Source organism: Tsuneonella amylolytica, from assembly GCF_003626915.1.
Taxonomy (GTDB): domain Bacteria; phylum Pseudomonadota; class Alphaproteobacteria; order Sphingomonadales; family Sphingomonadaceae; genus Tsuneonella; species Tsuneonella amylolytica.
The window spans coordinates 2102672-2157608 of record NZ_CP032570.1; the positions used below are offsets into that span (position 1 = coordinate 2102672).

64 protein-coding genes and 1 tRNA gene (1 of these 65 only partly in view) are annotated in these 54937 nt (G+C 66.6%); 29 read left to right on the plus strand and 36 right to left on the minus strand.

The window, feature by feature from the left end; translation table 11 throughout:
* Together D4766_RS10280 and D4766_RS10285 are read right to left on the minus strand one after the other, a co-directional pair.
* Positions 1-190, minus strand: partial view of a LacI family DNA-binding transcriptional regulator gene (locus D4766_RS10280; RefSeq protein WP_120717372.1) — the 5' end (the start) only. 824 nt of this gene lie to the left of the window's left edge; 190 of the gene's 1014 nt are visible here — the first part of the coding sequence; the start codon lies at positions 188-190; its stop codon lies beyond the left edge, outside the window.
* Complete coding sequence (locus D4766_RS10285) at positions 187-2187, minus strand: alpha-glucosidase (RefSeq protein ID WP_120717373.1); 2001 nt, start codon at positions 2185-2187, stop codon at positions 187-189. The genes D4766_RS10280 and D4766_RS10285 overlap by 4 nt, the downstream gene beginning before the upstream one ends.
* A gap of 188 nt (positions 2188-2375) precedes the next feature.
* Here D4766_RS10285 and D4766_RS10290 point away from each other — a divergent pair, with 188 nt between their 5' ends.
* A complete protein-coding gene (locus D4766_RS10290; RefSeq protein WP_234024772.1) occupies positions 2376-4745 on the plus strand; it encodes a TonB-dependent receptor in 2370 nt (789 codons plus the stop codon).
* 125 nt (positions 4746-4870) lie between these two features.
* Here D4766_RS10290 and D4766_RS10295 read toward each other — a convergent pair whose 3' ends face one another.
* Positions 4871-6145, minus strand: a complete 1275-nt coding sequence (locus D4766_RS10295; protein ID WP_120717375.1) for an MFS transporter — start codon at positions 6143-6145, stop codon at positions 4871-4873.
* A 74-nt stretch (positions 6146-6219) separates the two neighbouring features.
* Between D4766_RS10295 and D4766_RS10300 the strand changes: the two genes are divergently transcribed.
* The 5 genes from D4766_RS10300 (at position 6220) to D4766_RS10320 (ending at position 11505) form a co-directional block, all read left to right on the plus strand.
* Entirely contained in the window at positions 6220-7350 is a 1131-nt protein-coding gene (locus D4766_RS10300; protein WP_120717376.1) for a YeiH family protein, read from the plus strand.
* Between the two features lie 117 nt (positions 7351-7467).
* Positions 7468-8400: a cytochrome c oxidase subunit II gene (locus tag D4766_RS10305; protein WP_120717377.1), complete on the plus strand. Its 933-nt coding sequence runs from the start codon at positions 7468-7470 to the stop codon at positions 8398-8400.
* Positions 8397-10502 (plus strand): cbb3-type cytochrome c oxidase subunit I, encoded by a 2106-nt coding sequence (locus D4766_RS10310; protein ID WP_120717378.1) that lies wholly within the window; start codon positions 8397-8399, stop codon positions 10500-10502. Before D4766_RS10305 ends, D4766_RS10310 begins: the two co-directional genes overlap by 4 nt.
* Positions 10499-11125: a cytochrome c oxidase subunit 3 gene (locus D4766_RS10315; RefSeq protein WP_120717379.1), complete on the plus strand. Its 627-nt coding sequence runs from the start codon at positions 10499-10501 to the stop codon at positions 11123-11125. Before D4766_RS10310 ends, D4766_RS10315 begins: the two co-directional genes overlap by 4 nt.
* A complete protein-coding gene (locus D4766_RS10320) occupies positions 11122-11505 on the plus strand; it encodes a cytochrome C oxidase subunit IV family protein (RefSeq protein WP_120717380.1) in 384 nt (127 codons plus the stop codon). Before D4766_RS10315 ends, D4766_RS10320 begins: the two co-directional genes overlap by 4 nt.
* 7 nt (positions 11506-11512) lie before the next feature.
* On the opposite strand, the gene D4766_RS10325 is transcribed toward D4766_RS10320, so the two are convergent.
* Positions 11513-13816, minus strand: a complete 2304-nt coding sequence (locus D4766_RS10325; protein ID WP_120717381.1) for an FdhF/YdeP family oxidoreductase — start codon at positions 13814-13816, stop codon at positions 11513-11515.
* Positions 13817-13990: 174 nt separating this feature from the next.
* Between D4766_RS10325 and fdhD the strand changes: the two genes are divergently transcribed.
* The gene (gene fdhD / locus D4766_RS14075) at positions 13991-15343 is read left to right on the plus strand and encodes a formate dehydrogenase accessory sulfurtransferase FdhD (protein WP_162935742.1); all 1353 of its coding nucleotides are present in this window, start codon (positions 13991-13993) and stop codon (positions 15341-15343) included.
* 3 nt (positions 15344-15346) lie between these two features.
* Here the strand turns inward: fdhD and D4766_RS10335 are convergent, their stop codons facing one another.
* The 10 genes from D4766_RS10335 to leuC all read right to left on the minus strand — a co-directional run bounded on the left by D4766_RS10335 (position 15347) and on the right by leuC (position 21993).
* Complete coding sequence (locus D4766_RS10335; RefSeq protein ID WP_120717383.1) at positions 15347-16120, minus strand: NUDIX hydrolase; 774 nt, start codon at positions 16118-16120, stop codon at positions 15347-15349.
* Between the two features lie 301 nt (positions 16121-16421).
* Positions 16422-16751, minus strand: a complete 330-nt coding sequence (gene grxD, locus D4766_RS10340) for a Grx4 family monothiol glutaredoxin (protein ID WP_120717384.1) — start codon at positions 16749-16751, stop codon at positions 16422-16424.
* A 37-nt stretch (positions 16752-16788) separates the two neighbouring features.
* Positions 16789-17022, minus strand: coding sequence for a BolA/IbaG family iron-sulfur metabolism protein (locus D4766_RS10345; RefSeq protein WP_120717385.1), 234 nt, complete (start codon positions 17020-17022; stop codon positions 16789-16791).
* 4 nt (positions 17023-17026) lie between these two features.
* On the minus strand, positions 17027-17350 hold the full coding sequence (locus tag D4766_RS10350; RefSeq protein ID WP_120717386.1) for a DUF1476 domain-containing protein: 324 nt from the start codon (positions 17348-17350) through the stop codon (positions 17027-17029).
* 55 nt (positions 17351-17405) lie between these two features.
* Complete coding sequence (locus tag D4766_RS10355) at positions 17406-18404, minus strand: NADPH:quinone oxidoreductase family protein (RefSeq protein ID WP_120717387.1); 999 nt, start codon at positions 18402-18404, stop codon at positions 17406-17408.
* Entirely contained in the window at positions 18401-19003 is a 603-nt protein-coding gene (leuD, locus tag D4766_RS10360; protein WP_120717388.1) for a 3-isopropylmalate dehydratase small subunit, read from the minus strand. The genes D4766_RS10355 and leuD overlap by 4 nt, the downstream gene beginning before the upstream one ends.
* Positions 19003-19164: an isopropylmalate isomerase gene (locus D4766_RS10365; protein ID WP_120717389.1), complete on the minus strand. Its 162-nt coding sequence runs from the start codon at positions 19162-19164 to the stop codon at positions 19003-19005. Before D4766_RS10365 ends, leuD begins: the two co-directional genes overlap by 1 nt.
* 39 nt (positions 19165-19203) lie before the next feature.
* Positions 19204-19698, minus strand: a complete 495-nt coding sequence (locus D4766_RS10370) for a DNA-deoxyinosine glycosylase (protein ID WP_120718174.1) — start codon at positions 19696-19698, stop codon at positions 19204-19206.
* Positions 19695-20516, minus strand: a complete 822-nt coding sequence (locus D4766_RS10375; RefSeq protein WP_120717390.1) for an N-acyl homoserine lactonase family protein — start codon at positions 20514-20516, stop codon at positions 19695-19697. Before D4766_RS10375 ends, D4766_RS10370 begins: the two co-directional genes overlap by 4 nt.
* A gap of 46 nt (positions 20517-20562) precedes the next feature.
* Entirely contained in the window at positions 20563-21993 is a 1431-nt protein-coding gene (gene leuC, locus D4766_RS10380) for a 3-isopropylmalate dehydratase large subunit (RefSeq protein WP_120717391.1), read from the minus strand.
* Positions 21994-22115: 122 nt separating this feature from the next.
* Between leuC and D4766_RS10385 the strand changes: the two genes are divergently transcribed.
* Complete coding sequence (locus D4766_RS10385) at positions 22116-22514, plus strand: acyl-CoA thioesterase (protein ID WP_194955761.1); 399 nt, start codon at positions 22116-22118, stop codon at positions 22512-22514.
* Positions 22515-22529: 15 nt separating this feature from the next.
* Positions 22530-23048: a sterol desaturase family protein gene (locus D4766_RS10390; RefSeq protein ID WP_120717393.1), complete on the plus strand. Its 519-nt coding sequence runs from the start codon at positions 22530-22532 to the stop codon at positions 23046-23048.
* A 10-nt stretch (positions 23049-23058) separates the two neighbouring features.
* Here D4766_RS10390 and D4766_RS10395 read toward each other — a convergent pair whose 3' ends face one another.
* The 11 genes from D4766_RS10395 to D4766_RS13865 form a co-directional block, all read right to left on the minus strand.
* Positions 23059-23406: a YbaN family protein gene (locus D4766_RS10395; RefSeq protein ID WP_120717394.1), complete on the minus strand. Its 348-nt coding sequence runs from the start codon at positions 23404-23406 to the stop codon at positions 23059-23061.
* A gap of 4 nt (positions 23407-23410) precedes the next feature.
* Positions 23411-23818: a SufE family protein gene (locus D4766_RS10400; RefSeq protein WP_120717395.1), complete on the minus strand. Its 408-nt coding sequence runs from the start codon at positions 23816-23818 to the stop codon at positions 23411-23413.
* Between the two features lie 26 nt (positions 23819-23844).
* A complete protein-coding gene (locus D4766_RS13860) occupies positions 23845-24021 on the minus strand; it encodes a hypothetical protein (protein ID WP_162935743.1) in 177 nt (58 codons plus the stop codon).
* Positions 24018-24281: a hypothetical protein gene (locus tag D4766_RS10405; protein WP_407701513.1), complete on the minus strand. Its 264-nt coding sequence runs from the start codon at positions 24279-24281 to the stop codon at positions 24018-24020. The genes D4766_RS13860 and D4766_RS10405 overlap by 4 nt, the downstream gene beginning before the upstream one ends.
* A gap of 33 nt (positions 24282-24314) precedes the next feature.
* A complete protein-coding gene (locus D4766_RS10410; RefSeq protein WP_120717397.1) occupies positions 24315-24602 on the minus strand; it encodes a hypothetical protein in 288 nt (95 codons plus the stop codon).
* Complete coding sequence (locus tag D4766_RS10415; RefSeq protein WP_194955762.1) at positions 24599-24928, minus strand: hypothetical protein; 330 nt, start codon at positions 24926-24928, stop codon at positions 24599-24601. The genes D4766_RS10410 and D4766_RS10415 overlap by 4 nt, the downstream gene beginning before the upstream one ends.
* Complete coding sequence (locus D4766_RS10420) at positions 24928-25239, minus strand: hypothetical protein (protein WP_120717398.1); 312 nt, start codon at positions 25237-25239, stop codon at positions 24928-24930. The genes D4766_RS10415 and D4766_RS10420 overlap by 1 nt, the downstream gene beginning before the upstream one ends.
* A gap of 24 nt (positions 25240-25263) precedes the next feature.
* The gene (pspC, locus tag D4766_RS10425) at positions 25264-25641 is read right to left on the minus strand and encodes an envelope stress response membrane protein PspC (RefSeq protein ID WP_120717399.1); all 378 of its coding nucleotides are present in this window, start codon (positions 25639-25641) and stop codon (positions 25264-25266) included.
* Entirely contained in the window at positions 25638-25934 is a 297-nt protein-coding gene (gene pspB, locus D4766_RS10430; RefSeq protein WP_120717400.1) for an envelope stress response membrane protein PspB, read from the minus strand. Before pspB ends, pspC begins: the two co-directional genes overlap by 4 nt.
* 3 nt (positions 25935-25937) lie before the next feature.
* Entirely contained in the window at positions 25938-26750 is an 813-nt protein-coding gene (gene pspA, locus D4766_RS10435) for a phage shock protein PspA (protein WP_407701514.1), read from the minus strand.
* A 152-nt stretch (positions 26751-26902) separates the two neighbouring features.
* The gene (locus D4766_RS13865; RefSeq protein ID WP_162935744.1) at positions 26903-27055 is read right to left on the minus strand and encodes a hypothetical protein; all 153 of its coding nucleotides are present in this window, start codon (positions 27053-27055) and stop codon (positions 26903-26905) included.
* Positions 27056-27211: 156 nt separating this feature from the next.
* Here D4766_RS13865 and pspF point away from each other — a divergent pair, with 156 nt between their 5' ends.
* From pspF to D4766_RS10505, 14 genes are all read left to right on the plus strand, one after another.
* The gene (gene pspF, locus D4766_RS10440; protein ID WP_120717402.1) at positions 27212-28246 is read left to right on the plus strand and encodes a phage shock protein operon transcriptional activator; all 1035 of its coding nucleotides are present in this window, start codon (positions 27212-27214) and stop codon (positions 28244-28246) included.
* Positions 28247-28370: 124 nt separating this feature from the next.
* Complete coding sequence (rimP, locus tag D4766_RS10445) at positions 28371-28928, plus strand: ribosome maturation protein RimP (protein WP_120717403.1); 558 nt, start codon at positions 28371-28373, stop codon at positions 28926-28928.
* Between the two features lie 6 nt (positions 28929-28934).
* Positions 28935-30602 (plus strand): transcription termination factor NusA, encoded by a 1668-nt coding sequence (nusA, locus tag D4766_RS10450; protein ID WP_120717404.1) that lies wholly within the window; start codon positions 28935-28937, stop codon positions 30600-30602.
* Complete coding sequence (locus D4766_RS10455; RefSeq protein WP_120717405.1) at positions 30583-31341, plus strand: DUF448 domain-containing protein; 759 nt, start codon at positions 30583-30585, stop codon at positions 31339-31341. The genes nusA and D4766_RS10455 overlap by 20 nt, the downstream gene beginning before the upstream one ends.
* A 22-nt stretch (positions 31342-31363) precedes the next feature.
* Positions 31364-33922, plus strand: coding sequence for a translation initiation factor IF-2 (gene infB / locus D4766_RS10460; RefSeq protein WP_120717406.1), 2559 nt, complete (start codon positions 31364-31366; stop codon positions 33920-33922).
* Positions 33923-33925: 3 nt separating this feature from the next.
* Positions 33926-34477, plus strand: coding sequence for a DUF1697 domain-containing protein (locus D4766_RS10465; protein WP_120717407.1), 552 nt, complete (start codon positions 33926-33928; stop codon positions 34475-34477).
* Complete coding sequence (rbfA, locus tag D4766_RS10470) at positions 34467-34868, plus strand: 30S ribosome-binding factor RbfA (RefSeq protein ID WP_120717408.1); 402 nt, start codon at positions 34467-34469, stop codon at positions 34866-34868. The genes D4766_RS10465 and rbfA overlap by 11 nt, the downstream gene beginning before the upstream one ends.
* The gene (locus D4766_RS10475) at positions 34868-35443 is read left to right on the plus strand and encodes a thymidine kinase (protein ID WP_120717409.1); all 576 of its coding nucleotides are present in this window, start codon (positions 34868-34870) and stop codon (positions 35441-35443) included. The genes rbfA and D4766_RS10475 overlap by 1 nt, the downstream gene beginning before the upstream one ends.
* 5 nt (positions 35444-35448) lie before the next feature.
* Positions 35449-36168 (plus strand): site-2 protease family protein, encoded by a 720-nt coding sequence (locus D4766_RS10480; protein WP_120717410.1) that lies wholly within the window; start codon positions 35449-35451, stop codon positions 36166-36168.
* A complete protein-coding gene (gene truB / locus D4766_RS10485) occupies positions 36165-37190 on the plus strand; it encodes a tRNA pseudouridine(55) synthase TruB (RefSeq protein WP_234024774.1) in 1026 nt (341 codons plus the stop codon). Before D4766_RS10480 ends, truB begins: the two co-directional genes overlap by 4 nt.
* Positions 37187-37456 (plus strand): 30S ribosomal protein S15, encoded by a 270-nt coding sequence (gene rpsO / locus D4766_RS10490; protein ID WP_120717411.1) that lies wholly within the window; start codon positions 37187-37189, stop codon positions 37454-37456. Before truB ends, rpsO begins: the two co-directional genes overlap by 4 nt.
* A 162-nt stretch (positions 37457-37618) precedes the next feature.
* Complete coding sequence (gene pnp / locus D4766_RS10495) at positions 37619-39922, plus strand: polyribonucleotide nucleotidyltransferase (protein ID WP_120717412.1); 2304 nt, start codon at positions 37619-37621, stop codon at positions 39920-39922.
* 113 nt (positions 39923-40035) lie between these two features.
* Positions 40036-41085: a sensor histidine kinase gene (locus D4766_RS10500; RefSeq protein WP_120717413.1), complete on the plus strand. Its 1050-nt coding sequence runs from the start codon at positions 40036-40038 to the stop codon at positions 41083-41085.
* Positions 41085-41765 carry a spermidine synthase family protein gene (locus tag D4766_RS10505; RefSeq protein WP_120717414.1) on the plus strand — a complete coding sequence of 227 codons (681 nt, stop codon included), beginning with the start codon at positions 41085-41087 and terminating at the stop codon, positions 41763-41765. The genes D4766_RS10500 and D4766_RS10505 overlap by 1 nt, the downstream gene beginning before the upstream one ends.
* Here D4766_RS10505 and D4766_RS10510 read toward each other — a convergent pair.
* Positions 41762-42301, minus strand: a complete 540-nt coding sequence (locus D4766_RS10510) for a DUF1993 family protein (protein ID WP_120717415.1) — start codon at positions 42299-42301, stop codon at positions 41762-41764. The genes D4766_RS10505 and D4766_RS10510 overlap by 4 nt on opposite strands.
* A 63-nt stretch (positions 42302-42364) precedes the next feature.
* Positions 42365-43078: a GcrA family cell cycle regulator gene (locus tag D4766_RS10515; protein WP_120717416.1), complete on the minus strand. Its 714-nt coding sequence runs from the start codon at positions 43076-43078 to the stop codon at positions 42365-42367.
* A 71-nt stretch (positions 43079-43149) separates the two neighbouring features.
* On the opposite strand from D4766_RS10515, the gene D4766_RS10520 reads away from it, so the two are divergent.
* Positions 43150-44028 (plus strand): ABC transporter permease, encoded by an 879-nt coding sequence (locus D4766_RS10520; protein WP_120717417.1) that lies wholly within the window; start codon positions 43150-43152, stop codon positions 44026-44028.
* Positions 44029-44037: 9 nt separating this feature from the next.
* Here the strand turns inward: D4766_RS10520 and hspQ are convergent, their stop codons facing one another.
* Positions 44038-44418 carry a heat shock protein HspQ gene (gene hspQ / locus D4766_RS10525; protein ID WP_120717418.1) on the minus strand — a complete coding sequence of 127 codons (381 nt, stop codon included), beginning with the start codon at positions 44416-44418 and terminating at the stop codon, positions 44038-44040.
* Positions 44419-44569: 151 nt separating this feature from the next.
* Here hspQ and D4766_RS10530 point away from each other — a divergent pair.
* A tRNA-Ser gene (locus tag D4766_RS10530) sits at positions 44570-44659 on the plus strand.
* A gap of 149 nt (positions 44660-44808) precedes the next feature.
* On the opposite strand, the gene D4766_RS10535 is transcribed toward D4766_RS10530, so the two are convergent.
* The 4 genes from D4766_RS10535 to D4766_RS10550 all read right to left on the minus strand — a co-directional run bounded on the left by D4766_RS10535 (position 44809) and on the right by D4766_RS10550 (position 46608).
* Positions 44809-45075, minus strand: coding sequence for a hypothetical protein (locus tag D4766_RS10535; RefSeq protein WP_120717419.1), 267 nt, complete (start codon positions 45073-45075; stop codon positions 44809-44811).
* 87 nt (positions 45076-45162) lie between these two features.
* Positions 45163-45546, minus strand: coding sequence for a group III truncated hemoglobin (locus D4766_RS10540; RefSeq protein WP_194955814.1), 384 nt, complete (start codon positions 45544-45546; stop codon positions 45163-45165).
* Positions 45547-45550: 4 nt separating this feature from the next.
* Complete coding sequence (locus D4766_RS10545; RefSeq protein ID WP_120717421.1) at positions 45551-45892, minus strand: DNA-binding transcriptional response regulator; 342 nt, start codon at positions 45890-45892, stop codon at positions 45551-45553.
* Between the two features lie 26 nt (positions 45893-45918).
* Complete coding sequence (locus D4766_RS10550; protein WP_120717422.1) at positions 45919-46608, minus strand: alternative oxidase; 690 nt, start codon at positions 46606-46608, stop codon at positions 45919-45921.
* Between the two features lie 178 nt (positions 46609-46786).
* Between D4766_RS10550 and D4766_RS10555 the strand changes: the two genes are divergently transcribed.
* On the plus strand, positions 46787-48235 hold the full coding sequence (locus D4766_RS10555; RefSeq protein ID WP_234024775.1) for a two-component system sensor histidine kinase NtrB: 1449 nt from the start codon (positions 46787-46789) through the stop codon (positions 48233-48235).
* Entirely contained in the window at positions 48225-48848 is a 624-nt protein-coding gene (gene fixJ, locus D4766_RS10560) for a response regulator FixJ (RefSeq protein ID WP_120717423.1), read from the plus strand. Before D4766_RS10555 ends, fixJ begins: the two co-directional genes overlap by 11 nt.
* A gap of 3 nt (positions 48849-48851) precedes the next feature.
* Here the strand turns inward: fixJ and D4766_RS10565 are convergent, their stop codons facing one another.
* Complete coding sequence (locus D4766_RS10565; protein WP_120717424.1) at positions 48852-49283, minus strand: hypothetical protein; 432 nt, start codon at positions 49281-49283, stop codon at positions 48852-48854.
* 338 nt (positions 49284-49621) lie between these two features.
* On the opposite strand from D4766_RS10565, the gene D4766_RS10570 reads away from it, so the two are divergent.
* A complete protein-coding gene (locus D4766_RS10570; protein ID WP_234024776.1) occupies positions 49622-51133 on the plus strand; it encodes a PAS domain-containing protein in 1512 nt (503 codons plus the stop codon).
* A gap of 233 nt (positions 51134-51366) precedes the next feature.
* Positions 51367-51909 carry a pseudouridine synthase gene (locus D4766_RS10575; RefSeq protein ID WP_120717426.1) on the plus strand — a complete coding sequence of 181 codons (543 nt, stop codon included), beginning with the start codon at positions 51367-51369 and terminating at the stop codon, positions 51907-51909.
* Positions 51910-51913: 4 nt separating this feature from the next.
* Here the strand turns inward: D4766_RS10575 and D4766_RS10580 are convergent, their stop codons facing one another.
* The 3 genes from D4766_RS10580 to D4766_RS10590 are packed head-to-tail and all read right to left on the minus strand — an operon-like array spanning position 51914 to position 54835.
* Positions 51914-53077 (minus strand): cupin domain-containing protein, encoded by a 1164-nt coding sequence (locus D4766_RS10580; RefSeq protein ID WP_120717427.1) that lies wholly within the window; start codon positions 53075-53077, stop codon positions 51914-51916.
* Positions 53077-53346: a hypothetical protein gene (locus D4766_RS10585; protein ID WP_120717428.1), complete on the minus strand. Its 270-nt coding sequence runs from the start codon at positions 53344-53346 to the stop codon at positions 53077-53079. The genes D4766_RS10580 and D4766_RS10585 overlap by 1 nt, the downstream gene beginning before the upstream one ends.
* 31 nt (positions 53347-53377) lie before the next feature.
* Positions 53378-54835 carry a helicase HerA domain-containing protein gene (locus D4766_RS10590; RefSeq protein ID WP_120717429.1) on the minus strand — a complete coding sequence of 486 codons (1458 nt, stop codon included), beginning with the start codon at positions 54833-54835 and terminating at the stop codon, positions 53378-53380.
* Positions 54836-54937 lie beyond the last annotated feature (102 nt).

Genomic DNA, 54937 nt, shown 5'->3' on the forward strand with positions numbered 1-54937 from the left:
GGTTCGACTTCGCGCCCGACAAGATGCGCGCCGCCACGCTGGGGCGATAATCGAGATCGCGCATCGCCGTCTCGACCCGTTCGCGCATGTCGGCGCTGACATAGGGGTGGCCGTTGAGCACGCGGCTGACCGTCTTCACCGCCACCCCGGCGCGCGCGGCGACGTCGCGGATGTTGGCCCGCTCGCTCATCCCGCCAGCGCCTGCGGCAAGTCGGCGAACACCGCAGCGTGCGGACTGTCCGGGCGATAGAACACCGGCGGCCTTCCGATCGGGGCGGACACGGTGTGGGTGCCGGGCGCGAAATCCTCGCCCGTCCACACGTGCCGCCACGGCGCGTCGCCCGGCAGGATCACCGTCCGCGACGTCGCGCCTTCCTCGATCACCGGGGCCACAAGCATGTCGGAGCCGTAGAGATACTGGTCCTGCACCGCAAACAGCGCCGGATCGCCCGGGTATTCCAGGAACAGCGGGCGCTGTAGGGGCAGGCCGCTTTCCGCCGCATCGTCGCTCAGCGCGCGGACATAGGGGGCGAGGGCGGCATGGACTCGGCTCCACCGGGCGAAGGTGGCGAGGAGTTCGGGCGTGCTGTCGTATTGCAGGTTGTCGTCCGGCCGGTTGCCCTCGTGGCTGCGCATGACCGGCGCGAATGCGGCGAGTTCGCACCAGCGCTGCATCAGTTCCCCGCTCCGCACGTTGCCGTGGAGCGAGGTGTAGCCGCCGCAGTCGGAATGGCTGTAGGCGTTGCCGACCAGACCCGCGCTGAGTGCCGCCGTGATGACCGTGCCGATGCCGTCGTGGCGGGTAAAATCTACCGACTGGTCACCCGCCCACAGCAGCGGGCAGTGCGCCTGCACGCCGGAGAAACCCGCGCGCATGAAGAACACGGCCTCGCCGGTCTTACCGCGGCTTTCCAATGCAGCGGCGTTCACTTCGGCCCACAGGACCGGCCAGCGGTTGTGTGCCTCCATCGGGTCGCTCCCGTCGGCGAGGCGCACGTCGGTCGGCAGGTATTCGCCGAAATCCGCCATCCAGCCCATGATCCCGCGGTCGAGCATTTCGCGGCCCAGGATGCGCTCGGCGAACCAGTCGCGGGTCTCGGGCCGGGTAAAGTCAACGACGCCGCAGTCGAACTCCCCGAAATCCACGAGGTAGACCTCGTCGCTGTCGCGGCGGAGGCAAAAATGGCCGCCCGCCGCCGCTTCCGCGAACAGGTCGGCGTCGTTCGACAGGTAGGGGTTGGCATAGGCCATGAACGCGATCCCGCGCGCCGCGAGGTCCGCTATGCGGGCGTCGAGACCGGGGTATCGCTCGGCGCTCCGCGCGCCGACCTGCCAGTCCCAGAACAGGCGCCGGCCGAAGCTGGTTTCGCGGATCCCGGCCCAATCCTCGCACCACAAACCCGAGACCGCCGCGCCGGCATCGACGAACGCATCGAGCCGGTCGAAGCTGCTCGCCCCGGACTTGAGCCCGACGATCGCTCCAACGATCGCCCAGTCGGGAAGCGGCGGCTGCTTGCCGAACCGGTCGGCGAGCGCGGAAACGAGCGGTTTCGGCCCATCGGCGGCGAAGACCTGGAAGTGCGCGGTGTTCGACCAGACCTCCACCTCGTGCCGGGCGGGGTCGGTGAAATCCATCGCGCTGTAGCAGGCGGCATCGAGGTGTACCGCCAGCCAGCGCGAGGTGAGGAAAGTCGGCTGCGGATAGTTGGTCGTCCAGTAATCGCCGCCCGCCATTCCGTCGGCATCCATCCGGCGGGTCAGCTCGGTCGACTTGTCGCGGCCGACGCCGGGCTCGCTTGTCCACATCGGGAAGCGGCGGCCGGTGAGGGCGAGATAGCTCATCTGCTCCCCGCCGCCCCACACGGTTTCGCCCGGTTCGGCATGGAAGCGAACCCACAAGCGGTCGATCGCCGAATTTTCGGCAGTGACCGTGATGAATTCGGCATCCCAGGAGAGCCGAATTTCATCGAACTCGATCCCGCCATCCACCAAACGCCATTCTGTCAGGTCGCGCCGCTCCTGCGGGGCATCCTCGATCCGGAAATTGCCGCGCACCATCTCCACGGTGGGTGCGCCGCGGGCGATGGCCACCGCAGGACAGGAGGGTGAATGGCGCAGGACGATCCTGCCGCCGAAATGCAGCGCGAACCCGTCAGAATCGGCGTCAATTTCCAGTTTCAGCGCCATCCCGTCCCGTTTTCCGTGGAGCTGTCGCCCGAAAGCCGCACTCCCGATGTCTCGATGTGACACCGCTTGACATATCGGCGGCGTTTTCGCAAATCAAGCACCAAGCGGCGGGCCTTATTAGGCCCGGAGCCGCGCGGTCATTTTCGCCATGCGATTGGTTTCGCTGGCGAAAACGTGGGAGAGAGATGATGAAATCCATGCTTCGCGCATCGAGCGCCCTGGGCCTGTTCGGGGCCGGATTCGCGGCCTTCGCGCCGTCGGCCGTCGCGGCGCAGGAAGCGACCCCGCCCGCCCCGCTGACCCAGACCGAAGATTCCGCTCCGGGCGAAATCCTCGTCACCGCGCAGAAGCGCACCGAAAGCCTGCAGGACATCCCCCTGTCGGTCAGCGTGCTCAGCGGCGAAGCGCTCGACACGGCCTCGCGTCCCTCGATCGAAAGCGCGGCACAGCTCGTTCCCTCGCTGAATTTCGCGAAATCCGGCACGACGCTCAACCAGACGATCTTCCTGCGCGGCGTTGGCACCGCGACCTTCTCGATCGCGGGCGAACCGTCGGTGTCCACCGTGGTCGACGGCGTCGTCTACGCCCGTTCCGGCGAGGCGTTCAGCGACCTCGTCGACATCGCCCAGATGGAAGTGCTGCGCGGGCCGCAGGGCACCCTGTTCGGCAAGAACGCCAGCGCTGGCGTGATCAACGTCACCACCAAGATGCCGACGTTCGAACCCGGCGGCACGGTCGAGGCGAGTTATTTCGATCGCAACGAATACCGCGTGAAGGCGGCGGTCAACATTCCGCTTACGCAGGATCTCGCCGCGCGCTTTACCGGGTTTTCCAGCTTCTACGACGGCAACATCCGCAACGTCGCGTACGATACGCTGGTCAACGGCTACAACCACAAGGGCGTGCGCGGCCAGCTGCTCTACGATCCGGGCGCGGGCGTGCGGCTGTACTTCGCCGCCGACTATCACAAGAACGACGACGATTGCTGCGCCGACATCATCGGCACGCCGCCGATCAACGCGGCGACGGGCGCCGTCCTGCCGACGACCTCGAACCTAGCCTTCACGGTCCTGCCGACCCCGCTTTACGAAGATACGCGGGCGGTGAACCAGAACCTCATCACCCGGACGAAGGAAACCGGCTGGGGCGTGTCGGGCCAGGCCGACATCGACGTGGGCACGCTGACGCTGACCAGCATCACCGCCTATCGCAAGTACGACAACACCGAAGTGCGCGACGGCGACTGGCTGCCGCAGGCCTACGTCGGCTTCAACCAGCTCCACGACATCGGCCCTCAGAAGAGCAACACGCTGACGCAGGAATTCCGCCTGACCTCGCCGGGCAATCAGTTCCTCGACTACGTGCTCGGCCTATACTACTCGCGCGCCCGGTCGGAGCGCATCTTCCAGCGCGACGACGTGGTCTGCACCGCACGCGCCGGGGCGCCCACCGGGGTGCTGATCCCGTGCGGCAGCGCCTTCGCCAACCCCGCCACGTTCCCGAGCGGGGTCGCCGACTTCGGATCGACCTTCAAGAATTACGCGGCGTTCGGCCAGGTCAAGCTCAACATCGCGGACACCCTGCGCCTCATCGGCGGCCTGCGCTACAGCCATGACGAACTGAGCGTGTTCCACAGCCGCAACACGACGCTCGCCGGGCCGGGCATCCAGCCGAGCTTCCCGACGACGCCGACCGGCACCGGCCAGCCCACGACGATCTTCACCGACAAGACCGAGAACGACAACCTGTCGGGCAAGGCCGCGGTGCAGTTCGACGTCAGCGATGCGGTGATGGCCTATGCGAGCTACACCCGCGGCTACAAGGGCCCGGCGTACAACGTCTTCTACAACCTGACCGCGACCGGCACGAACGTGATCGATCCGGAAACCTCGAACGCCTACGAGGTCGGCCTCAAGAACACGCTGTTCGGCGGACGCATGACGCTGAACCTCGCCGCCTTCTACGCGAAGTACTTCAACTTCCAGGCGAACAACCCCGATCTCGTGGCGGGCGTGGTCGTCACCCGTTTCACCAATGCGGGCGACGTTTCGACTCGCGGCGTGGAGGTGGACCTCAACTGGCGGCCGTTCGACGATTTCACGATCTCCGGCGGCGTCGCCTATACCGATGCCCACGTGGACGAGTTCAACGTCGCCCCGGGCGCCGCGGCCACGGCCGTCGTTCCGCCGGGCACGCCGCTCGGCTTCGCGCCGAAGTGGAAGGGGGCGCTGGCAGCCGACTACCGCGTGCGGACGGGCGGGGCAGTCGACGTCTTCCTGGGCGCCAACGGTAACTACCAGTCGAAGCAGCTGTCGCTCTTCAGCCCCAACGCGGTCCAGCGCCAGCTGGGAACGATCCCGGCCTACGGCCTCGTCAATGCATCGGCCGGTTTCGGCGACGTGGACGACGTCTGGCGGATCACGTTCCAGGTCCGCAACATCTTCGACAAGGCCTACGCCGCGGCGATCGTCAACGGCGGACCGGGCGGCAGCTACCGCTATCAGATCCCGCGCGATGCGGACCGGTACTGGGGCGTGACCGGACGGGTCAACTTCTAGCGGCCACCATCGGGGCTTCGGCCCCGGCCCCTCGGGTGCGCAAGAGAGATACGAGTACGGCCGCGGCAGGAGACACCCGCCGCGGCCGTCTCTTCATTCCGGGCGGCCTTGCCGGGCCATTGGCGTCAGGTGGGCGCGGTCTCATCTTCCGCCACGATCCGCGGAACCAGCAGGTGGATCCACGCCAGGGCGGCGAGATAGGCGAAGGCGGCGAACCAGAACAGCGGGGCATAGCCGACCCCGCTGGTGAGGAGCTGGCCGGTCACTTCCTGGATGCCGAAGCCGGCTATGTTGCCCGCGATCGCGCCGATCGCCATTACCGTCGCCACCCGCCGGGCAGGGATCGCGTCGGCCGCGAAGCCGAAGATGTTGGTCGAGAACCCCTGGTGCGCGAACAGGCCGAGCCCGATGATCGCCGCGGCGGTCCAGGCGCTCGACACAGTGAGTGCGAGCGGAATGGGCAGGATGACGAGCGCGTAGAGCAGCATGCCGGTCTTGCGCGCGGCGTTCACCGAACGCCCCTTCCCGAGCAGAAAGCCGAACAGGCGGCCCGCCGTCAACGCGCCGAGAGCGGCAAGCGAGAAGGCGAGCGCGGTCGGCCCCACGAGTTCCCCCTGGTCGAGGTCGAAGACTTTGTTGAACAGGTCGGGCAGCCAGAAAGTGAAGAACCACCAGAACATGTCGGTGATGGCCTTGGCACCGGCGATGGCCCATGTCTTGCGGTCCGACAAAGCCTCGCCGTAGGTGGAACCGCGCGCCGGGGCTTCGGCCGATACGCGGGGCAGGGGACGCAGGCGGTGGGTGCCCGCGATCCAGAAGGCCAGCCATACGAAGCCGAGCAGGCCGGTGACGACGAAGGCGGTCTTCCAGCCGAACGCCAGCGCGAAAGGCACGACCGTGAGCGGGGCGATGATGTTGCCGAGGTTGGGCGCGGTATTGACGATGCCCACGCCCATCGTGCGCCGCTTCAGCGGCAGGTATTCGGCCGCCGCCTTGACCGCCGCGGGCGTGTTGACCGATTCGAATGCGACCAGCGCCACGCGCGCGGACACGAACTGGGTCACCGTCTGCGCCACCGCGTGCGCCATCCCGGCGACCGACCACAGCGCCACCGCCGCGCCGTAAGCGAGCTTCACCCCGAAGCGGTCGATGACCCAGCCCACGAACAGCAGCGCGGCCGCGGCCGCAAGCTGGCTGGCGGAGGCGAAGTGCGCGAACTCGGCATCTCCCCAGCCGTACTCGGCCGAGATCGTCGGCTTGAGGAGCGAGAGGACCTGCCGGTCGACGTAGTTGATGATCGTGCCGAAAAACAGGAGGGCGATCAGCCAGTTGCGCAGGCGTTCCTGCCCCGCACCATCCGCGCCGTCATTTGCGCCGTTGTCAGCGACCGTGTCGGCCATGTCGTTCTCTCCCCGATCCCGAACCGTTGTCAGGCTTGCACGATACCGGCTACGTTGCCTAAAGAAAGCACAATATGACACCGTCGGACAGAACGCCCCTGAATGCCGCCGATCGCGGGGACGCGGTCGAGCAGGCGTTCCGCGGCGATCTGTACGGAGAACAGTATCTCGCGTCAGAGCTGGCCCGCTCGGAGCGGGCGGTCCGGCGCCCGGCTGAACCGATCGTCCGGTATCTTCCCGGCCTCGGCGTGGTTGGCGTGGCGGCGGGGGCATCGGCCTGGCTTGCCGAACATTACGGCTTTCCCATCATCCTCCTCGGTCTGCTCGTCGGGCTCGCGCTCAACTTCGTGGCGCAGGAACGCAAGGTGCACCCCGGTCTCGAGCTGCTGTCGCAGTCGGGACTGCGCTGGGGGATCGTGATGCTGGGGTTTCAGGTCACGCTCGCCCAGATCGCGCAGCTCGGGATCTGGCCGTTCGTGGCGCTCGTCGGGATCATGGGCGCGACTTTCGTGGCCGGTCTCGGCGGGGCCGCGATGGCGGGCCAGTCGCGCTATGCCGGCATCCTGGCGGGCGGGGCGACGGCGATCTGCGGTGCGAGCGCGGCGCTGGCGCTCTACGGCATCATCGGGCGCGACCGCCTGAGCCAGGCGCAGTTCGCGCTGACGCTCGTCGGTGTGAGCCTCGCAAGTGCGCTCGCCATGTCGCTCTACCCGGCGCTGGCGGGAGAACTCGGCCTGAGCGACCGGCAGGCGGGCTTCCTGATCGGCGCGTCCATCCACGACGTCGCGCAGGCGATCGGCGGCGGTTTCACCTATTCCGACGCGGCTGGCGCGGAAGCCACCATCATCAAGCTGTCGCGCGTGGCGCTACTCGGTCCGGCCATGATCCTCGTCGCGCTGTGGGTCGGGCGGCCTTCCGAAGGCGAGACCCGCCCGGCGTGGCGCAGGGCCGCGTTGCCGTGGTTCATCGTCGGCTTCGTCGTGCTGGTTCTCGTGAACAGCACGGGCGCGGTGCCCACGGCGGTGCGCGAGGCCACGATGGCGGGTTCGAAGGCTCTGCTGCTGTTCGCGGTCATCGCCACCGCGATGCGGTCCGACATGTCGCTCATGATGAAGCTCGGCTGGCGGGCACTGGCACCGATCGCCGCGGCGACGGTCGCCAGTTTCGCCTGCGCGCTCGCCGCGGTTTGGCTGGGCGCCGCCTGAAATCGCAGCAGTCGGCGACTTTGGCTTGACGAGTTGGCCGCTCGGGCGAACGAGGGGCCGCCACAACGGGCGGGGAGGGCAATGCGCATCACGGCGTCTTTTCGCAGCGCTTCGGTGATGCGCATTCTCGCGGTCACAGGCGTGCTGGCCTGCTGCGCGCTTCCCTTAGGTGCGATGGCGCAAGTCACCGCAAGTTTCCTGCAGCCAATGGGGCCGGTGGCGGAGGAACAGGCCAACCATCTCCTCCGGGTCGTGGGTATCACCATGATCGTGATCCTGCCGGTCCTCGTCGGCGTTCCGCTGATCCTTTGGCGCTATCGCTATGCCGCGCCCAAGGGCGACTACGCCCCGCGGTGGGAGTTTTCGAAACCGCTCGAGTTCGTGCTGTGGGGCGTGCCGGTCCTGGTGGTCGCTATGCTGGCAGTGTGGCTGTGGCATTCGACGGCGAAACTCGATCCCTACCGCGCAAACGGCGCCGATCCGCTCCGTGTGCAGGCGGTCGGCCTCGATTGGAAATGGGTCTTCATCTACCCCGATCTGGGCATCGCCACGGTCGACGAACTGGCCGTGCCGGTCGGCCGCCCGGTCCGCCTGACGCTGACCACCGATACCGTCATGCAGAGCCTGCTGATCGCGCCGCTGACCGGCCAGGTCTATGCGATGCCGGGGATGACCACCCGGCTCGACTTTTCCGCTACCCGCCCGGGCACGGCAGAGGGCGAGAACACGCAGTTCAACGGCACCGGGTTCGGCCGCCAGAAGTTCGCCGTTCGGGCGCTCGCCCCGCAAGACTTCGCCCGTTGGAGCGCGCAGGAAAAGACCGGTCCCGCGCTCGACGAGGCGACCTACGCCCTGCTGCGCCGCCGCTCGGTGCTGGTCGATGCGCGGCAGGACCTGGGGCTGGAGCGGGCCGGCGGTCCGCTGATGATGGCGCTCGCCCGGCCCGACGCGTTCGATGCGATCGTCGCCAAATACCATGCGGGCGGCAGCGCGTCGGCGACTTGGGGCGGCATCGGTCTGCCGGCCCGTACGACCGGGAAGCATCCGTGAGCCGTCCCGTCGGTCCGGTCTTCGGCAAGCTCGACTGGTCGGTAACCCCGTACACCGATCTGCTGCAGACGGTGAACAGCAGCACGATCGTGGGCGCCGGCGCCGCGAGCGTGCTGGTGCTCGGCGCGATCGCGGCGGTCGCGGTGCTGACGTGGAAGGGGTGGTGGGGTCCGCTCTACCGCGACTGTCTGACCTCGCCCGACGCGAAGAAGATCGGCATCATGTACATCGTCCTCGGCCTCGTGATGATGGCGCGCGGGATCATCGAGGGCGCGGTGATGCGCGCGCACCAGGCGACGGCGATGGGCACGCTGGACCAGCCCGAAACCGGACTCGTTTCGCCCGATCACTTCGCCCAGCTGTTCAGCACGCACGGCACGATTATGATCTTCTTCGTGGCGATGCCGCTGCTGATCGGGCTCATCAACTTCGTGCTGCCGCAGCAGCTGGGCGCGCGCGACATGGCCTTTCCCGTGCTCAACCAGGTCAGCCTCGGCCTCACCGCGGCGGGGGCGGGGCTCGTCATGATCTCGCTCCTGATCGGCAAGTTCGGCACCGGCGGGTGGACGATGTACCCGCCCTATACCGGCAAGGTCTTCAGCCCGGGGGAAGGGGTGGACTACTGGCTGTGGGCCATCCTGATCTCGGGGGTGGGATCGACGCTCACGGGCATGAATTTCGCCGTCACGATCTTCAAGAAACGCGCGCCGGGCATGCATTTCATGCGGATGCCGCTGTTCTGCTGGACCAGCCTGTGCGTCGCCATCATGCTGATCTACGCCATGCCGGCGCTGACCGTGTCGAGCAGCATGCTGGCGCTGGACCGCTATGCCGGGTTCCATTTCTTCACGAACGACGCCGGCGGCAACATGATGAACTACGCCAACGTGTTCTGGATGTTCGGCCACCCGGAGGTCTATATCCTGATCCTCCCCGCGTTCGGCGTGTTCTCCGAGATCAGCTCCACGTTCTCGGGCAAGAAGCTCTACGGATACACCTCGCTGGTGATCGCCAGCATGAGCATCGCGGTCATCAGTTTCACGGTGTGGCTGCACCACTTCTTCACGATGGGGCAGAGCGCGGGCATCAACATCGCGTTCGGTATCGCGACGATGCTGATCGGCATCCCCACGGGCGTGAAGATCTACGACTGGATGGCGACGATGTGGCGCGGCCGGGTGCGGATGACCGCCCCGATCGTTTACATGACCGGCTTCTTCCTGCTGTTCGTGATCGGCGGCATGTCGGGCATCATCCTCGCCAACCCGTCGATCGACTATCAGGTGCACAATTCCACGTTCCTGGTGGCGCACTTCCACAACGTGATCATTCCGGGCGTGCTCTACGGGATGCTGGCGGGCATCCATTACTGGTTTCCCAAGGCGTTCGGCTATCGCCTCGACGAGACGTGGGGGCGCCGCACGGCCCTGCTGTTCGTGGCGGGTTTCGTGTTCGCCTTCCTGCCGCTCTACGTCATGGGCCTGATGGGCCTGCCGCGCCGATCGCCGACGTTCCAGGACCCGGCATTCCTCCCGTGGATGTACGCCGCCGGGCTCGGCGCGCTGCTGATGCTGGCCGCATTGGCGAGCCTTGTGTGGACCTTCCTCGTCAGCTGGCGCAACCGCGAGGCGCTGTCGGTGCCGGGCGGCGATCCATGGAACGGCGCGACGCTGGAATGGTCGTCGCCCGCGCCAGTCCCCGAATGGACGTATCCGTGCATCCCGCAGGTTACCGACCGCGACGACTGGGGCGAGCGCAAGCGCGCGGGCGATCCGTGGCGCGCGCCCGATCGCTACGTCGATATCGAAATGCCCGCCGACACCCCGCACGGGCTGCTGATCGCGGCCGCGGCCTTCGCCCTGGGCTTCGCGATGGTGTGGTACATCTGGTGGCTCGCGATCGCGGCGTTCCTGGCGATCCCCGCGCTGCTGATTTGGCGCGGCATGCGGGTGATCGAGCCCCGGATCGTGTCCGCCGCCGACGTGGAGGACGAGGACCGGCGGTTCCGCGAGTTCGTGGCCCGGACCGCGCCGATCACGCGCGCCGAGGAAAGCACCCCGCGCAACCGCGGCGTGCCCGACTGCACGGAGTTCGCGGGATGAGCGATCAGGGTCTCTATCCCGGCCTCAACCTCGGCGAAGGCCACGGCGAGGCGCACGACGAGGCCGAGACGACCGTCTTCGGTTTCTGGGTCTTCGTGATGAGCGATCTCGTCATCTTCGGGATCCTGTTCGCCAGCTACGCATCGTACCTCGATCCGGTCGGCCTTGCCGGCGGACCCGGCCCGCAAGACCTGTTCGACATCAGGAGCGTCGCCATCCAGACCGCGCTCCTGCTGCTGGGCGGCACGGCCTATGCCGGCGTGTCGCTCGCGGTGAAATACGAGCATGGCCGGGACCGGGTGCTGGCGTTCCTGGCGCTGTGTGCGCTGCTCGGCGGTGCGTTCCTGTTCTTCGAGGTCCGGGATTTTGCCACGCAGGCGGGCAAGGGCGGTGTACCGCAAGCAAGCGGCTGGCTGAGCGCCTACTGGGCACTCGTGGGGCTTCACGGCATCCATGTCTTCGCCGGTATCGTGTGGATCGGCGCGATGGCCGCCCAGGTCCTGAAGCGCGGGCTCGACGACGCGGTGAAGGTCCGCCTTTCGATGCTCGGCGTGTTCTGGCACTTCCTCGACCTCATCTGGGTCGGCATCTTCTCGCTCGTTTTCCTGGTGCCCCTCGCATGACCGAAGCCAACACCGACATGGTCGATGCCGACGAGCAGGCGGGCAAGGAACTGCGCAAGTACGCCGCCGGCTTCGTCGCCAGCGCGGCGCTGACAGCGGGCGCCTTTGCCGCGGCAGTGTCGAACCTGACCACCGCGTGGAAAGTCGGCCTGATCTGTGCGGCGGCGGTGCTGCAGATCGCCGCGCACATGCTCGACTTCCTCCACCTCAGTTTCTCAGGGAAGCAATCGCGCGAAGATCTGCTGCTGGTGCTGTTCTCGATCAGCCTGCTCGCCATCATGGCCGGGGGCACATGGTACATCATGGCCGACCTCGGCGGACGGATGCACGAGATGACGGGGGAGGGCCACCGTACCCAGGCGGTTGCCTCCCCCGGGTAGCGAGAGTTCAGGTCGCTTCGATCCGCACGGGGATGGATTTGGACGCGGGCGTCTTCGACAATTCGTCGTGGTGCGTGATGGGCACCAGCACGTTGCATTCGGGGTAGTAGCCCGCGATCGTGCCGCGCGGCAGCTTGTAGGCAACCAGCTTCAGCCCGCCGAGGTGTCGCTCCACATTGTCCGCGTCGTAATCGGTGACGAGACGCACCGTGTCTCCGTCCGACAGGCCGGCTTCGGCGATGTCCTCGGGGTTCATCAGCACCACGTCGCGCGTGCCCTCGATCCCGCGAAAGCGGTCGGAATAGCCGTAGACGGTGGTGTTGAACTGGTCGTTGGAGCGCAGTGTTATCAGGCGATAGCGGCCCGGCTTGTCCGCGAACCCCAATGATGTCAGCTGCGGCGGGGTGGTGATGACGGCCTTGCCGCTATCGGTCTTCCAGATCCGTTCGGCGGCGGGGTTGCCGCGCCAGAATCCGCCGGCGTCGAACATTCGCCTATTAAAGTCCTTGAAATCGTCGGGATACGTCGCCTCGATGAGATCGCGCACAAGCGCGTAATTGCCGGTCCATTCGTCCCATTTCATCCTGGGGTTGGGATCGAGCGCCGCCTTGGCAATCCCGGCGACGATCGCGAGCTCGCTCTTGAGCTGGTCCGACGCGGGCGAGCGGTGGCCGATCGACCCGTTGATCATGGAAAAGCTGTCCTCGCTCGTGACCGCCTGGTTGCCGGTGGCCTGCTCGTCCGTTTCCGAGCGGCCGAGGCAGGGCAGGATGTAGGTCGCCTTCGCCGGATGGAGGTGGCTGCGGTTGAGCTTGGTCGACACCATGACGACGAGGTCCTGCGCGGCCCAGCCTTCCTCCATCCGCTTCTGGTCGGGCACCGCGCGCACGAGGTTGCCGCCGAGCGACACGAACCCGCGCACCTTGCCCGCGATGAGGCCCTGTACCGCATCGACGATGTGCATCCCGTCCGTCGTGGGCGGGTCGAAGTCGAACAGCTCTTTCAGCTTATCGAGCGGGACGAGATGCGCCTTTTCCGCAATGCCCACCGTGCGCTGGCCCTGCACGTTGGAATGGCCGCGCACCGGGCAACATCCGGTGCCGGGCCGGCCGATATTGCCCTTCAGCAGCAACAGGTTGACCATCATCGCGATGTTGAGCGCGCCGTGCGTGTGCTGGGTGAAGCCCATGCCGTAGACGCCGATGGTCTTGTCGGCGTCGATATAGACCTGCGCCGCCCGCCGCAGGGCCGCTTCGGTCAGGCCACTGGCCGCCTCGATGTCGGACCACTGCGCGTCGCGGCAGCAGGCGATGAAGCTGTCGAACCCGGTCGTGTGCTGTTCGATGAACGCGTGGTCGATGACCTCGGCCTCGCCGGCCGCCTTCGCCGCGTCGTCGGCCTCGACCACGACCTTGCACAGGCCCAGGATCGCCGCGACGTCGCCGCCCGCCTTCAACTGGTGGTACTGATCGGATATGATCGTCTCCTTGCCCGTCATCATCGCCAGCGGATTCTGCGGGTCGACGAACGAGACGAGGCCCTGCTCGATCACCGGATTGAAGGTGACGATCTTTCCTCCGCGGTCCTTCAGGTCCTTGAGGTTGTGGAGGAAACGCGGCGAATTGGTGCCGGGGTTCTGGCCGAAGTAGAAATAGCAATCGGTCTGCGCGAGATCGTCGAACGTCACCGTGCCTACCGGCGATCCGATGACCTTGGTGAGGCCGACCGAGGTCGTCTCGTGACACATGTTGCTGCTCTGCGGCAGGTTGTTGTTGCCGTAGGCGCGAGCGAGCAGGGCATAGAGATAGCTCGCCTCCAGCCCCGCATGGCCCGAGGCGTAGAAGACCACGTCCTCGCGCGGCAACTCGCGCAGCGTCGCGCCGATTTCGGCGAGCGCGGCATCCCATTCGATCGGCAGATAGCGGTCAGAAGACGCATCGTACTTCATCGGGTGGGTGAGGCGGCCGGACTTCTCGAGTTCATGGTCCGACCAGCTGCGCAGTTCGCGCACCGTATGGCCGCTGGCGGCGAAGAAGCCCGGGGTGCAGCGGTCCTTCGTCAGTTCCCACATCGTCGCCTTGGCGCCGTTTTCGCAGAATTCGAAGGCGGAGTAGTTCGCCGGTTTGGGCCAGGCGCACGACATGCACATGACGCCCTTGGGCTTGTTCAACCGACGCAGGCTGTCGAGCGCGCCGGGCGATGCCCAGGTCTCGCCGTAGATGCTGGCGATGCCCTTCATCGAGCCCCATCCGCCCGCGGGACCGGGGGAGTGCGGAAGGTCGCCGTTCGTCTTGGTCTTGTCGCCCGCCATCCGCTGTCTCCACGTCGTCGTTATGCATTGGTACAACGCAGCTTAGCGCGATGCGTTCTCTCCTGCCCGAAGGGTATGGGTCCGATGGCCGCTTGGAAAGTCCTCGCCGATGTCTAAACGCCATTTCATGACGCATTCCGACACCTTGATCCCCGATCGGACATGACCGCGGGGGTGCGACGCATCCTTGGGGCCGCGCTCGCCGGCGGGCGGAGCAGCCGGTTCGGCAGCGACAAGGCGGTCGCCTTGTGGCGGGGCAGAAGCTTGCTGGATCACACGCTGGAGGCGCTGCGGACGACGTGCGCCGACGTCGTGGTCTGCGGGCCCGACGCCGACCGTCGCTGTGCACTCGCGCTGACCGATCGCCCCGCTGACGGGTTGGGGCCGCTGGGTGGCCTGTGCGCCGCGCTCGTCCATGCGCGCGATCACGGCTTCGACTCGGTGCTTACCGCGCCGGTCGACAGCCATCCGGTGCCGGACGGTCTTGCCGGCCTGCTCGGCGGCGAGCTGCCGGCAGTTGTGGACGGACACTGGTTGTTCGGGCTCTGGCCCGCGGCGCTCGCCGACGATCTCGAACAGCATCTTCTCGCGGGCCATCGTTCGGTCCGCTCGTGGCTGAAAGCGAGCGATGCGCGTGTCGTCCCGCTCCCCGGACCGCCGCCGGTCAACGTGAACACGCCCGCTGCCCTCGCGGCGCTGGAGACGGGGGCAGCCCTAGGCGCAGGCGGCGAGACCCACTCCTTGCGCGAATTGCGGTTCGCGGACGGAGTGATCGAGGACCGCGCGAGGGTCGTCCCGGTCGAGGCGCCGGTGGGGATCGAGTTCAACGGCATCGGCTATGCCGTGATGATGGCGACCCCGGTCGACCTGGAGGATTTCGTCGTCGGCTTCTCGATCGGCGAGGGGCTGGCGGACAGAGGCGAGATCGACGCCGTCGATATCCTGCCGCTGGACGGGGGCTGGCTCGCTCGCGCCAACCTTCCGGCGCGGAGCCTGCCGCGGGTGCTGGAGCGGGCACGCAGCCGGGTTTCGGAAAGCGGATGCGGCATTTGCGGCATCGAATCGATCGCCGCCGCGCTCGCGCCGCTGGAGCCCGTTTCCGCCCCGCCTCGCGCGGATGCGGCCGCGGTGTACCGGGGCTTACGCACGTTGTCGGATCGCCAGCCGCTTGGGCGGGCAACCGGGGCAGCCCATGCGGCGGCCTTCTGCAGCCCGGACGGCGAAATCCTTTGCGTGCGCGAGGACGTGGGCCGCCACAACGCACTCGACAAGCTGATCGGCGCACTGGCGCGCGAGGGCCTGGACCATACGGACGGTTTCGTCCTCCTGTCGGCGCGGTGCAGCCAGGAACTCGTCGAGAAGACGGTGCGGGCAGGTATCCCGATGCTGGCGACGATCAGCGCGCCTTCGAGCCTCGCCATAGGGCGTGCGCGCGAAGGGCGGCTGACGCTGCTCGCGCTGGCCCGCGACGACAGCGCGCTCGTCGTGAACGATCCCTGCGGCCTGTTCGCTCCGGCGCGAGGGTGAACGCTATCCGCGCGCGACGCTGGTTAGCGGCTCGCTGTCGACGGGATACCCGGCATCGGACGGGATACGCAGCCAGGTCTCCCCGCCGCGATCTTCCATCCAGGGCGTGATCGTGCGCACCGGGATGGCTTCGGCCTGCGCGCGCGCTTCGGCGTAGGATGCGAAGCCGGCGAGGCGTTCGAGATTGCGGCGGGTGGGGAAGATCAGCGCGAGCTCTCCGCGGTCGGCCGCTTCGAGCGCCCCCGCGGCGGTCGTCCAGAACAGGTGCGTGGTCTCGGTATCGTCGATCTCGAGTTCGACCGCTCCGGTGCCGAGATCGGCGAGGTAGAACCGCGTGTCGAAGATGCGCGGGATGCGCTCGTTGCGTGGGTTCCACCGCGCGAAGGGCACGATCCGGTCGAGTTCCAGCGTCCAGCCCATCGCCTCGAGGACCGGTGCGAGTGCGCCGCTTTCGAGCAGGAGTTCGCGCGCGCGGCGTACCTCGTCGGCGGTCGGCTGCTGGGCGATGCCAACGGCAAGGCCGGTTTCCTCCAGAGCCTCGCGCACCGCAGCGATGCGATGGGCGGTCTCGTCCTCGTCGTCGCTGCCGAGGCGCGCCGCGAGGTCGCGGTCGGCATTGTCGAGCCGTCCGCCGGGAAACACCGCCATGCCGCCGGCAAAGGTCATCGCCTTGGCACGCACGGTCATCAGGATTTCGGGCGGGCCGCCGTCGGCGGCGTTGCGGAACACGACGACGGTGGCCGCTGGGATCGAGGTGCGCTGTTCGGTTTCGCTCATTGCCGGCAACCCTGCGCCTGCGCCGGTTGCTTGCCAAGACCGAAATGCGCGGGCGGCGTGTCGGAATTTCTTACAAAGCAGGTGTGTGCTAAGCCGCCCTTAACCATCGTGCCCGCGCAATTCGGCGCTTTTGCTAAACTGGCACGCGGGTTGCACAGTGTGAGGTACCCAAACGGTCTTCCAAACGAGGCGGGACGTCAGTCTCCCAAGGTCCTGCCTCCCCGACCCAAGCGAACCCCAACGAAAAACCCGTCCGGCCTACCCAGCCGGACGGGTTTCTTGCTTGTCGGTCGACGCCGGGTCAGCCAGCCTTGGCGACGTTCTTCTCGTCCATCAGGGTCTGCAGTTCGCCGGCCTCGTACATCTCCATCATGATGTCGCTGCCGCCCACGAACTCGCCCTTGACGTAGAGCTGGGGGATCGTCGGCCAGTCGCTGAAGGCCTTGATGCCCTGGCGCACTTCCATGTCCTGCAGCACGTCGACGCTTTCGTAGCCGACGCCGCAATGATCGAGGATCGCCACCGCTCGGCTCGAAAAGCCGCATTGCGGGAAGAGCGGGGTGCCCTTCATGAAGAGGACGACGTCGTTCTGGCTGACGATGTCGGTGAGGCGCTGGTTCACGTCGGACATGGCCGAATTCCCGTAAGTTGAAGCGTTTGTGCGCTGGTCAGTTGGGCACGGCGGTCGTCAGTTGCAAGGCGTGGAGCTCGCCCCCCATCCGCTCGCCCAGCGCCTCGTAAACGAGCTTGTGCTGCTGGACCCGGCTCTGGCCAGCAAACTGCGGGGCGACGACATGCGCCGCCCAGTGGTCGTTGTCGCCGGCAAGATCGCGCATCTCCACGACCGCGCCGGGAAGCGCGCCTTCGATGAGCGCGACGATATCGGCTGCGGCCATCGGCATCCGCTCAGCTCTCGCTCATCAGCTGGCGGCGCGCCTCGACGGTCTTTTCCTCGAGCGCGGTGCGGACTGCCGCTTCGTCGCAGTCGCAGCCCGCCTGCGTGAGGTCGCCCAGCACCTTGCGGATCACGTCCTCGTCGCCCGCTTCCTCGAAATCGGCCTGGACCACCGCCTTGGCGTAGGCGTCGGTTTCCTCGGCGGTGAGGCCCATCTTCTCGGCGGCCCAGTGGCCGAGCAGCCGGTTGCGGCGCGCGGCGACGCGGAACGCGGTGTTCTCGTCCATCGCGAACTTGGCTTCCTCGCCGCGGCGGCGATCGTCGAAATCGGTCATTGCGTCCTCTCAGAACTGTGTGTCGCCGCGCCATACGGTGCGGCGCAACGCGGCGCTAGTCCATCATGACGACGAGCTTGCCCACCGCCTGCCGGTTTTCAAGCTTCGCGATCGCCTCGCCCCCGCGTTCGAGGGGGTAGGTCTCGGAGATCAGCGGGTCGATCTTGCCCGCCTTCAAAAGGTCGAACAGTTCGGCTGCTTGCGCGCGAAACTTCTCCGGCTCGCGCGCGGTGAAGGCACCCCAGAACACGCCGCAGATGTCGCAGCTCTTGAGCAGGGTCAGGTTGAGCGGCATCTTCGCGATGCCTGCGGGGAAGCCGACCACGAGGAACCTGCCCTCCCACGCGATCGAGCGGAGCGCAGGTTCGGAGTATTGCCCTCCGACGATGTCGTAAACGATGTTCGCGCCGTCGGGTCCGCAGGCCGCCTTGAACTTGTTGGCGAGTTCCTTGCTCTCGTCCTTGGACATTTCGCCCTTGGGATAGATCACGACCTCGTCGGCGCCGGCTTTGCGCGCGACCTCGCCCTTTTCCTCGCTCGAGACGGCGGCGATCACTCTCGCGCCGAACGCCTTGCCCAGTTCGACCGCCGAGAGGCCCACGCCGCCCGCCGCGCCGAGCACGAGCATCACGTCGCCTTCCTTGATGTGTCCGCGATCCTTGAGCCCGTGGATCGTGGTGCCGTAGGTCATCATCAACGACGCGGCCTTTTCCAGCGGCACGCCATCGGGGACGGGGAACATGCGCTTGGCATCAACCGCGACCTTTTCGACCAGGCCCCCGCTGCCGATGCCGCCGAACACATGGTCGCCGGCCTTGAATTGGGTCACGCCTTCGCCGACCGATTCGACCACGCCGGCGATCTCGCCGCCCGGGGCGAAGGGGCGGGGCGGCTTGAACTGGTACATGTCCTTGATGATGAGCGCGTCGGGATAATTGATCGCGCAGGCCTTCACCGCGACGACGATCTGGCCCGGCCCGGCGACGGGATCGTCGATCTCGTCGAGGGTCAGCGTTTCGGGTCCGCCGGTGGCGTGGCTGCGTAAGGCTTTCATGCGGCTCTCTCCGTTCCATGGGCCAGCCAGGGCATGTCGCGCGCCTGCCGGCTTTCGTATGTGGTTATCGCCTCGTCGCGCGCGAGCGTGAGGCCTACCTCGTCGAGCCCTTCCAGCAGGCATTGCTTGCGGAACGGGTCGATCTCGAAGGTGAAGCGATCCTGATAAGGGGTGGTAACGACCTGGTTTTCGAGGTCGATCGCGATCGGCTGGTCCTTCGCCACGACCAGCAGGCGGTCGATCTGATCCTGCGGCAACGCCACGGCAAGGATGCCATTCTTGAACGCGTTGCCCGAAAAAATGTCGGAAAAGCTGGGCGCGACGACCGCGCGGATGCCAAGGTCGAGCAGGGCCCAGGCGGCGTGTTCGCGGCTCGATCCGCACCCGAAGTTGTCGCCCGCAATCAGGATTGGCGCATCGGAATAGGCGGGATCGTCGAACACGTTGCCCGGCTCCGCGCGGACAGTCTCGAACGCGCCCTTGCCGAGCCCTTCACGCGTGACCGTCTTCAGCCAGTGCGCGGGAATGATGACGTCGGTATCGACGTTCTTCGCGCCGTAGGGAATGGCGGGCCCTTCCACCTGGCGAACCGGCTGCATCAGTCGGTTTCCGGCGGTTCGCCCGAAGGGATCGAAGGCAGTTGCCGGGGTTTCTTGCGCTCGTCCTTGCGTTTGCTCGCATAAAGCAAAGCGGCGGCGATCGCGGCGGACCCGATGGCGGCACCCGCGGCCACGGCCTTCCCGGTGAGCTTGCTAGTCATGCACCATCCATGCGGACGCCCGCTCGGCCGCGCAAGGGGTCACGCGAGGAAATCGGCTAGCCGCGCCCAAAGCGCCTCTTTGCGCGGCAACGGCATCGCGGCGTAAGCTGGGGAGGACGAGGGCAGGTCGATCAGCGCGAGCCCGGTGCCTTCGAGCTGGGGCCTGCCGATAAGGCCCGCCTTGCGACCGTTGAAAGCAACCGCTTGCAAGGCGGGCAAGCGGGCGAGGAGGTCCTGCAACGGCGCATGCTCGGCGTCGCGTATCGCTGTGTCGAGGCTGCCGTTCCGCCGCGCCGAGGCGACCGTGTCCCACAATGCGATGCCCGCTGCCTGCAATGCGGCAAGGCGGTCGGGGTAGTCGAGCGAGACGAGATCGCGGCCGATCGCGCGGCCAACCAGGTGCCAGAAGCGGTTCTGCGGATGGGCGTAGTACCGTCCCGCGGCCAGCGACGCCTCGCCGGGCAGGCTGCCGAGGATCAATACGCGGGCGCGCGCGTCCGCGACGGGCGCGAAAGCTGCCTTGCGCGCGCCTATTTCGCGGCCTCGGGAAAGGCGGGCAGCAGGGCCACATCGGCGGGTTCGTGCTGGATGATCACTTTCGCGCCGACGTTTTTCGCCATCTTCTTGAAACGGTCGAACGAGGCAAGCGTGTCGGCGCGGTCGGTGTTGAAGGTCGGCACGCCCTCGCGCTCGTAATTCGCGGTAAAGTGGGCAAGATCGCCGGTGAGCATGACAGGACCCATTCCGGCCAGCCGGACCAGCAGCGCGTGGTGGCCGGGGGTATGCCCCGGCATCGCCAGGATGACGACGCTGCGGTCGCCGAACACGTCCTTGTCGCCGGTGAACGTCTCCATCTTCGCGCCGCCGGAAATCCACGGCGCGAACATCTTCGGATCGGAGTTGCCGAGCGGCGGGTCGTGGGTGATCGCGTCCCAGTCCGCCTTGCCGATCAGCAACGTCGAGACGGGAAACTCCTTCGCCTGCCCGACGTGGTCGTAGTGGTAGTGGCTGACGCCGACGAACTCGATGTCCGCGGGCTTCAGGCCCATCTGCTCGAGCTGGCTGACGAGCGTGCGGTCGAGAATGAAGCCGCCGTCGGGATCGCCGCTGGTGGCCGGATCGATGCCGGTGTCCCACAGCAGCGTGCGGCTGCCGTGGCGGATCAGGTAGCACGATCCGACGAGCGCCTTCTTCTCGTTGGCCGCCGCGCCCGTGTCGTCGAACGCGTTCAGCGGCCACGCCTCGGTCGCGCGGCCGCAATCGAGCCGAGTGAGCGATACGGCGGCGGGTGCGTCCTGCGCGGCGGCGGGGGCGGCGAGCAGAGCGAGGGCAAGTGTCAGGGGGCGAAGCATTGCGGTTCCTCTCGGCGCCGATTGTGCGCCGCGGTTCGGCACGCGGTCAAGCCAGCTTGCGGACATCCGTCAGCCTGCCCGTGACCGCCGCGGCCGCGGCCATCGCCGGGCTGACGAGGTGGGTGCGCGCACCGGGGCCCTGCCGACCCACGAAGTTGCGGTTGGAGGTGGAAGCGCAGCGTTCTCCCGGCGGGACCTTGTCGGGGTTCATCGCGAGGCACGCCGAACAGCCCGGCTCGCGCCATTCGAGGCCCGCCTCCGTGAAGACCCTGTCCAGACCCTCGGCCTCGGCCTGCCGCTTCACGAGGCCCGACCCCGGGACGACGATGGCCCATTTGACGCCCGGCGCCTTGCTCCGCCCGCGCAGCACCTGCGCCGCCGCGCGCAGGTCTTCGATGCGGCTGTTGGTGCAGCTGCCGATGAAGACGTTCTCGATCGCGATGTCGGCAAGGGCCTGGCCGGGCTCGAGGCCCATGTAGGCGAGGCTCTTGCGCGCCGCGTCCTGCTTGGCGGGGTCGGGAAAGGCGGCGGGATCGGGTACCGTGCCGCCGATGGGGGCGACGTCCTCGGGGCTGGTGCCCCAGGTCACGGTGGGCTCGATGGCGCTGGCATCGATGGTGATCGAGGCGTCGAACCGGGCGCCCGAATCGGAATGCAGCATGCGCCACCACGCGACCGCGCGGTCCCAATCGGCTCCTCGCGGGGCGTAGGGGCGTCCGCGCAGGTAATTAAACACGGTGTCGTCGGGGGCGATCAGTCCCGCGCGCGCACCGGCCTCGATGCTCATGTTGCAGACCGTCAGCCGGCCCTCGACGCTCATGGCCTCGAACACCGGGCCGCGGTATTCGATGACATGGCCGGTGCCGCCGGCGGTGCCGAGCCGGCCGACGATGTGGAGGATGAGGTCCTTGGCCGTCACGCCGGGGCCGAGCGCGCCCTCGACTCGCACTTCCATCGTCCTCGACCGCGTCAGCAGCAGGGTCTGCGTAGCAAGGACGTGCTCGACCTCGCTGGTGCCGATCCCGAACGCGAGTGCGCCGACGCCGCCGTGCGCGGCGGTGTGGCTGTCGCCGCATACGATCGTGGCGCCGGGCAGCGAGAACCCCTGCTCGGGCCCCACGACGTGGACGATGCCCTGCGCCGCGTCGGTCGCGCCGATATATTCGATGCCGAAAGCCGGCGCATTGCGCTCGAGAGCGGCGAGCTGGGCGGCGCTTTCCGGGTCGGCGATCGGCAGGCGCGCGCCGCTTGCGTCGAGCCGGGCCGTGGTCGGCAGGTTGTGGTCCGGTACGGCGAGCGTCAGGTCCGGCCGGCGCACGGTACGCCCGGATACGCGCAGCGCCTCGAACGCCTGCGGGCTGGTCACCTCATGAACCAGATGCCGGTCGATATAGAGGAGGGCGGTACCGTCGCCTCGCGTCTCGACTACGTGGGCGTCCCAGATCTTTTCGTAGAGGGTGCGGGGGCGGCTGGCCATGGACCGGGGCTAGGACCGGGCCCGATGCGGGGCAAAGAGGGAAATCTTTGGGCCGCCCCGCCGGCAGGTTTCAGCGGGAGAAAGTCATGGAAAGGTAACGCGTTTCGCCTATATTGACATTCATGTCAGCAACCCCCTTCGCCCATCCGATTCGCATCGTGCCCGAAGACATCGACTTTATGGGCCACGTGAACAATGCGCGCTACCTGGGCTGGGTGCAGGACGCCGTCCTTGCCCACTGGCAGAAACTCGCGCCGCCGCACGCGGTGGCCGAACGACTGTGGGTCGCGCTCAAGCACGAGATCACCTACCGCCGCCCCGCCTTCCTCGACGACGAGGTAATCGCCAGCACCGTGCTGGAAAAGGTGCACGGCGCACGCGCGTTTTACAGCACGATCATCCGCCGCGGCGAGGAAGTGCTCGCCGAAGTGCAGAGCGCATGGTGCTGCGTCGATGCGCAGAGCCTTCGCCCCGCCCGCATCGGCGAGGAAATCGCGCGGTTCTTTTTCCCCGCCGACTGACCTATATTCCGGTCGATGGACTGGCTCATTCCCACCCTCATCGTGATCGCTTCCGTGCTTGGCATGGAACTCGTCGCGTGGGCGAGCCACAAGTACGTGATGCACGGGTTCGGCTGGGGCTGGCACCGCGATCACCACGAACCCCACGACAACGCGCTCGAAAAGAACGACCTCTACGCCATCGTCGGCGCGGCGATGAGCATCTCGATGTTCGCGGTCGGCAGCAAGCTCGTGATGGGCGACCGCGCGTGGTGGCCGGGCACGTGGATCGGTCTCGGCATCCTGATCTACGGCGTAATTTACACCGCGGTGCACGATGGCCTCGTCCACCAGCGATGGTTTCGGTGGGTGCCTAAGCGCGGCTATGCCAAGCGTCTGGTGCAAGCCCATAAACTGCACCACGCTACCGTCGGCAAGGACGGCGGGGTCAGTTTCGGTTTCGTCTTCGCGCAGGATCCCGCGAAGCTGAAGGCCGAACTGAAGCGCCAGCGCGAGGCGGGGATCGCCGTCGTGCGCGAGAGTGTGGGGGCCTGAGCGGTCCGTCTTATTCGTTGCGGGTCGCAATCCAGCCGCCCGCGATCACCAGTACCGCGATCGAGACGTAGTACCACGGCGCCCCCAGCGTATACCACGTGAACACCGTGCCGGCTGCCATCGCGAGGATCGCAAGCACTTTGGCCTTGCGCGAGATGGCGCGGCGTTCGCGCCAATCACGCACTTGCGGACCCCAATGCGGGTGATCGAGGATCTTCCGTTCCCATTCCGGATTGCTGCGGGCGAAGAAGTAGACCGCCAGCAGCAGGAACGGCACCGTGGGCATGATCGGCAGGACCGCGCCGACCGCGCCGAGTGCGACGCTCAGCAGACCGAGACCGGCGTACAGCGCCCGCATGCAGCTATCCCGCGGCGATCCGCGCCGCGTGTTCCTGAACGAGCGCGATCATGTTGGGCACGCCCTGGGTGCGGTTGCTGCTGAGCTGATGCTTGAGATCGAAGGGGGCGAGTTCGTCGGCCACGTCCATCGCGGCGACTTCATCGGCCGGCCGGTCCTGCACCGCGGCGACGACGAGAGCGACGATTCCCTTGGTGATCGCAGCGTTGCTGTCGGCCAGAAAATGAAGGCGCCCGGCATCCCCCGTCGGATAGACCCAGACCGCAGCCGAACAGCCCCGCACGAGAGTGGCATCCGTTTTGAGCGGGGCGGGCATCTCGTCGAGTTCGCGGCCGAGTTCGATCAACAGGCGATAGCGGTCGTCGGCGTCGAGGAACTCGTATTCCTCGGCAATATCTTGAAGGCTGCGCATCGAGCGGGCCTCTAGCGTGCCCCAGGCTAGGCCGCCAGTCCGCCCGGGCGGGTGATCGCGTAGTAGATCACGTAGATCCAGCTAAGGACGCCATGGATCGCCGCCCACACAATCGACTGATGGAGGTTCCAGCTGATCGCTACCGCGATCGCCGAACCAAGGCCGATGCCGGCTCCCGCAGCGCTGTTCGCGGCGCCGTTCACAGGTCCACCCCGCTCGCGATCGCCTCCAGCTTGCGGATGCGTTCCTTGAGGTCGCTGATTTCGATCCGCGCAGCGCCTAGCGCGCTGCCCGTATCGGGGCCATCGTCCCGCGAGTGGGGCGCGATGCGGCGCAGATCATCAGAGCGGTCAAGCTCGCGCTCCTTGAGAGTAAGCCAGCCCTGCCAGCCGCGCAACATCGCGAAGGCGACGATGGCGATGGCGGTCAGCGAAGTGGCCGAGTAGATCAGGTTGTCGCTCAACATGACAGAGGTCCTCCCTTGAACCTGTGGGCTTCAGGAATCCTGGCGGTCGCGCAGCGCCTCGATCTCGTCGGAGACCCGGCGGGCTTCGAGTGCCGAGGCGGAGTTCGCATCGGTCGCGATGCGTTCGAGCACCTTGATGCGTTCGCGCAAATCCTCGAGCTCGCGCTTCTGCGCGGCGTTCTCCGCGGCGAAACGTTCGGGCTGCTGCCGGTCCTGTCCTTGCCGATCGGATTTAGCGAGCGCCTTGTACCGCTCGGTCATGACCGAGGTAATGCAGCCCACCAGCACGATCAGGAAAATCATGGTCCACAGGCTCATTGCATCTTCTCCGACCGGTCGCGCAGGCGTTCGATGTCCTGCGTCAAATGATAGCCGCTGTCGGTGACGATCCGCTCGACGGTGGCGAGGCGGTCCTTCATCGAGCCGACCTCGGCGCGAAGCTGGGCGTTCTCCTGCGAGAGCAGCTTGATCCGCTCCTGCGCTTCGCCGTCGGTCTTCGGATAGACCGCCTGGCCCCACGCGCCGTCTAGCGGGTAGCCGTGTTTGATCCGCATCCAAGTGGTGACGACCCAGCCGAGCATACCGGCAGTGCCGACGATCGCCACGGTGGGGGCGATCATCTCGATAAGAGCGAGCTTTTCCATCAGACTCGCTCCTTCCTGAGGGTATCGATCGACACGCCGCTGTCCGCTTCGTCCACCCGCCGCTGGTCGCGCAGCGCCTCGATCTGGGTCGCGACGTCGTATCCCTTGTCGGTCACGATGCGTTCGAGCACGCGGACGCGGTCCTCGAGCGACTGGACCTTGCTGGAATACTGGGCGGCCTTCTCGGCGGTCGCCTCGGCGGTGGTGTTGACCTGCATCGCGGCGATCTTCTGCTGGTGCCGGGTCCAGATCGCGAAGATCGGGATCATCAGCGCGATGATCGGGATGAAGAGGGCGATCGTGCCTTCCATGATAATGCTCCCCCTTGTCTGACCTCAGCGCAGCCGTTCGATCTCGGCGTTCAGGCGCGGATTGCTGGTGACGTAGTAGGTCTCGACCTCGGCCAGCCGGCGATCGATCTCGCGGAACTTGCCGCGGATCTCGCGCGCGGTGCGCTTGGGGCTCTGGCGGACGCGCTGCCAGTACTTGCTCTCCTCCTGGTCGACGTAGAGGTGCGCCGGCTTCTTGTTAAGCAGCAGCCCGGCAATGAAGTAGACCGGCAGGATGAGGCCCATGCCCGCCAGCAGCAGGATGATGAAGCCGAGCCGGACCCACAGGGCGTTGACCCCGGTGTAGTCGGCGATCCCGGCGCAGACACCCATCAGCTTGGCGTTCTGCTTGTCGCGGTAGAGCGTGGTGCGGGGGCTGTTCATTGCTTCACTCCCTTCTTCTCGGCGATCAGGCGGTCGAGTTCGCGCAGCGCGTCGTTGTCCTCGTCGCTGTCGTGGACCAGGCGGGCGGGGCGGAAGCCCGGGTCGTCGGTGGAAACCAGCCGTTCGACCGTATCCATCCGCGCGTCGAGACGCTTGGCGAGATGGTAGAGTTCGTCGAGCAGGCTCTCATCGTCGGTGGTGATCGTCGAGGCAGTCTTCCACTTGGTGATGTAGTGCAGGATCACCCATGGCAGCGCCACGCAGATGATCAGTGCGATGATAACCTCTTCCACCGGTCAGTTCCCTTCCGTCTTGTGCGTGTCGCCGGACTGGTCGTCCGCGGCATCGTCCATTCCCATTGCGCGCTTCATCTGCGCCAGTTCGTCGTCGATCTGGTCCTTGCCCGCGAGCGCGGCGATCTCGTCCGACAGGCTCGGCTTGCCGGTGCCGTCGGCGATGCTCAGCGCGTCGGCGCGACCTTCGGCGTAGTCCACCCGGCGCTCGAGCTGGTCGAACCGGGCGAGCGCTTCGTCGGCGCGTTCGTTGGTCATCAGGCTGCGCAGTTTGACGCGGTTCTCCGCGCTTTCCAGTCGGGCCGCGATGGCCGTCTGGCGGCTGCGGGCTTCGCGCAGGCGGACCTGCAGCTTCTCGATGTCCTGTTCATAGGCGCGCAGTGCGTCGTCGAGGACGGCGATCTCCTCCTTGAGCTGGTCGGCCATGTCGCCGGCCTTCTTCTTTTCGACGAGCGCCGCGCGGGCGAGGTCCTCGCGGTCCTTGCTGAGCGCCAGCTGCGCCTTTTCCGACCAGTCCGACTGCAGCCGTTCGAGCTTCACCGTATGGCGATGCATCTCCTTCTGGTCGGCGATGGTGCGCGCCGCGCTCGCGCGGACCTCGACCAGCGTCTCCTCCATCTCGAGGATGATCATGCGGATCATCTTCGACGGGTCGTCCGCCTTGTCGAGCATGTCGTTGAAGTTCGCCGCGATGATGTCCCGCGTGCGGCTGAAGATACCCATGAATGCGACTCCATAGTTGGCGATGTCGCGCGCTTCGCGCGGCGACTGCGTGGGGGTGGGGCTGCGGCGAAGGCGATCGATCTCCTCGTCCAGCCGGCTCTGACGAGCGAAGGGCTGAGCCTGAGAAACATGAGGACGGGCCGGAGCGTCTGCACGGGGGGTCTGGGACCCGTGCCGGGGGGGGACGTCGCGCTCCGGCCCTAGGGGGTCGTTCCCGAGCCGGTCATCGGTGTAAGGGGGCTTGTTCACGAGACCTCCTTCGCCGTCACCACGCCGTCGAAGGCGTAGGCGGGGGTCGCCTGCACTTGCGAGCTGAGGGCGACGAACAGCGCCATCGCGGCGACGCTCGCTGCGGCGGCCTGGCCGAGGCGGGTCTCGAGAAAGCGGCGATCGAACATTGTGGTCTCCTGTCCATTCCTGCCCGCCGGAACGGGCTTGTTCACCTATCAGCAAGCCGCGTGCCAATTCGAATTTACGGGTGCATCCGGGTTTTCGACGAACAACATTGTGGTGCCCCTTGCCGAGGTTCGGGACTTTTCGCTATTTGTTGGGCCATGGAGCGGGAAAGCCAGTTCATCGGGCAGTCGGATGCCTTTCTCGACGCGGTCGACCGCGCGAGCCAGGCCGCGCCGATGACACGCCCAGTACTGGTGATCGGGGAGCGCGGAACGGGCAAGGAACTGATTGCCGAACGCCTCCACCGCCTGTCGGCCCGGTGGGGCGAGCCGCTGGTCACGATGAACTGCGCGGCGCTACCCGAAACGCTGATCGAGGCCGAGCTGTTCGGGCACGAGGCGGGGGCCTTCACCGGCGCCACGCGGGCGCGGGCGGGCCGGTTCGAGGAAGCCGACAGGGGCACGCTGTTCCTCGACGAACTGGCGACCCTCTCCATGCAAGCGCAGGAAAGGCTGCTGCGCGCGGTCGAATACGGCGAGGTCACCCGCATCGGCTCCAACCGTCCGATCCGGGTCGACGTGCGGATCGTGGCCGCGACCAACGAGGACCTGCCGCAGCTCGCCGACACCGGTCGCTTTCGCGCGGACCTGCTCGATCGGCTCAGCTTCGAGGTCATCACCTTGCCCCCGCTGCGCGTGCGCGAGGGCGATGTGCAGGTGCTCGCCGAATTCTTCGGCCGCCGCATGGCGAGCGAGCTGCGATGGGACGCCTGGCCCGGCTTTGCCGACCACGTGCGCCAGCAGCTCGAGGATCACCTGTGGCCCGGCAACGTGCGCGAATTGCGCAACGTGGTCGAACGGGCGGTCTATCGCTGGGGCGATTTCGAGAACCCGGTCGGGCACGTCGTCTTCGATCCGTTCGACAGCCCGTGGAAGCCCGCCGCCTCTCCCCGGCGCAAGGATCCGGCGGAAGCCGGCACCGCGGCCGCTCCGTCGGCGTCGCCTGCCGCGGCCGACTACGATTCGATCGCCGACCTGCGCGCGGCGGTCGATGCGCACGAGCGGGCGATCGTCGAACATGCCCTCGGTCGCAATCGCTGGAACCAGCGCCAGACCGCCAAGGCACTGGGCCTCAGCTACGACCAGCTGCGCCACTGTATCAAGAAGCACGGACTGGCCGAAGGCGCTGACTAGACGGCTTGCTTTTGGCGGCACTCGCGCCTATCTGGCCATCCATCCCGACATCGCGAGATCAAGGGGCTGGCGCCTTCGGGGGCCGGCACCGGACCGCTTTGCCGAACGAATACCGGAGAATTGCTTGGCCGACATCGCCCGCCTGACCGAACTGATCGAACCCGAAGCCGCCGCGCTCGGGCTCGAGCTCGTGCGGGTGAAGATGATGCCGTCCGAAGCCGGCGACGGCGGCGAGGCGCTGCAGGTCATGGCCGAGGATCCGGCGACCGGACAGCTCATCATCGACCAGTGCGCTGCGCTCAGCCGCCGCATCAGCGATGCGATGGATGCAGCCGAGGAAGCCGGCGAGGAACTGATCGCGGGCGCCTACCACCTCGAGGTCAGCAGCCCCGGCATCGATCGTCCGCTGACGCGCGCGAAGGATTTCGCGAACTGGGCCGGGCACGAGGCGCGCATCGTCATGGACAAGAGCCATGACGGCCAGCGCGTGCTGAAGGGCGAGCTCCAGGGTATCGACGGGAACGACGTGACCATCGCCGATCGCAAGGCGGGCGAAGTCGTCGTTCCGCGCGACCGGATCCATTCGGCGCAGCTCGTCCTCACCGACGCGCTCATCGCCGCCACCAAACCGCTCGACACCGCTGGTGCCGAGGAAGAATCTTTCGAGACAGAGGAAGAGTAAGACCCCATGGCCAGTTCGATTTCCGCCAACAAGGCCGAGCTGCTCGCGATCGCGAACTCGGTCGCTTCGGAAAAGATGATCGACAAGGCGATCGTCATCGAAGCGATGGAAGAGGCGATCCAGAAGGCGGCGCGCGCCCGCTACGGCAACGAGAACGACATCCGGGCCAAGCTCGACCCGATGACCGGCGACCTGCGCCTGTGGCGCGTCGTGGAAGTGGTCGAGGAGGTCGACGACTACTTCAAGCAGGTTAACCTGGAACAGGCCGCCAAGCTCGACAAGGATGCCAAGGTCGGCGACTACATCGTCGATCCGCTGCCGCCGGTCGATCTCGGCCGCATCGACGCCCAGAGCGCGAAGCAGGTGATCTTCCAGAAGGTCCGCGATGCCGAGCGCGAGCGCCAGTTCAACGAGTTCCAGGATCGTGCAGGCGAAGTCATCACCGGCGTGATCAAGTCGGTCGAATTCGGCCACGTGATCGTCAACCTCGGCCGGGCCGAGGGCGTCATCCGCCGCGACCAGCAGATCCCGCGCGAGGCCGCCCGTCCGGGCGACCGTGTCCGCGCGCTGATCACCAAGGTGGAGCGCAACAATCGCGGCCCGCAGATCTTCCTCAGCCGCGCGCACCCCGACTTCATGAAGAAGCTGTTCGCGCAGGAAGTGCCCGAGATCTACGACGGCATAATCACCATCCAGGCCGCCGCCCGCGACCCGGGCAGCCGCGCGAAGATCGGCGTCATCAGCCGCGACAGCAGTATCGATCCCGTCGGCGCGTGCGTCGGCATGAAGGGCAGCCGCGTGCAGGCGGTGGTGCAGGAACTGCAGGGCGAGAAGATCGACATCATCCCCTGGTCAGAGGACACCGCGACGTTCGTCGTCAACGCGCTGCAGCCGGCGACGGTCGCGCGCGTCGTGCTCGACGAGGATGAGAACCGCATCGAAGTCGTCGTGCCTGACGATCAGCTCAGCCTCGCGATCGGTCGCCGCGGCCAGAACGTGCGCCTGGCGAGCCAGCTCACCGGCCACCAGATCGACATCATGACCGAGGAAGAAGCCTCGGAGAAGCGTTCCAAGGAGTTCGCCGAGCGCTCGAAGATGTTCGAGGAAGAACTCGACGTCGATGAAACGCTTTCGCAGTTGCTCGTTGCCGAAGGCTTCGCCGAGCTTGAGGAAGTTGCCTATGTCGAACTGGCCGAATTGGCCGGCATCGAGGGCTTCGACGATGAGCTCGCCGAGGAACTTCAGAGCCGCGCGACCGAGGCGCTGGAGCGCCGCGACGCCGGCTACCGTTCCGAACGCACCGAACTGGGTGTCGAGGATGCGCTGGCCGAGCTGCCGCACCTCAACGAGCAGATGCTGGTCACGCTGGGCAAGGCCGGGATCAAGACCCTCGACGACCTTGCCGATCTCGCGACCGACGAACTCATCGCCAAGAAGCGCGAGGCGCCCCGGCGCCGACAGTCCGCTCCGACCGACGGTCCGCGGCTGCGCGCCGACATCGTCAAGGCCCGTCCCGAGGACAAGGGCGGAGTGCTCGGCGAGTACGGCCTGACCGAAGAGCAGGGCAACGAGATCATCATGGCCGCTCGCGCCCACTGGTTCGAGGACGAGGAGCCGGCAACCGCCGGCGAATCCGCATCCGAGGAGGCCGCGCATGCGGACTCCGAACAATGAGCGCCTAGGCTCCGACATCGCTGAAGCAGGGTCCCCGGAAAGCAGCACTTTCCGGGATGCCCAGGCGCCGGCTCTCCGCAAGGCGGAACCGGAGCGCAAGTGCATCCTCTCCGGGGCGCATGGACCGCGCGCGCACCTCCTCCGCCTGGCCATCGCGCCGGACGGAACGGTGCTGCCCGACGTGCATGCCAAGGCGCCCGGCCGCGGCGCGTGGCTCGGCGTCTCGCGCGCCGAACTCGAGACCGCGATGGAGAAGGGCAGGCTCAAGGGCGCCCTCGCCCGCGCGTTCAAGGGCGCGGCGCTGACCGTACCGGACGACCTGCCGGACCGCATCGAAGACGGCCTCACCCGCGCGTTCCTCGACCGGCTGGGACTCGAAATGCGGGCCGGACACCTCATATTGGGTAGCGACCGGATTGCCGAGCATGCCCGCGGCGGGGCGGTCAACCTGCTGCTCCACGCCCGCGACTCGAGCGCGGACGGCAATCGCAAGCTCGACCAGGCCTGGCGGGTCGGGCGCGACGCGGAAGGCAGCGGCGAGACCGGCACCGTGTTGCCACTGGACCGGGCGGCTTTGTCTGTGGCAATGGGCCGCGACAACGTCGTCCATATGGCGCTGGCCGACCCCAAGGCCGCCGCGCGAGTATCCCTCGCGCTATCGCGCCTGATGCATTTCCTTGGGCCGCAAGACGCGGCCGACACTGGCGCCGGAAGCGATTCCGGCGCGACGGACGACTGATCGAAGGACGAAGACGAGTTATATGAGCGATAGCAACGACACCCCGCGCGAACGCAAGCCGCTTGGCCTCAAGCGGTCGGTCGACGGCGGCGAGGTCAAGCAGACCTTCAGCCACGGCCGCACCAACAAGGTGGTGGTCGAGGTCAAGCAGCGCCGCGTCCTTCGCAAGCCCGGCGAGGCGGCAGCCCCGCCGCCGCCGCCCCCGCCGCCCCCGCCTCCGCCGCCGCCGCCCCCTCCGGCAGCCACACCCGCGCCCGCCGCGAAGAAGAAGCCCTCGCCCGCCGGCGAAACCCCGCAGGAGCGGGTCGCCCGCCTGCAGCGCGAGGCCGAGGAAGCGCGTCTCGCGACTCTCGCCCAGCAGACCGAGCGCGAGGCCGCCGAACGCGCGGCCGCGATCGAAGCCGAACAGCGCGCCCGCGAAGCCAATCGCGAGGCCGAGGAAGCCGCCGCTAAGAAGGCTGCGGAAGACGCCAAGGCTCCGCCTGCAACCGAAGCGCCCGCCGAACCGGCTGCGACTGCCGAAGCGCCAGCATCGGCCCTTGCTGCCGACGGAGCCGCCGGCGGCGAAAGCGCGCCCGCTCCGCGCCGGTTCACCCCGGTCGCCCGCCCCGAGCCCAAACGGCCCGAGGTCAAGAAGAAGGACGACAAGCGCGGCGCGCCGGCCGATACGGCCGACCGCGGCGGCGACAAGCGCCGTTCGGGCAAGTTGACCGTCACCAAGGCGCTGAACGAGGACGAAGGCCGCCGCGCCCGCAGCCTCGCCGCGCTCAAGCGTGCCCGCGAAAAGGAACGCCGTCTCCACGGCGGCCCTGCGCAGAAGCGCGAGAAGCAGGTCCGCGACGTCGTGGTGCCCGAGGCAATCACCGTCCAGGAACTGGCCAACCGCATGGCCGAAAAGGGCGCCGACCTCGTGAAGGCGCTGTTCAACATGGGCATGATGGTCACCGTCAACCAGACGATCGACCAGGACACTGCCGAACTGCTGGTCGAGGAATTCGGCCACAACATCGAACGCGTGTCGGAAAGCGATGTCGACATCGTCTCGGCCGAGGATCAGGACCCCGAGGAGACGTTGAAGGCACGCCCGCCTGTGGTCACGATCATGGGCCACGTCGATCATGGCAAGACCAGCCTGCTCGACGCGCTGCGCGGCACCGACGTGGTGCGGGGCGAGGCCGGCGGCATCACCCAGCATATCGGCGCCTACCAGATCCAGACCAAGGGCGGCGACAAGGTCACCTTCCTCGACACGCCGGGCCACGCCGCCTTTACGGAGATGCGGGCGCGCGGTGCGAACGTCACCGACATCGTGATCCTGGTGGTCGCGGGCGACGACGGGATCATGCCGCAGACGATCGAGGCCATCAATCACACCAAGGCGGCCGGCGTGCCGATGATCGTGGCGATCACGAAGGCCGACCGCGAGGAATACAACCCGCAGAAGATCCGCGAGCGCCTGCTCGAGCACGAAGTCATCGTCGAAGCGATGAGCGGCGACGTGCAGGACGTGGAAGTCAGCGCCAAGACCAAGGCCGGGCTCGACGAACTGGTCGAGAAGATCCTGCTCCAGGCAGAACTGCTCGAACTGAAGGCGCGGCCGGACCGCGATGCCGAGGCGACCGTCGTCGAAGCGCAGCTCGACAAGGGCCGCGGCCCCGTGGCGACCGTTCTGGTCACCCGCGGTACGCTGAAGCGCGGCGACACCTTCGTAGTCGGCACCCAGAGCGGCCGCGTCCGTGCGCTGGTCGACGACAAGGGCAAGCAGGTGAAGGAAGCCGGACCCTCGTTCCCGGTCGAGGTTCTCGGCCTCGGCGGGGTGCCGATGGCGGGCGACCAGCTGACCGTGGTGGAGAACGAACAGCGCGCCCGCGAAGTCGCGAGCTACCGTCAGGAAAAAGCGACCGAGAAGCGCACCGCGCTGGCCCCGACGAACTTCGACACGATGTTCGCCGGACTCCAGTCGAACGTGGTCGAATTCCCGGTGCTGGTGAAGGCCGACGTGCAGGGTTCGGTCGAGGCGATCGTCTCGGCGCTGCACAACCTGTCGAACGACGACATCAAGGTCCGCGTGCTGCACGCCGGTGTGGGCGCGATCACCGAAAGCGATGTCCAGCTGGCGGCGGCGAGCAAGGCGCCCATCATCGGCTTCAACGTGCGCCCGAACCCGAAGGCGCGCGACCTCGTGAAGCGCGACAACGTCGAGATGAAGTACTTTGACGTGATCTATCACCTGACCGAGGAAATCTCGAAGGAGATGATCGGCGAACTGGGCCCGCTCAAGGTCGAGAACGTCATGGGCCGTGCGCAGGTCAAGGAGGTCTTCAAGAGCGGCAAGCGCGACAAGGCCGCCGGCCTGCTCGTCGAGGAGGGCGTCATCCGCAAGGGCCTCCATGCCCGTCTCACGCGCGACGACGTCATCGTCTCGGCGACGACCATCGCGTCGTTGCGGCGCTTCAAGGACGACGTGGACGAGGTCCGCGCGGGTCTCGAATGCGGCGTCGTGCTGGCCGACACCAACGACATCCGGGCGGGCGACCAGCTCGAGGTGTTCGAGGTCGAGGAGCGCGAGCGCACGCTGTAAGCGATGGCTCGCTACCTAGCGCTCCTCGGTTCGATCAACGTCGGCGGCAACCGGCTGTCGATGGCGGATTTGCGCGACGCTCTCGAGCGCGAGGAGTTCGAGGGCGTCGAGACGGTGGTGGCGAGCGGCAACGTGCTGTTCGACCACGAAGACCGCCCGGCGGAAGGCCTGGCCGAAAAGATCGCGTGGATCGTCGCCGACCGGTTCGACATCCGGTCGGCCGTCGTCGTGCTCGACCGGGCGGCGCTCGCGGCGGCGATCGCGGAGAATCCATTTTCCGGGGTGGGGGAGGACAAGTTCGTCCACACGCACTTCCTCACCTGCCAGCCGACTGAGGCGCAGTTCGCCGCGTTGATGGCCGACCATGCCGGCCGGGGCGGCGAGAAACTCGCGTCCGGCACGCGCGCGCTCCATATCGACTTCGGCGACGGCGTCGCGGGCAGCAAACTGACCGGCGCATTCATGGACAAGCGGCTCGGCTGCAGCGGCACCGCGCGCAACATGCGTTCGCTGAGGCGCATTCTTGCCAAGATGGAGGGCGCCGATGGCGCGTAACGCATCCACCCCCGAACAGCAGTCGGTCCGCGTCCTCAAGGTGGGCGAGCGGGTGCGGCATATCCTGTCCGAATTGCTCGCGCGGGGCGAGGTCCACGATGACGTGCTGACCGCCCACAGCGTGTCGGTGACCGAGGTGCGGATGACGCCGGACCTGCGCAACGCGAATGCCTACGTGAAGCCTCTGCTGGGTGAGGACGAGGACATCGTGCTGAAGGCGCTGCGGACGAACACCGCGTTCTTCCAGCGCGAAGTGGCCAAACGCCTCGGGCTCAAGTTCGCGCCGAAGCTCCGGTTCAAGCCGGACGAGAGCTTCGACGAGGCCGAGCGGATCGAGCGACTGCTCAACGATCCCAAGGTCGTCCGCGATCTCGAGCCCGACGACGACTGATGGCCAAGCTCTATTTCTACTATGCCAGCATGAACGCCGGCAAATCGTCCACGTTGCTGCAGGCGGATTTCAACTACCGCGAACGGGGCATGCGCACGATGCTGTGGACCGCGCAGCTCGACACACGCAGCGAGGGGATGGTGCGCAGCCGCATCGGCCTGGAAGCGGACGCGCACCTCTACGATCCCGCTACCGACTTGTGGGCGGAAGTGACGACGCGCGATCCCGTCCCCGACTGCGTGCTGGTGGACGAAGCGCAATTCCTTACGAGGGACCAGGCCTGGCAACTCGCGCGGTTGGCCGACGAGGCGGGCATTCCCGTCGTCTGCTACGGCCTGCGCACGGACTTCCGGGGCGAACTATTCCCGGGCTCGGCGGCGCTGCTGGGCATCGCCGACAAGCTCGTCGAACTGAAGGGCGTGTGCCACTGCGGCCGCAAGGCGACGATGAACCTGCGCGTCGATGCGGGCGGCGGGGCGGTGCACGAAGGCGAGCAGACCGAGGTCGGCGGCAACGACCGGTATGTAGCGTTGTGTCGCAAGCACTTCAGCGAAGCGCTCGGCAGCCCTACATAACCCCCATGTCCGATACCCTCCTGTTCGCGGCGATCCTGATCCCGTGCCTGATCGTCGCCATCGTGTTTCACGAGGTCGCGCACGGCTGGGCCGCGCTCGCGCTCGGCGATCCGACCGCGAAGGAGCAGCGGCGGCTGAGCTTCAACCCCATTCGCCATGTCGATCCAGTCGGGACATTGCTGGTCCCCGGCGCGCTGGCGCTGTTCGGCGGACCCATCTTCGGTTGGGCCAAGCCGGTGCCGGTGAACTTCAACCGGCTCGACAACCCGCGCACCGGCATGATGCTGGTCGGCGCGGCGGGGCCGGGAATGAACTTTCTGCTGGCGACGATCGCCGCGGTCGCGCTGGGCCTGACGCTGACGGCGGGATCGACGCTCGGGCTCACGGACAACGGGTTGCCGACGATCTTCGCGGCCGACGGATCGACATCGATGTTGGGCACCGGTCTCATCGTGTTCATTCTCATCAACACGTTCCTCGGCCTGTTCAACCTGCTGCCCATCCCGCCGTTCGACGGCAGCCATATCGTCGAGGGGCTGCTGCCCCGCAGCCTCGCGGCGCAGTACGCGAAGCTGCGCAATCTCGGGATGCTGTTGTTCATCGCGCTGATCGCCGCGACGTGGGCCTTTCCCGATGCGAACCTGATCGGGCGCGTCGTCGGTCCCCCGGTGGACTGGGCGCTCGACCAGTTCCTCTCGCTCGCCGCCGCGGTGGCCGGCGCGTGAGCGCCACAGGAAGGCTGGTGAACGGCTGGCTGATCCTCGACAAGCCGCGCGGGCTCGGCTCGACCCAGGCGGTCGCGGCGGTGAAACGCAACTTGCGCGAGGCGGGTTTCGGCCCGAAGTCGAAAGACATGCCGAAGATCGGCCACGGCGGCACGCTCGATCCGTTGGCCGAAGGGGTGCTGCCGATCGCGCTCGGCGAAGCGACCAAGCTCGCCGGACGCATGCTGGACGCCAGCAAGGTCTACGAATTCACGATCGCATTCGGGGAGGAAACCGACACGCTCGACACCGAGGGCGCCGTGATCGCCCGGTCGGACAAGCGGCCTTCGATCGCCGCCCTGCAGGCTGTGCTGCCCCTGTTCACGGGCGAGATTGACCAGGTGCCGCCCGCCTATTCCGCGCTCAAGATCGACGGGAAACGCGCCTACGACCTCGCCCGGTCGGGGCAGGACGTGGAGCTTGCGACCCGCCGCGTCACGATCCATTCGCTCACCAGCGGGCTGCAGCCGCGCGACGAGGCGCTCTATTCGACGTTCGCCACCACCGCGACCCGCCCCGATCCCGAGATCGGCTTCGTCCCGCTCGAACTCGCCGACAGCGTGACGCTGACCGCGCATGTCTCGAAAGGCACGTACATCCGCTCCCTTGCACGGGACATCGCACGCGCGCTTGGAACGGTGGGGCACGTGACCTATCTGCGGCGGACGAAGGCAGGCCCGTTCCACGAGGATCAGGCGATTTCGCTGGACTTGCTGAACGAAATCGGCAAGGGCGCGCGCCTTGAAGATCACCTTCTGCCGCTCGAGGCAGGGCTGGACGGTATCCCGGCCCACGAACTCGACCCGGAAAGCGCGCAGGCGGCCCGACAGGGCCGGATCGTTTCCGGACATGCCCTCCCGACCGGGCTCTTCCTCGGCACATCCGGTGGCATACCGGTGGCCCTGATGGAATCCGACGGACAGGCGGCGAAAGTCGTCCGGGGCTTCAACCTCCCCGATACCGCGAAAGACGAAAACACATGACCGTTACTGCCGAAAAGAAGCAGGAAATCATCAAGGACAACGCGCAAGGCACCGGCGATACCGGTTCGCCGGAAGTGCAGGTCGCGATCCTCACCGAGCGTATTCGCAACCTCACCGAGCATTTCAAGGATCACCACAAGGACAACCACTCGCGCCGCGGCCTCCTGATGATGGTCAACAAGCGCCGCAGCCTCCTCGCGTACCTCAAGAAGAAGGACGTGGAGCGGTACAATGCGCTGATCGCGAAGCTCGGGCTTCGCAAGTAACCAGTTTCTCGGAGGGGCGGCTTCGGTCGCCCCTTCGTTTATCCGGCCAGTCGCATCCGGCAGCTGGCCCTGGGGCGCGAATAGCCCCGCACCGGACCGGGACGGAATCCCCGGCAGCAAACCCCGCCGATGCAATAGGGCTGGCGGGCCGAAGGAAAACACATGTTCGACACCAAGACCGTAAGCATGGAGTGGGGCGGAAAGACCCTCACCCTGGAAACCGGGCGCATCGCGCGCCAGGCTGATGGCGCCGTTCTGGCGACCTATGGCGAAACCGTGGTGCTGTGCGCCGTGACCGCCGCCAAGACCGTGAAGGAGGGGCAGGACTTCTTCCCCCTGACCGTTCACTACCAGGAAAAGTTCTTCGCCGCCGGGCGCATCCCGGGCGGCTTCTTCAAGCGTGAACGCGGCGCGACCGAAAAGGAAACGCTGGTTTCCCGTCTCATCGACCGTCCGGTCCGCCCGCTGTTCCCCGAGGGTTTCTACAACGAAATCAACGTCATTGCCCAGGTGCTGAGCTATGACGGCGAGGTCGAGCCCGACATCCTCGCGATGATCGCGGCATCCGCTGCGCTTACCATTTCGGGCGTGCCCTTCATGGGCCCGATCGGCGCCGCGCGCGTCGGTTACGAGGATGGCGAATACATCCTCAACCCGCGTCAGGACCGTGCCGCCGACGGTGCGCTCGACCTCGTCGTCGCCGCCACCGGCAACGCCGTCATGATGGTCGAATCGGAAGCCAAGGAACTTGCCGAAGAGGTCATGCTGGGCGCAGTGTTGTTCGCCCACGACGAGATCAAGAAGGTCGTCGGCCTCATCACCGATCTCGCCGAGCAAGCTGCCCGCGACCCGTGGGAACTGGCCAAGGTCGAAGACAAGGCCGGCGTGCTCGAAGAACTGCGCGGCGTCATCGGTGAAGACCTGGCTGCCGCCTACAAGCTGACCAACAAGGCCGAACGGCAGAACGCGATCAACGCCGCCCGCACCAAGGCCCGCGAGCATTTCGCCGACCTCGAAGCCAGCGACCCGGCCGGCTACATGGGCCGCCTGAAGCTAGTGAAGAAGCTGGAAAGCGACATCGTGCGCAAGGCCATCCTCAAGGACGGCACGCGTATCGACGGCCGCAAGACGGACCAGGTCCGCCCGATCGTGTCGGAAGTGCACATCCTTCCCCGTGCACACGGTTCGGCGCTGTTCACCCGCGGTGAAACGCAGTCGATCTGCACCGCCACGCTGGGAACGAAGGACAGCGAGCAGATGATCGACGGGCTGGAGGGTCTCTCCTACTCGAACTTCATGCTGCACTATAATTTCCCGCCGTATTCGGTGGGCGAGGTCGGACGCTTCGGCGCGCCGAGCCGCCGCGACACCGGGCACGGCAAGCTTGCCTGGCGTGCGCTCCGCGCGGTGCTGCCTTCGAAGGAGGACTTCCCCTACACGATCCGCGTGGTGTCTGACATCACCGAGTCCAACGGTTCGTCCTCGATGGCGACGGTTTGCGGGGGATCGCTGGCTCTCATGGATGCCGGCGTGCCGATCACTCGGCCGGTCAGCGGCATCGCGATGGGCCTGATCCTCGAAGGCGAGGAGTTCACCGTGCTTAGCGACATCCTCGGCGACGAGGATCACCTTGGCGACATGGACTTCAAGGTTGCCGGTACCTCCGAAGGCATCACCACGATGCAGATGGACATCAAGGTCGCCGGCATCACACGCGAGATCTTCGAATCAGCCCTCAACCAGGCCAAGGGCGGCCGTGCCCACATCCTGAACGAGATGCAGAAGGCGCTGGGCGAAGCCCGCACCGAACTGTCGGCCCACGCCCCGCGCATCGAGACCATGCAGATCGACAAGTCGAAGATCCGCGACGTGATCGGCACCGGCGGCAAGGTGATCCGCGAGATCGTCGCCGAGACCGGCGCCAAGGTCGACATCGACGACGAAGGCCTGATCAAGATCTCCTCGTCCGACCTCAGCCAGATCGAAGCGGCCCGCAAGTGGATCGCGGGCATCGTGGAAGAGGCCGAAGTCGGCAAGATCTACGACGGCAAGGTCGTCAACATCGTCGATTTCGGTGCGTTCGTGAACTTCATGGGCGGCAAGGACGGTCTCGTCCACGTCAGCGAAATGAAGAACGAACGGGTCGAGAAACCGACCGACGTCGTGTCGGAAGGCCAGGAAGTGAAGGTCAAGGTCCTCGAGATCGATCAGCGTGGCAAGGTCCGCCTGTCGATGCGCGTGGTCGACCAGGAAACCGGCGAGGAGCTGGAGGACACCCGTCCCCCCCGCGAACCGCGCCAGGATCGCGGTGACCGCGGCGGCGACCGTCGCGGACCCCGCGGTGGCGGCGATCGTGGTGGCCGTGGCGGCGACCGCGGTGGACGCGATCGGGGTCCGCGTCGCGACCGCGAGGACCGCGGACCGCGTGAAGGCGGGGATCACATTCCCGACTTCCTGAAGGACTGATCCTCCACTAGAGGATTGAAAAACCGAGCAAGGCCGCGTGGACTGCTAGGGTTCGCGCGGCCTTTCTTGTGAAAGGCCCGGGTCGCGGCCGGGATCGACGGAGGTCTTGGATCATGAGTGGTGACAATACCGGCCATGTGCCGTTCCTTTCGCGTCTGCCGCTCGAACAGGATCGCCCCTGGATCGGCTACGGCGTGGCGCTGGCGCTCGCCGTGCTGGCGTGGTGGGTGCGCTGGGAGATCGGCGAGGGGCTGCCGCCCGGCTTCCCCTACCTGACCTTCTTTCCGGCCGTCATCGTCTCGGCGTTCTTCTTCGGTCTGCGGCCCGGGATCGTCTGCGCCGTGCTGTCGGGCCTCGCCGCGTGGTACTTCTTCATCCCGCCTGTCGACAGCTTTGCCCTCAGCTTCAATTCGGCGCTGGCGCTGGCGTTCTACGTCTTCATCGTCACCGTCGACATCGCGCTCGTCCACTGGATGCAGAACGCGAACTGCGACCTGCTGATCGAGCGCCGCCGCACGCTCGACCTCGTCGACACGCGCGAGATGCTGTTCCGCGAGTTGCAGCACCGGGTCGGCAACAACCTGCAGATGGTGTCCTCCCTGATCGCTCTCCAGAAACGCCAACTGACCGACGACGCGGCGAAGGCCGCACTCGACGAGGCGAGCCGCCGTCTGGGCCTCGTCGGGCGCATCCATCGCCAGCTCTACGATCCGGCCGGGGCGCAGCTTAGCCTGGCGGCGTATATCGACCAGATCTCCCGCGACGTAATCGCCGCGTCCGGGCGCGATAACCTGAGCTACGAATTCGTGAAGGAAAGCGACCCCGCGCTGCCCGCCGACAAGGCGATCCCCACCGCGCTGGTGGTGGCCGAAGCGTTGAACAACGCCATCGAGCACGGCTTCGGCGCGGGCGAGAAGGGGCACGTGATCGTCACCGTGGCGCCGTCGGACGCGGGCGTATCGGTGACCATCGCCGATGACGGGAAAGGCCTTCCCGACGGGTTCGATCTCGAGACGTCCGACAGCCTCGGCCTGCGGATCGCGCGCACGCTCACCCAGTCGCTCGGCGGCCGTTTCACCATGGCGGCGGCGCCGGTCGGGCGGGGCGCGATCGCCCGGCTCGAAATCGCACTCGCGCAGCCCGATCCACCGGTGCTCGGCTGATGCTCCCCCGCGAAACGATCGCCGTCGCGCAGATCCCGGGCGGCGACACGCTGACGCTGGTGAAGCACGGCGGCGATCACGTCGTCATGCTGGGACGAGACGAGCTGATGGGAACGCGCATGCGCTTTTCCGAAGAGCAGTTGGCCGAACTCACCATCGCGGAACTCGGCAAGCAGGATCCGCGCGTGCTGATCGGGGGGTACGGCATGGGGTTCACCCTGCGCGCCGCGCTCGCGAAGCTGGGGCCCGGCGGTCGGGTGACCGTGGCCGAGATCGTGCCCGAAATCCTCGACTGGGCGAAAGGCCCGCTTGCGCATCTTACCGGCGACACTTTGTCCGACCCACGTGCGCGCGTGGAGCTGTGCGACGTCGCGGCTCTGATCGACGATGCACTCGATGGCACCGTCGCCCCGTGGGATGCGATCCTGCTCGATGTCGACAACGGGCCCGACGGGATCGTGCGCACCGGTAATGAACGGCTCTACACTCGCACCGGTCTCGCGCGCGCCCGCGATGCGCTGGCCCCCGGCGGCGTGCTGGCGGTCTGGTCCGCCGGGCCCGATCCGAAGTTCTTCCGGCGCCTGAACGATGCCGATCTGGAAGTCGAAGAGCGGACCGTGCGTGCGCGGCCCAACAACAAGGGGCCGCGCCACACGATCTGGTTCGCCCGAAAAGCTTAGCCCGCAGCGCCCGCCTGCTGGAACATCGGGCCAGCAGGGTTGCCCATGTAGTCGCGCTTGCCCAGCGGCACGCCCTTCATGCGCAGGATGGCGTAGAACGTGGTCGCGTGGAACTGGAAGTTGGGCATGTTGAACCCCAGCAGGAACCGCTCGCCGGGCAGGGTGAAGCGGGTTTGCCCCCCGAGCACGAAGTCGATCGGGCGATCCGCCAGCGCGTCGATCTCCTCTGGCGTGGCGGCCTCCATGCGGTCGGCCGCGGCGGCGACCATCGCGCGCATCGCGTCCCAGCTGTCGGGCACATCCGAGAAATCGGGCGTGAACGCGCCGGCGGCCAGCTGGTCGAGCGCGTAACCGCTGTGCATCCAGCAGGCGCGGATATGCCAGGGCAGCGGCCACATCGTGTCGGCCAGCCGCGCCTCGAGCAGGTCGATCCCCTCGGCTTCGGCAAATTCCTCGCCCTTGTCGATCAGCCCGGGCAGCGCGCCAAGAAGCTGGCGGGCGGTGGGCACGAATGCGGCGTAGAGATCGAAGGCCATCTGTGGTTCTCCCGAATACGAAAGGGCCCGGCAGTCTGGCGACGGCCGGGCCCTTGCTAGCTCTCAGCGGACCCGCGGACCGCCGAACGGCAGCGGCGGGGGCGGGCGGCGGACACCGCGCGGCAGCTGCGCCTGATAGGCGCGACCGCAATGCTCGACGCAATAGGGGAAGCCCGGGTTCACCGGCGTCCCGCAGAAATGGAAATCGGGCTCGCCCGGATGCCCCATCGGCCAGCGGCAGACCTTTTCGGTGAGGTCGAGCAGGCCTGTCTTGTCGGCGATCTCCGGGCTGGGTTTGGCCGGAACGAGACGGCGGGGCGGGGCGGGCGGGATCGGCGCCTGCTGGTCGCCGGGACCCTGTCGGAGGAACCCGCCGGGTCCGACCGAAACGATCTTGGGAAGGTCGGGCGCGGGGTTCGGGATCGGCTGACTGGGCGACGCGGACTGCGCCGCGCCGGCGGCGGGAGCCGGAGCGGCGCCGCGCGGTTCGGCGGCTACGGGACGCGGAGCGGGAGTGGGGACTGGCGACGGAGCAGGCGCCGCCTTCTTGACGGCAGGGCGCGGGGCAGGGGCCGGTGCGGCTGCCGCCTTCTTCGCGGCAGGCTTCTCCTCGTTGGCCTTCACCGGGCTGGGCCGCGACTTGAGGCCGAGGCGGTGCGCCTTGCCGATCACCGCATTGCGGCTGACGCCGCCCAGTTCGTCGGCGATCTGGCTTGCGGTCGAGCCGCCTTCCCACATCTTCTTCAGGGTCGCGATGCGTTCGTCTGTCCAGCTCATCGGGGGCGTTCGTGTCCTGTCGTCTTGCGCGCGGCTTGTATCCTGAGGCACCAGCCCCTAGTCGCCGCTCGATGGCCGATCAAGCGCAGTCCCGCCCCCTCGATGCAACAGCCGCGCCGGCGTTTCCGCCCCGCGGTGTCCCGATCATCGAGGGTGTGAACTGGATCGGCCTGTGGGCGCTCTATATGAAGGGCGTGCGCCGGTTTCTCAAGGTGCAGACCCAGACTGTCTGGGCCCCGGCGGTCACGACGCTGCTGTTTCTCGTCATTTTCACCGTCGCATTGGGCGGATCGTCGGGAAGGGCGGGCCGCGAGGTGCTCGGCGTCCCGTTCGCTACCTTCGTCGCGCCGGGTCTGATCGTAATGGGCATGATGCAGAATGCGTTCGCCGATTCGGTATTCAGTTTCCTGTCGGGCAAGATTCAGGGCACCATCGTCGACCTGCTCATGCCACCGCTGTCGACCGGCGAACTGATGGCGGGCATCGTGGGCGCGGCGGTCACGCGCTCGGTCATGGTCGGCGGCGCACTCACGGTCGCCATGGCGTTCTATCCCGGGGTCAGCCTGCACATGGCGCATCCCTGGGCGGTCGTATGGTTCGGGCTGATGGGGGCGACGATGCTCGCGCTGCTCGGTCTGATGACCTCGATCTGGGCAGAGAAATTCGATCACGCAGCGGCCGTGACCAACTTCGTCGTCGCACCGCTCAGCCTGCTGTCGGGCACGTTCTACGTGATCGACAACCTTGCGCCGCACTTCCAGTGGATCAGCCGCGCGAACCCGTTCTTCTACGTAATCAGCGGGTTCCGCTTCGGATTTTTGGGACGCAGCGATATCGGCGACACCAACCAGGCCGTGATCTGGAGCGCGATCGGCCTCGGCGCGTTCGTGCTGGCGCTCGGCATCGCGGCCTACGCGCTGCTCAAGTCGGGCTGGAAACTGAAGAGCTGACGCCCGGCTTCAGTGCGTCAGGCCGCGGCGCAGCTTGTAGCGGCCGTCGGCGAAATCCTCGAACAGGTCGTTTACCTGCGGGTGGTCGACCGGGCCATTGTCGGCATCGGGCAGCAGGTTCTGCTGGCTGACATACGCGACGTAGGACGAATCGCCGTTTTCCGCGAGCAGATGGTAGAACGGCTGATCCTTGCGCGGGCGGACCGCCTTGGGAATAGCCTCGTACCACTCCTCGCTGTTGGCGAAGACCGGATCGACGTCGAACACCACGCCGCGGAAATCGAACATCTTGTGACGCACGACCGAGCCCACCGAAAACCGTGCATCGGCGCGTGCGGGCACTTCGATCGTGCGGCCTGCCTGGGGCGAAAAGAACTGCGAACGGTCCATGTCTACAGCCGAATATAGGCGTGTGCAGGTGCGAAACAAGCACGGGGCCGACGGCCATCCACCGAGAGGTCTTGGCAAGCCCGCGCGGCTCGGCTAGGCGGCGCGCTCGCTTCGACCGGGCCCTCGCGGGCAGCAAGCGCAACGACCTCGCGGAGAGGTGGCAGAGTGGTCGAATGCGCCGCACTCGAAATGCGGTGTGCCGGCAACGGTACCGTGGGTTCGAATCCCACCCTCTCCGCCAGTCACCGCCAGCATCAGTCTACGCTGAGAGGGTCTTCGCGCGACGCTGCCGAACAGGGGGCTTTGCGCGTCAGACTGGACATTCCCCGTCATTCGCCAGAACAGGGTAATTGATCGCCCGGAACAGGGAGCCTATTCGCCGGTAACAGGCTAATAGATCGCGATAACAGGGTAGCTCCAGGTGCGCGGCCAACCGAATGCTTCGCGCCGCCTCAACCAATCAAGCGGAACCTCGCTGCCAGGGAAAGCTTCGAGGTTCAGAGCGGGCGGCTGGCGGCCCGCGAGGATGTCGCGCTGGAGGTCGGGGCCGAGAAACGCGAGCCGCAGGATCTGGCGCTCGTATGGAACGCGGGGTGCTTCATCGAGCAGCAGCAGTCCGTTGCGATCGCGCCGAATGAACCGATGTGCCTTGCGCACCGCTGCAACGAAAGCCCGCGGGAACTGTGGCTTCGCTAGAACTCGGCATTCGCTTGTATGCGTGCAATCCCTTGGGCAGGCAGATCGTCATGCAGCCGCCTCCCGCTCGCGATGGAATTGTACACCGAGTTGCAGGCTCTCGGCGATGCGGCCGGCTTTCTTCTGAAAGGCACTAGCCGTTTCTGGGCCGAGGACTTCCTCTGTCACTTCGTTCCACAGCGCGAGCCAGCGATGGAAGTTCGCCGAGGACATGTGTTCAGCATGGCGCAGGTGCGCGGCCATCGGCTGGCCCTTGTACCGTCCGCTCGTCAACATGACCGATGACCAGAACGCTTCCAGCTCGCCGAGATGATGCGGCCAATCGCCGATTGCGCCGTTGAAGATCGGGCCAAGCACGTCGTCGGCCCTGACGCGAGCGTAAAACCGAGGGACAAGCCTCGCGATGTCTTCCTCGCTCACCAGCGGATCGATCACGTCAGGCGGCTTTTCGCAGATGCAGCGCTTCGGCGATGGCGCGGCTCAGTTCGTCACCCAGAAGCGGCTTTTCGATCAGCGCGGCACCGGCTGCGGCGGCACGCGCACGGAAGGCGGTGTTGGGATTAGTGACAAGGATTATCGCCGGTGTAGCGGTTCCCCTGGCGCGTAGTTCGAGCAGGGCGGCCACACCGTCCTGCCGGTAGCCCTGATCGATGACCAGTGCGGCAGCGGCGCGATTGTCTCCCGTTGCCGACACCTGGAAGCCCTCGACGGAAAGCGCGAACTGGAGCGAGGAAAGGACCGCCGGGTCACTCACCAGCAATGCGATGGAGCCGGTCATGTCCTGTCCTCTCTCCCCCACCCTTCTCAAGCCGCATTCTTCCAGTTGGGTTCGAGCACCACGTGGGGCGGGCACTCGGCAATCTTGCCGACCGGCAGTCCCGCCAATTCATTCGCGAAGCCGTGGTTGACGTCGCGGTGGTGGGCCTCGTCGGCGCGGACCACGAGAACCACATCGCGCAGCGTCGCGCTGTCGGGGAGGCCCCAGTAGCTCTTCGCAATTGCCGGCGCCGGCACGTTCTCGCTGCGTCCCTCGTCGATCTCGGCGAGGTAGTGCGTGTAGCTGATCACCGCTTCTTCCTCGAAGTAACCGACCACCCGGTGCGCGGTCTTGCTGCTGACCAGGTAAAGCGCAAAGAAGAACAGGTAGAACACCCACTGCACGCCGATGATGACCGCGCGCTCGAACAGCGTGGGCTTGGAGACCTCGATGAACGTCATCAAGTGCATCCGCTCGTTTTCGGCCTCGTCCATCAGGGTCTTGATCCAGCCCTTGTCGTCGCACATCCGACGCAGCGCGCTCAGGTGGTTGATCGTCGCGCCGACCATTCCGGGAACGGCGGCGACGGTCTCCAACACCACCGCGCGATGGCCGTAGCGCTCGGCGAAGAAGGTGTCGGCGGTCCAGCGCAGGACCTTGGTGAAGCCGTAGGCGACCCGGTCCGAAATCCCCTTGGGGTTGTGGTGGACGCTGAGATCGATGAACGGTGCGGTCATTGGAACTTCTCCATTGGCGGCGCTATTGCTCTCAAGCGCCGTTGATGGAGCTGATCTAGGCCGCCGAAGGAGTCCGCGGAATTTGGATGATGTACCTACCGCGCCGTCCCTAAGGGCCTTACCGGAGGTCGGCCGCGTGGCCTTCGCAAGCCGCTTCCTGCCGCGTCTGTCGGTACTCGTGGCGCTCACGGTGGCGTTACTTGCGATAGCCGCCGGCGCGGCTGTGCGGCTCGTGTTCGACGAAGAGCTCGGCGCGCGTGCGACGTTTCTGTTCCTGATTCCCGGGGTTGTGATGGCCAGCGCCTTGTCCGGCCTGCGCGCTGGGGCGTTGGCGGCGCTGGTCGGGGCGGGTGTCGGCATATGGTGCGACACGCGCGGCGGGCTCGAATCGGGCAGCGTGATCGCGGCCGCGGCCTATGTAGCAATCGCTCTCGCCATCGCACTTGGCGGCGAGTGGTTTCAGCGCGCACGGATCGAAACCGAGGGGGCAGCCGCGAGCCTCGCCCGTAGCGAGGCGCACTGGCGCTCGATCCTCGACACCGTCCCTGACGCAATCGTGGTCATCGATGAGCAGGGCTTGATCCGCGATTTCAGCCCCGCAGCCGAGCGGATGTTCGGCTGGATGGCCGAGGAAGTCACTGGCCGCAATATCAGCAAGCTGATGCCGGATCCTTATCGTACTGCGCATGACGGCTATCTCCAGCGTTATTATCGTACCGGAGAGAGGCGCATCATCGGCAAGGGCCGTGTCGTGGTGGGTGAGCGCAAGGACGGCTCGACTTTTCCGCTCGAACTCGCGGTGGGCGAGATGCAGGCCGAGGGGCAACGCTATTTCACCGGCTTCATCCGCGACCTCACAGAGCGGCAGCAGGCGGAGGCGCGGCTGCAGGAACTGCAGAACGAACTGGTGCACGTCTCGCGCCTGACCGCGCTCGGCGAGATGGCCTCGGCCTTGGCCCACGAACTGAACCAGCCACTCTCGGCCATTGCCAACTATCTCAAGGGCAGCCGCATGCTGCTTGCCCGCGACGAAGTGCCGCACGAACGGGTTGCCGACGCGGTCGAGCGTGCCGCCGCCGAGGCGCTGCGGGCGGGCGAGATCATCCGGCGGCTGCGCGATTTCGTCGCGCGCGGGGAAAGCGAGCGGAAGGTCGAGAGCTTGCCCAAGCTGGTCGAGGAAGCCAGCGCGCTCGCGCTGGTGGGCGCCAAAGAGCACGGGATTCGCGTGCATTATGTTTTCAGCCGCGACATCGACCTGGTGCTGGCTGACAAGGTCCAGATCCAACAAGTCGTGCTCAACCTGGTGCGGAATGCGGTCGACGCCATGGCCGATGGCGGACTGTCGCGCCGCGAACTGGTGGTCGCGATCGAGCCGGCGGAGGAGGAGATGGCCTGTGTCCGTGTGACCGACACCGGGCCAGGGATCGAGCCCGAGGTCGCCGAGCGATTGTTCCAGCCCTTCATAACCACCAAGCGCACCGGTATGGGCGTCGGCCTGTCGATCTGCCGCACGATTGTGGAGGCGCATGGCGGGCGCATCTGGGGACGGCCACGAGAAGGTGGCGGAGCGGAATTCGGCTTCACCCTCGAAGCCGTCGGCAAGGAGGAACTGTACGATGGCGAGTAATGCCGGTGAGGGAATCGTCTACGTCATCGACGACGACGAAAGCGCGCGCGACAGTCTCGAATTCCTGCTCGACGTGGCCGGAGTGCGGGTGCGCTCGTTTACATCGGCCGAAGCGTTCCTCAAAGCTGCGCCGGCGCTCGCGGGTGCCTGCGTGGTCACCGACGTGCGCATGCCCGGGATGAGCGGCATCGAACTGGCGGAAGAAATGAAGCGGCGCCAGGCGGGCGCGCCCGTGATCGTGATCACCGGACACGCCGATGTGCCGCTGGCGATCCAGGCGATGAAAGCGGGCGTCGCCGACTTCATCGAGAAGCCGTTCGACGATCAGGTCATGCTCACTGCGATTAACAACGCGCTGGCGCAGCAGGCAGGAAACGACGGCGCGGCGGCTGAACGCCAGCAGGTTCTGGACCGTATCGCTACCCTCAGTCCCCGCGAGCGAGAGGTGATGGACGGCCTGGTCGCGGGCAAGGCCAACAAGATGATCGCCTTCGATCTCGATATCAGCGCACGCACCGTCGAGGTCTATCGCGCCAACTTGATGATGAAGATGCAGGCGAGGACTCTGTCGGACCTCGTGCGGATGGCGACGATCGTCTCCGTCTCGCGCTGACCGTCAGGCGACAATCGCGCTTATGATCGCAATCGCCACCCCGAAGAAGCCGAGGAGCACCGGGAGCACGAGCACTTGTCCGGCGACGGAGCGGGTGTCCATCGGGCCGGTCCACGTGTTGAGCTTACCGCCCGTGCGGCCGAAAACGCCCACACGGCGATCGTCGACATTCGCCAGCACACGCGCGGTCCCGAAGAACATGGCAACATAAAAGGCGCTGATGGCCACCGCGAACTCAGCTCGACCCTCGCCAGCGGTTGCGCCGAGCAAGCCGCCGAGAAACGTGCCGTACCCGCCGAGCATCACCGACCACATCCAGCGAGGAAGCTCGAAATCCGAATGCTCCGGCAACGCCGGTGCCGGGGAAGCGAGTTGCGCGAGTTCCTCGGCAGTGACGATGCGCGTTTCTGCCGCGAAGTCTTGATTATGGCGCATAGCGGTCCCTTTCGGTGCTGATCAGCTCGACTGCTGATCGGTGCGCCAGTTGTACCGGGGGCGGGGAACCGAGAAACTTGGATGTTGTCCTTACCGCCTCTCCCCTAGGTGACTTCCCGGAGGCTGACGGGGAGCCGACTTCGCCGATCGGACGCCCCGCAGCACGCTGTTCGCTAACGGCCCAAAGCACGACTGTCCTCACGCGAGCGCCAATCTTGAATGTATCTACCAGCTTAACACTTATTGGTCCGTCCCGTGGAGCGAATTTCATCGTCTTGAACAAGGACCCGTTTCGCGCCACATCCCTGCCCCCATCGATCGGATGACAGGGGCTCGGTTTGGACATTGATTTTTCTGAACTGATGAATGCCTCGCCCAATCCCTATGTGGTGATGGACAAGGATCTTCGCCTGGTATGGATGAACCGCGCATACCTGGTTGCAACGATGCGCGAACGAGACGAACTCGTTGGCCAGAAGATGTTCGATGCTTTCCCGAGCGAACCCGGCACGGACAGTTTTCGCTTGTTGAATGACTCCCTGGAGCGTGTCCTACGGACTCAGGAGGCCGATGAAATTGCTCTGATCCGGTATGACATTCCGGCGTCGGACGGCTCGATGGAAACGCGCTTCTGGAGTGCGACCCACACACCCCTTTTGAACAGGAACGGTGAGCTGGCATATATCCTCCAGCACACTGTTGACGTGACGGAGTTGCAGGGCCTCAGGCGATTGCGGGATGAAGCCGATCTCGTCCGGCGCGCCGAGAAGGTCCAGTCGACGAATGACAGCTTGGTACGCGAGAGCCATCGGCTTCACGCCTTTTTCGACCAGGCTCCGGGTTTCGTAGCTGTACTCGGGGGGCCGGATCATGTGTTCCAGATGGCGAACGCCGCATATCATCGTCTGGTCGGGCGGGATGATCTGGTCGGTATGAAAGTCGCCGACGCGCTTCCCGAGGTCGTTGGTCAGGGGTTCGTGGATATCCTGGACCAGGTTTATCGCAGCGGCGATCCCTATTTGGCAGAGCGAGAGCCCGTGAGTTTGAACGTCGGCATAGGCGAGAACGAAACCACTCGGCTGCTGACCTTCGTTTTCCAGCCTATCCAGAGTGGAATGGGGAATGTGTCGGGCATCATCGTTCAAGGCCACGATGTTACCGAAGAGGTCGCGTTTGAAGAGCGACAAGTCCTTCTCATCAACGAGCTTCAGCACCGCGTCAAAAACACGATCTCGGTGGTTCAAGCGCTTGCCAAGCAATCATTCCGTTCGGTTCCGGAAAGTAAGAAGGCTCTGGGAGTGTTCTCCGGCAGACTTTCCGCCCTTTCCACCGCCCACGACCTGTTGACCAGCAGGAACTGGGGTCCGGCCTCGATATCGGCGCTGTTGAGATCGACCCTTTCTGCCGCCGTGGGGGAGGCGGTCGGTCGCATCGATCTGGATGGTCCGGACCACTTTCTCGAGCCGGAGACTGCGCTGGGTTTGACGATGTTGATCCATGAACTGGCCACCAACGCGCTCAAACACGGTTCGCTTTCCGCTGAGGCCGGCCAAGTGCTGCTCAGCTGGCATATCGATTATCGAGATGATACCGACACGGTGCAGCTCGACTGGACGGAAAGCGGAGGGCCTGTCGTGTCGGAACCCCGCCAAAAGGGATTTGGCAGTCGTCTGATCGAACGAGGCCTCGGTGGGGGAGGATCAGGGCCGCAGATTAGCTTCGAACCAGAAGGTTTCGCATATTCGATCGACTTCGCGATTGCGAAGAACCCGCAAGGCGCCAGTTTGGGGCGAACATTCGCGCGTTTCAAGCATGTCGGAACGGCGTCTGGCGACAGCTTCGAGCAATAGCTCGGGATGGCGGCATCAGGCATGGTGGCCGCGGGTTTGCAGCCTAATCGCTATGCTAATCAATCCGGTAGCGAGAGGTTGGACGAATAGACGTCGATCGATGTGATGGCCGAAGGTCCGCTTCAGCGAAGACGAGTTGCACTCCGACTGACAGCACCGCCACAGGCCGGCCTTGCCCGAGCTCCGAAAGGAAGCAGGCGGCAAGAGCGGACCGGAGTTAACGGGGGCGCGCGGTGAGCGGCATTATCCTTTTCAACAAGCCCTACGGCGTGCTGTCGCAGTTTACCGATGAGCGGCAGGGTGCGCCGCGCCCCACGCTCGCCCGCTACATCGGTGCGCCGGATTTCTACCCGGCCGGTCGGCTCGACTTCGACAGCGAGGGTCTGCTGGTGCTGTGCGACGACGGGCGGATGCAGGCGCGCATCGCCGACCCGCGGTACAAGCTGGCCAAGACGTATCTCGCGCAGGTCGAAGGCGAGCCCGACGAAGCGGCGTTGGAGGCGCTCCGGCGCGGGGTCCGGCTAAGAGACGGCATTACGCGGCCCGCCAGGGCCGAGCGGATCGCCGACCCGATGCTCTGGCCGCGCGACCCGCCGATCCGGGTCCGCAAGGCCATTCCCGATTGCTGGGTGCGACTGACCATTGCCGAAGGGCGCAACCGGCAGGTGCGGCGGATGACCGCGGCGGTCGGCCACCCCACGCTGCGGCTCGTGCGCTGGTCGGTCGGGGAGTGGGCGCTGGACGACTTGCAGCCGGGCGAATGGCGCTGGGCGTGATCGCCTAATCTTCGTCCGCGGGAGCAATACACCCGCGATCGGCAAGGTCGATTACCAGACGCATCACGTCCGCGTCGGCCAGCGCATCGGCCGCAAGCGCGAAGTTCCGGCCGGCGCAGATATGCTGCGCGAGGGATGCCGCCGCGCCGCTGCACGCGAACGAGGCACCGTCGACGAAGAGGATCACGGCGTCCGATGCTTCGCGAACGAACGAGAAGCGGCTGGCCGGATTGCGCTCGAAGCGGACCGTGCCAGCTGCGTGCGCCAATTCTCCCAGATCATCGGCGGACAATGGCTCTTCCGGCGACCAGTCGATCCGTTCGTCCTTCGGTTCGGTGACGTGGCGGCCGAACCACGCGACGAAGGCCTGTTGGTCGCCCAAGGCGCCCAGCACGAGGTCGCGCGCCCGTGCCAGCGCGTCGGGCGTGATCTCGCCCGGATTGGCGGCGGGGCAGAGACCGGGGTCGGCGTAGCGATCGTCCTCGTCCAGCGTGTCCAGCACGTGATCCGCCCATGCCGAGACGAGATCGCCGCGTGAGGGAGCGCGAAAGCCGACCGAATAGGTGATGCAATCGTCGCCGACCGCGATGCCGTCGTGCGCGAAGCCGGGGGGGACGTAGAGAATGTCGCCGGGCTCCAGCACCCATTCGTCGGTCGCCTCGAACCCGGCCAGCAGGCGCAGGCCGTCGTGCGGCAGAAGCGGGCTGGCCTCGTCGCACTTCGGCCCGACGCGCCAGCGCCGGCGGCCCAGCCCCTGGATCAGGAAGACGTCGTACTGGTCGAAATGCGGGCCGACCCCGCCGCCGTCGGCGGCGTAGCTCACCATGACGTCGTCGATCCGCCAGTCGGGGACGAAGCGGAACGGCTCGATCAAGTTCGCAACCTCGGGCACGTGATGATCGACTGCCTGCACCAGCAACGTCCAGGGGCTGTCGCCGAGCTCGCCGAAGCGACCGGGCGCGAACGGGCCGCTTTCCAGTTGCCATTCCTGCGGACCGGTATGCCGCACGATCCGCGAATCGACCTCCGGCTCGCAGGCCAAACCCGCCAGTTCGTCGGGCGCGAGCGGATTGGTCCAGTCGTCGAACGCCCGCCGGATCAGCAGCGGTCGCTTCTGCCAGTGATCGCGCAGGAACGCGGCGGCATCGAAATCGCGCAAGGACGGCATCAGGTGCCGGGCGCTTCGTCGGCGCGCGCCATCAGGTCCATGAAATCGCGCGCCGCGTCGCGGTCGGCCGGGTCGGGAAAGGCGACCTCGAGATCGGGTGCCTCGCCGAACATGTAGAGGATCGACCATAGCGCGAAGCGCTGACCGCGGTCGCGCGACAGGCCGAGATCGACAAGCATCTTCTCCACCCCGGCGGCGCGGGCGCTTTCGCCCACCTCGTCGAGGGAGCGGCTGCCGAAATAGCGATAGAGGACGTCGTCGAGGTTCATCGCCCCCGCGATACCAGAAATCGGGCGGCGGTCACGCCATCGCGGTGGCGACGTCGAGGCGCGGGATCGCGATCGAGCGGCGTCCGGAAAAATCGGTCCGCACCACGACCAGGTCGCTGCGTTCGAGATGGTCGAGCATGCGCCGCGCGCGGCCGACCGAGCGGGTGCCGTAAAGCACCGCCAGCGCCTCGTCGTCGGGGCAGGGCTCGCCCGCGATGGCAGCCTTGCCGATGGCGAGGAACGGGGCGACGAGATCGTCGGGGATGGTGTCGGCCAGACCGAGCAGTTCCGCGTCCTTTTCCTCGGGTTCGCCGGGGTCGAGACCCGCCAGAGCGGTCGAGAACGCCCGCCGGAAGCGCGCTGCATCGAGCCCGTGGTTCTTCAGCCCGCGCATCCGGCACCGGACGGTGAAATCCTGGAACAGTGCCGCGCCCGGCTGGAAGGTGCAGCCGTCCTCGTCCGCCATGTCCGACATCACCGACCGCACGATCGCCGCGGCGTCCTCTTCCGAAGGTTCCGGCAGGGCCGGGGCCGCGCTCGGCATGTCCTGCCGCGCGATGGTCGCCTGGAGCGATGCGGCGGCGACGGGCGGGGGGGAGGCCGGTTCCCACAGGCTCGCCTGCGCCGGCGGCTCTTCCGGCGGGGCATGAAGGATGGCGGCCATGTCGTCGCCGGTCGCCGCGGGCGGCGGGGTGAGGCCGGCGACGGTGGACTTGGCGCGCGTCTGCACGCTGCCGATCCTGACCGCGACCGACCTTCGGCTGATCGCGGGGCCGAGACCGAGGAAATGGCCGCGCTCGAGGTCGCGGATCTGTTCGGCCTGTCGCCTCTCCATGCCGAGGAGATCGGCTGCGCGGACCATGTCGATGTCGAGAAAAGTGCGGCCCATCAGGAAATTGGAAGCCTCGGCGGCCACGTTCTTCGCCAGCTTCGCGAGGCGCTGGGTCGCGATCACCCCGGCAAGACCCCGCTTGCGGCCCCGGCACATGAGGTTCGTCATCGCGGCAAGCGAGGCACGGCGGGCATCGTCGCTGACTTCGCCCGAGGCGGACGGCGCGAACAGTTGCGCCTCGTCCACGATGACCAGTGCCGGGTACCAGTGGTTGTCGGGCGCATCGAACAATGCCGACAGGAACTGCGCCGCGCAGCGCATCTGGTTGTCGATCTCCAGCCCGTCGAGCGCGAGGACGACACTGGCGCGGTGTTCGCGGACCCGTGCGGCGAGGCGCACAATTTCGGCTTCGGAATAGGCGGCTCCGTCGATCACCACGTGGCCGAATTCATCGGCCAGGCTGACGAAATCGCCTTCCGGATCGATGACGACCTGCTGGACGATCGCCGCGCTCTTTTCGAGCAGGCGGCGCAGGAGGTGCGACTTGCCCGATCCGCTGTTGCCCTGCACCAGCAGGCGCGTGGCGAGCAGTTCCTCCACGTCGAGCAGGACGGGAGCCCCGCCGGGGTCCTCCCCCAGATCGATCCGATTCTTCACGCCGCCTTCGTAGCAAGGCTGTCGCTGTGCTCACGCCGGCACAGGGGGTTTTCCGCAGGTTTGGTCGCGGCGCTCGCGAGCGGCTTTGCGGTTGCGTCGCAC

Coding starts and splice junctions, on each gene's coding strand:
- D4766_RS10285 (WP_120717373.1), bottom strand. CDS start 2,187: ATGGCGCTGAAACTGGAAATTGACGCCGATTCTGACGGGTTCGCGCTG.
- D4766_RS10290 (WP_234024772.1), top strand. CDS start 2,376: ATGAAATCCATGCTTCGCGCATCGAGCGCCCTGGGCCTGTTCGGGGCC.
- D4766_RS10295 (WP_120717375.1), bottom strand. CDS start 6,145: ATGGCCGACACGGTCGCTGACAACGGCGCAAATGACGGCGCGGATGGT.
- D4766_RS10300 (WP_120717376.1), top strand. CDS start 6,220: ATGACACCGTCGGACAGAACGCCCCTGAATGCCGCCGATCGCGGGGAC.
- D4766_RS10305 (WP_120717377.1), top strand. CDS start 7,468: ATGCGCATTCTCGCGGTCACAGGCGTGCTGGCCTGCTGCGCGCTTCCC.
- D4766_RS10315 (WP_120717379.1), top strand. CDS start 10,499: ATGAGCGATCAGGGTCTCTATCCCGGCCTCAACCTCGGCGAAGGCCAC.
- D4766_RS10320 (WP_120717380.1), top strand. CDS start 11,122: ATGACCGAAGCCAACACCGACATGGTCGATGCCGACGAGCAGGCGGGC.
- D4766_RS10325 (WP_120717381.1), bottom strand. CDS start 13,816: ATGGCGGGCGACAAGACCAAGACGAACGGCGACCTTCCGCACTCCCCC.
- D4766_RS10335 (WP_120717383.1), bottom strand. CDS start 16,120: ATGAGCGAAACCGAACAGCGCACCTCGATCCCAGCGGCCACCGTCGTC.
- grxD (WP_120717384.1), bottom strand. CDS start 16,751: ATGTCCGACGTGAACCAGCGCCTCACCGACATCGTCAGCCAGAACGAC.
- D4766_RS10345 (WP_120717385.1), bottom strand. CDS start 17,022: ATGCCGATGGCCGCAGCCGATATCGTCGCGCTCATCGAAGGCGCGCTT.
- D4766_RS10350 (WP_120717386.1), bottom strand. CDS start 17,350: ATGACCGATTTCGACGATCGCCGCCGCGGCGAGGAAGCCAAGTTCGCG.
- D4766_RS10355 (WP_120717387.1), bottom strand. CDS start 18,404: ATGAAAGCCTTACGCAGCCACGCCACCGGCGGACCCGAAACGCTGACC.
- leuD (WP_120717388.1), bottom strand. CDS start 19,003: ATGCAGCCGGTTCGCCAGGTGGAAGGGCCCGCCATTCCCTACGGCGCG.
- D4766_RS10365 (WP_120717389.1), bottom strand. CDS start 19,164: ATGACTAGCAAGCTCACCGGGAAGGCCGTGGCCGCGGGTGCCGCCATC.
- D4766_RS10375 (WP_120717390.1), bottom strand. CDS start 20,516: ATGCTTCGCCCCCTGACACTTGCCCTCGCTCTGCTCGCCGCCCCCGCC.
- leuC (WP_120717391.1), bottom strand. CDS start 21,993: ATGGCCAGCCGCCCCCGCACCCTCTACGAAAAGATCTGGGACGCCCAC.
- D4766_RS10385 (WP_194955761.1), top strand. CDS start 22,116: ATGTCAGCAACCCCCTTCGCCCATCCGATTCGCATCGTGCCCGAAGAC.
- D4766_RS10390 (WP_120717393.1), top strand. CDS start 22,530: ATGGACTGGCTCATTCCCACCCTCATCGTGATCGCTTCCGTGCTTGGC.
- D4766_RS10395 (WP_120717394.1), bottom strand. CDS start 23,406: ATGCGGGCGCTGTACGCCGGTCTCGGTCTGCTGAGCGTCGCACTCGGC.
- D4766_RS10400 (WP_120717395.1), bottom strand. CDS start 23,818: ATGCGCAGCCTTCAAGATATTGCCGAGGAATACGAGTTCCTCGACGCC.
- D4766_RS10410 (WP_120717397.1), bottom strand. CDS start 24,602: ATGAGCCTGTGGACCATGATTTTCCTGATCGTGCTGGTGGGCTGCATT.
- D4766_RS10415 (WP_194955762.1), bottom strand. CDS start 24,928: ATGGAAAAGCTCGCTCTTATCGAGATGATCGCCCCCACCGTGGCGATC.
- D4766_RS10420 (WP_120717398.1), bottom strand. CDS start 25,239: ATGGAAGGCACGATCGCCCTCTTCATCCCGATCATCGCGCTGATGATC.
- pspC (WP_120717399.1), bottom strand. CDS start 25,641: ATGAACAGCCCCCGCACCACGCTCTACCGCGACAAGCAGAACGCCAAG.
- D4766_RS13865 (WP_162935744.1), bottom strand. CDS start 27,055: ATGTTCGATCGCCGCTTTCTCGAGACCCGCCTCGGCCAGGCCGCCGCA.
- pspF (WP_120717402.1), top strand. CDS start 27,212: ATGGAGCGGGAAAGCCAGTTCATCGGGCAGTCGGATGCCTTTCTCGAC.
- nusA (WP_120717404.1), top strand. CDS start 28,935: ATGGCCAGTTCGATTTCCGCCAACAAGGCCGAGCTGCTCGCGATCGCG.
- D4766_RS10455 (WP_120717405.1), top strand. CDS start 30,583: ATGCGGACTCCGAACAATGAGCGCCTAGGCTCCGACATCGCTGAAGCA.
- infB (WP_120717406.1), top strand. CDS start 31,364: ATGAGCGATAGCAACGACACCCCGCGCGAACGCAAGCCGCTTGGCCTC.
- D4766_RS10465 (WP_120717407.1), top strand. CDS start 33,926: ATGGCTCGCTACCTAGCGCTCCTCGGTTCGATCAACGTCGGCGGCAAC.
- rbfA (WP_120717408.1), top strand. CDS start 34,467: ATGGCGCGTAACGCATCCACCCCCGAACAGCAGTCGGTCCGCGTCCTC.
- D4766_RS10475 (WP_120717409.1), top strand. CDS start 34,868: ATGGCCAAGCTCTATTTCTACTATGCCAGCATGAACGCCGGCAAATCG.
- D4766_RS10480 (WP_120717410.1), top strand. CDS start 35,449: ATGTCCGATACCCTCCTGTTCGCGGCGATCCTGATCCCGTGCCTGATC.
- rpsO (WP_120717411.1), top strand. CDS start 37,187: ATGACCGTTACTGCCGAAAAGAAGCAGGAAATCATCAAGGACAACGCG.
- pnp (WP_120717412.1), top strand. CDS start 37,619: ATGTTCGACACCAAGACCGTAAGCATGGAGTGGGGCGGAAAGACCCTC.
- D4766_RS10500 (WP_120717413.1), top strand. CDS start 40,036: ATGAGTGGTGACAATACCGGCCATGTGCCGTTCCTTTCGCGTCTGCCG.
- D4766_RS10505 (WP_120717414.1), top strand. CDS start 41,085: ATGCTCCCCCGCGAAACGATCGCCGTCGCGCAGATCCCGGGCGGCGAC.
- D4766_RS10510 (WP_120717415.1), bottom strand. CDS start 42,301: ATGGCCTTCGATCTCTACGCCGCATTCGTGCCCACCGCCCGCCAGCTT.
- D4766_RS10515 (WP_120717416.1), bottom strand. CDS start 43,078: ATGAGCTGGACAGACGAACGCATCGCGACCCTGAAGAAGATGTGGGAA.
- D4766_RS10520 (WP_120717417.1), top strand. CDS start 43,150: ATGGCCGATCAAGCGCAGTCCCGCCCCCTCGATGCAACAGCCGCGCCG.
- hspQ (WP_120717418.1), bottom strand. CDS start 44,418: ATGGACCGTTCGCAGTTCTTTTCGCCCCAGGCAGGCCGCACGATCGAA.
- D4766_RS10545 (WP_120717421.1), bottom strand. CDS start 45,892: ATGACCGGCTCCATCGCATTGCTGGTGAGTGACCCGGCGGTCCTTTCC.
- D4766_RS10550 (WP_120717422.1), bottom strand. CDS start 46,608: ATGACCGCACCGTTCATCGATCTCAGCGTCCACCACAACCCCAAGGGG.
- fixJ (WP_120717423.1), top strand. CDS start 48,225: ATGGCGAGTAATGCCGGTGAGGGAATCGTCTACGTCATCGACGACGAC.
- D4766_RS10565 (WP_120717424.1), bottom strand. CDS start 49,283: ATGCGCCATAATCAAGACTTCGCGGCAGAAACGCGCATCGTCACTGCC.
- D4766_RS10580 (WP_120717427.1), bottom strand. CDS start 53,077: ATGCCGTCCTTGCGCGATTTCGATGCCGCCGCGTTCCTGCGCGATCAC.
- D4766_RS10585 (WP_120717428.1), bottom strand. CDS start 53,346: ATGAACCTCGACGACGTCCTCTATCGCTATTTCGGCAGCCGCTCCCTC.